The sequence below is a fragment of the Bacillus sp. T-10(2022) genome (assembly GCF_056502895.1).
Genome location: NZ_CP113518.1, coordinates 2892019 through 2949689 on the forward strand (window position 1 = coordinate 2892019; position 57671 = coordinate 2949689).

The 57671-nt window shown below is 36.3% G+C and carries 49 protein-coding genes and 4 pseudogenes (1 of these 53 running past the window's edge); 14 read left to right on the top strand and 39 right to left on the bottom strand.

The features are described from left to right. The first annotated feature begins 104 nt into the window (after positions 1-104). Entirely contained in the window at positions 105-638 is a 534-nt protein-coding gene (locus OSJ91_RS14150) for an IseA DL-endopeptidase inhibitor family protein (protein WP_485889868.1), read from the top strand. Between the two features lie 154 nt (positions 639-792). On the opposite strand, the gene OSJ91_RS14155 is transcribed toward OSJ91_RS14150, so the two are convergent. The 3 genes from OSJ91_RS14155 to OSJ91_RS14165 form a co-directional block, all read right to left on the bottom strand. Further along, positions 793-1782 carry an HAAS signaling domain-containing protein gene (locus OSJ91_RS14155; RefSeq protein ID WP_485889869.1) on the bottom strand — a complete coding sequence of 330 codons (990 nt, stop codon included), beginning with the start codon at positions 1780-1782 and terminating at the stop codon, positions 793-795. Beyond that, positions 1769-2116 carry a PadR family transcriptional regulator gene (locus OSJ91_RS14160; protein ID WP_125160783.1) on the bottom strand — a complete coding sequence of 116 codons (348 nt, stop codon included), beginning with the start codon at positions 2114-2116 and terminating at the stop codon, positions 1769-1771. Before OSJ91_RS14160 ends, OSJ91_RS14155 begins: the two co-directional genes overlap by 14 nt. Before the next feature lie 371 nt (positions 2117-2487). Further along, on the bottom strand, positions 2488-3633 hold the full coding sequence (locus OSJ91_RS14165; RefSeq protein ID WP_485889870.1) for a glycerate kinase: 1146 nt from the start codon (positions 3631-3633) through the stop codon (positions 2488-2490). Positions 3634-4368: 735 nt separating this feature from the next. Here OSJ91_RS14165 and OSJ91_RS14170 point away from each other — a divergent pair. Beyond that, positions 4369-5976, top strand: coding sequence for an FMN-binding glutamate synthase family protein (locus tag OSJ91_RS14170; protein WP_485889871.1), 1608 nt, complete (start codon positions 4369-4371; stop codon positions 5974-5976). Here OSJ91_RS14170 and OSJ91_RS14175 read toward each other — a convergent pair. The 3 genes from OSJ91_RS14175 to OSJ91_RS14185 form a co-directional block, all read right to left on the bottom strand. Then, positions 5966-6151, bottom strand: a complete 186-nt coding sequence (locus OSJ91_RS14175; protein ID WP_485889872.1) for a hypothetical protein — start codon at positions 6149-6151, stop codon at positions 5966-5968. The genes OSJ91_RS14170 and OSJ91_RS14175 overlap by 11 nt on opposite strands. A 36-nt stretch (positions 6152-6187) precedes the next feature. Continuing rightward, positions 6188-7126, bottom strand: a complete 939-nt coding sequence (locus OSJ91_RS14180) for an MBL fold metallo-hydrolase (RefSeq protein ID WP_485889873.1) — start codon at positions 7124-7126, stop codon at positions 6188-6190. A 239-nt stretch (positions 7127-7365) separates the two neighbouring features. Then, positions 7366-7959, bottom strand: a complete 594-nt coding sequence (locus OSJ91_RS14185; protein WP_413017879.1) for a branched-chain amino acid aminotransferase — start codon at positions 7957-7959, stop codon at positions 7366-7368. Positions 7960-8132: 173 nt separating this feature from the next. Here OSJ91_RS14185 and OSJ91_RS14190 point away from each other — a divergent pair, with 173 nt between their 5' ends. Continuing rightward, positions 8133-9245, top strand: a complete 1113-nt coding sequence (locus OSJ91_RS14190; protein ID WP_485889874.1) for an NAD(P)/FAD-dependent oxidoreductase — start codon at positions 8133-8135, stop codon at positions 9243-9245. A 1306-nt stretch (positions 9246-10551) separates the two neighbouring features. On the opposite strand, the gene OSJ91_RS14195 is transcribed toward OSJ91_RS14190, so the two are convergent. From OSJ91_RS14195 to OSJ91_RS14215, 5 genes are all read right to left on the bottom strand, one after another. Continuing rightward, positions 10552-10740 carry a hypothetical protein gene (locus OSJ91_RS14195; RefSeq protein ID WP_413017883.1) on the bottom strand — a complete coding sequence of 63 codons (189 nt, stop codon included), beginning with the start codon at positions 10738-10740 and terminating at the stop codon, positions 10552-10554. Between the two features lie 220 nt (positions 10741-10960). Next, complete coding sequence (gene glaH / locus OSJ91_RS14200) at positions 10961-11899, bottom strand: glutarate dioxygenase GlaH (protein ID WP_485889875.1); 939 nt, start codon at positions 11897-11899, stop codon at positions 10961-10963. Between the two features lie 328 nt (positions 11900-12227). After that, positions 12228-12569, bottom strand: a complete 342-nt coding sequence (locus tag OSJ91_RS14205) for a DUF3870 domain-containing protein (protein WP_485889876.1) — start codon at positions 12567-12569, stop codon at positions 12228-12230. A 29-nt stretch (positions 12570-12598) separates the two neighbouring features. Then, positions 12599-13816: an L-2-hydroxyglutarate oxidase gene (lhgO, locus tag OSJ91_RS14210; protein ID WP_485889877.1), complete on the bottom strand. Its 1218-nt coding sequence runs from the start codon at positions 13814-13816 to the stop codon at positions 12599-12601. 14 nt (positions 13817-13830) lie between these two features. Beyond that, entirely contained in the window at positions 13831-14505 is a 675-nt protein-coding gene (locus tag OSJ91_RS14215) for a GntR family transcriptional regulator (RefSeq protein WP_485889878.1), read from the bottom strand. Between the two features lie 311 nt (positions 14506-14816). Here OSJ91_RS14215 and OSJ91_RS14220 point away from each other — a divergent pair, with 311 nt between their 5' ends. Beyond that, complete coding sequence (locus OSJ91_RS14220; RefSeq protein ID WP_485889879.1) at positions 14817-15212, top strand: GyrI-like domain-containing protein; 396 nt, start codon at positions 14817-14819, stop codon at positions 15210-15212. A gap of 322 nt (positions 15213-15534) precedes the next feature. Then, positions 15535-16245 (top strand): Dph6-related ATP pyrophosphatase, encoded by a 711-nt coding sequence (locus OSJ91_RS14225; RefSeq protein WP_485889880.1) that lies wholly within the window; start codon positions 15535-15537, stop codon positions 16243-16245. Positions 16246-16836: 591 nt separating this feature from the next. Here OSJ91_RS14225 and OSJ91_RS14230 read toward each other — a convergent pair. The 3 genes from OSJ91_RS14230 to OSJ91_RS14240 all read right to left on the bottom strand — a co-directional run bounded on the left by OSJ91_RS14230 (position 16837) and on the right by OSJ91_RS14240 (position 18768). After that, a complete protein-coding gene (locus OSJ91_RS14230; protein ID WP_194719377.1) occupies positions 16837-17409 on the bottom strand; it encodes a site-specific integrase in 573 nt (190 codons plus the stop codon). Positions 17410-18037: 628 nt separating this feature from the next. Beyond that, positions 18038-18310: a solute carrier family 23 protein gene (locus OSJ91_RS14235; protein ID WP_485889881.1), complete on the bottom strand. Its 273-nt coding sequence runs from the start codon at positions 18308-18310 to the stop codon at positions 18038-18040. A 242-nt stretch (positions 18311-18552) separates the two neighbouring features. Beyond that, entirely contained in the window at positions 18553-18768 is a 216-nt protein-coding gene (locus OSJ91_RS14240) for a hypothetical protein (protein ID WP_485889882.1), read from the bottom strand. Between the two features lie 239 nt (positions 18769-19007). Between OSJ91_RS14240 and OSJ91_RS14245 the strand changes: the two genes are divergently transcribed. The 5 genes and pseudogenes from OSJ91_RS14245 (at position 19008) to OSJ91_RS14265 (ending at position 21265) form a co-directional block, all read left to right on the top strand. Next, complete coding sequence (locus OSJ91_RS14245; protein WP_485889883.1) at positions 19008-19742, top strand: SDR family NAD(P)-dependent oxidoreductase; 735 nt, start codon at positions 19008-19010, stop codon at positions 19740-19742. A gap of 154 nt (positions 19743-19896) precedes the next feature. Continuing rightward, positions 19897-20076: a hypothetical protein gene (locus OSJ91_RS14250; protein WP_350298840.1), complete on the top strand. Its 180-nt coding sequence runs from the start codon at positions 19897-19899 to the stop codon at positions 20074-20076. Then, positions 20058-20192, top strand: a pseudogene (locus OSJ91_RS14255) (3-hydroxyacyl-CoA dehydrogenase family protein); the annotation flags it as partial. The gene OSJ91_RS14250 and the pseudogene OSJ91_RS14255, both read left to right, overlap by 19 nt. Before the next feature lie 94 nt (positions 20193-20286). Next, a pseudogene (locus OSJ91_RS14260) lies at positions 20287-21099 on the top strand (acyl-CoA dehydrogenase family protein); the annotation flags it as partial. After that, positions 21098-21265 (top strand): hypothetical protein, encoded by a 168-nt coding sequence (locus OSJ91_RS14265; RefSeq protein ID WP_485889884.1) that lies wholly within the window; start codon positions 21098-21100, stop codon positions 21263-21265. The pseudogene OSJ91_RS14260 and the gene OSJ91_RS14265, both read left to right, overlap by 2 nt. A gap of 190 nt (positions 21266-21455) precedes the next feature. Here the strand turns inward: OSJ91_RS14265 and uvsE are convergent, their stop codons facing one another. Beyond that, a complete protein-coding gene (gene uvsE, locus OSJ91_RS14270; RefSeq protein WP_485889885.1) occupies positions 21456-22427 on the bottom strand; it encodes a UV DNA damage repair endonuclease UvsE in 972 nt (323 codons plus the stop codon). 174 nt (positions 22428-22601) lie between these two features. Beyond that, positions 22602-23105 carry a PCYCGC motif-containing (lipo)protein gene (locus OSJ91_RS14275; RefSeq protein WP_413017899.1) on the bottom strand — a complete coding sequence of 168 codons (504 nt, stop codon included), beginning with the start codon at positions 23103-23105 and terminating at the stop codon, positions 22602-22604. A 195-nt stretch (positions 23106-23300) separates the two neighbouring features. Between OSJ91_RS14275 and OSJ91_RS14280 the strand changes: the two genes are divergently transcribed. Beyond that, positions 23301-23528 carry a YczF family membrane protein gene (locus OSJ91_RS14280; protein ID WP_485889886.1) on the top strand — a complete coding sequence of 76 codons (228 nt, stop codon included), beginning with the start codon at positions 23301-23303 and terminating at the stop codon, positions 23526-23528. Here OSJ91_RS14280 and OSJ91_RS14285 read toward each other — a convergent pair. The 13 genes and pseudogenes from OSJ91_RS14285 to OSJ91_RS14345 form a co-directional block, all read right to left on the bottom strand. Continuing rightward, positions 23523-24626, bottom strand: coding sequence for a GerAB/ArcD/ProY family transporter (locus tag OSJ91_RS14285; RefSeq protein WP_485889887.1), 1104 nt, complete (start codon positions 24624-24626; stop codon positions 23523-23525). The genes OSJ91_RS14280 and OSJ91_RS14285 overlap by 6 nt on opposite strands. 23 nt (positions 24627-24649) lie before the next feature. Further along, on the bottom strand, positions 24650-25840 hold the full coding sequence (locus OSJ91_RS14290) for a Ger(x)C family spore germination protein (protein WP_485889888.1): 1191 nt from the start codon (positions 25838-25840) through the stop codon (positions 24650-24652). A gap of 30 nt (positions 25841-25870) precedes the next feature. Further along, positions 25871-27358, bottom strand: a complete 1488-nt coding sequence (locus tag OSJ91_RS14295) for a spore germination protein (RefSeq protein WP_485889889.1) — start codon at positions 27356-27358, stop codon at positions 25871-25873. Positions 27359-27788: 430 nt separating this feature from the next. Then, positions 27789-28310 (bottom strand): annotated as a pseudogene (locus OSJ91_RS14300) (helical membrane plugin domain-containing protein); the annotation flags it as partial. Then, positions 28303-31266 carry a formate dehydrogenase subunit alpha gene (fdhF, locus tag OSJ91_RS14305; RefSeq protein ID WP_485889890.1) on the bottom strand — a complete coding sequence of 988 codons (2964 nt, stop codon included), beginning with the start codon at positions 31264-31266 and terminating at the stop codon, positions 28303-28305. The pseudogene OSJ91_RS14300 and the gene fdhF, both read right to left, overlap by 8 nt. Before the next feature lie 176 nt (positions 31267-31442). Beyond that, a pseudogene (gene pulA / locus OSJ91_RS14310) lies at positions 31443-33329 on the bottom strand (type I pullulanase); the annotation flags it as partial. A 383-nt stretch (positions 33330-33712) separates the two neighbouring features. Further along, positions 33713-35842 (bottom strand): ATP-dependent Clp protease ATP-binding subunit, encoded by a 2130-nt coding sequence (locus tag OSJ91_RS14315; protein ID WP_485889891.1) that lies wholly within the window; start codon positions 35840-35842, stop codon positions 33713-33715. 764 nt (positions 35843-36606) lie between these two features. Further along, a complete protein-coding gene (locus tag OSJ91_RS14320) occupies positions 36607-37050 on the bottom strand; it encodes a C40 family peptidase (protein WP_413017909.1) in 444 nt (147 codons plus the stop codon). Positions 37051-37500: 450 nt separating this feature from the next. Next, positions 37501-38127 (bottom strand): metal-dependent hydrolase, encoded by a 627-nt coding sequence (locus OSJ91_RS14325; protein ID WP_133346439.1) that lies wholly within the window; start codon positions 38125-38127, stop codon positions 37501-37503. Positions 38128-38369: 242 nt separating this feature from the next. Continuing rightward, entirely contained in the window at positions 38370-39335 is a 966-nt protein-coding gene (locus OSJ91_RS14330) for a nucleotidyltransferase family protein (RefSeq protein WP_350298855.1), read from the bottom strand. After that, on the bottom strand, positions 39332-39799 hold the full coding sequence (locus OSJ91_RS14335) for a signal peptidase I (protein ID WP_214768319.1): 468 nt from the start codon (positions 39797-39799) through the stop codon (positions 39332-39334). The genes OSJ91_RS14330 and OSJ91_RS14335 overlap by 4 nt, the downstream gene beginning before the upstream one ends. Beyond that, positions 39789-40055, bottom strand: a complete 267-nt coding sequence (locus OSJ91_RS14340; protein ID WP_214768320.1) for a PqqD family protein — start codon at positions 40053-40055, stop codon at positions 39789-39791. The genes OSJ91_RS14335 and OSJ91_RS14340 overlap by 11 nt, the downstream gene beginning before the upstream one ends. Beyond that, on the bottom strand, positions 40055-40825 hold the full coding sequence (locus OSJ91_RS14345) for a hypothetical protein (RefSeq protein ID WP_350298856.1): 771 nt from the start codon (positions 40823-40825) through the stop codon (positions 40055-40057). The genes OSJ91_RS14340 and OSJ91_RS14345 overlap by 1 nt, the downstream gene beginning before the upstream one ends. Before the next feature lie 454 nt (positions 40826-41279). On the opposite strand from OSJ91_RS14345, the gene OSJ91_RS14350 reads away from it, so the two are divergent. From OSJ91_RS14350 to OSJ91_RS14360, 3 genes are all read left to right on the top strand, one after another. Further along, positions 41280-43454 (top strand): Ig-like domain-containing protein, encoded by a 2175-nt coding sequence (locus OSJ91_RS14350; protein WP_485889892.1) that lies wholly within the window; start codon positions 41280-41282, stop codon positions 43452-43454. A gap of 15 nt (positions 43455-43469) precedes the next feature. After that, positions 43470-43622 (top strand): hypothetical protein, encoded by a 153-nt coding sequence (locus OSJ91_RS14355; protein WP_214768322.1) that lies wholly within the window; start codon positions 43470-43472, stop codon positions 43620-43622. A gap of 460 nt (positions 43623-44082) precedes the next feature. Then, complete coding sequence (locus OSJ91_RS14360; RefSeq protein ID WP_485889893.1) at positions 44083-47271, top strand: BppU family phage baseplate upper protein; 3189 nt, start codon at positions 44083-44085, stop codon at positions 47269-47271. A gap of 165 nt (positions 47272-47436) precedes the next feature. On the opposite strand, the gene OSJ91_RS14365 is transcribed toward OSJ91_RS14360, so the two are convergent. The 10 genes from OSJ91_RS14365 to OSJ91_RS14410 form a co-directional block, all read right to left on the bottom strand. Beyond that, entirely contained in the window at positions 47437-48984 is a 1548-nt protein-coding gene (locus OSJ91_RS14365; RefSeq protein WP_485889894.1) for a lipopolysaccharide biosynthesis protein, read from the bottom strand. A gap of 104 nt (positions 48985-49088) precedes the next feature. Continuing rightward, positions 49089-49646, bottom strand: coding sequence for an acyltransferase (locus OSJ91_RS14370; RefSeq protein WP_485889895.1), 558 nt, complete (start codon positions 49644-49646; stop codon positions 49089-49091). 8 nt (positions 49647-49654) lie between these two features. Continuing rightward, a complete protein-coding gene (locus OSJ91_RS14375; RefSeq protein ID WP_485889896.1) occupies positions 49655-50827 on the bottom strand; it encodes a glycoside hydrolase family 88 protein in 1173 nt (390 codons plus the stop codon). 14 nt (positions 50828-50841) lie between these two features. Then, the gene (locus tag OSJ91_RS14380; RefSeq protein WP_485889897.1) at positions 50842-52023 is read right to left on the bottom strand and encodes a glycosyltransferase; all 1182 of its coding nucleotides are present in this window, start codon (positions 52021-52023) and stop codon (positions 50842-50844) included. Between the two features lie 19 nt (positions 52024-52042). Beyond that, a complete protein-coding gene (locus OSJ91_RS14385) occupies positions 52043-53233 on the bottom strand; it encodes a glycosyltransferase (protein WP_485889898.1) in 1191 nt (396 codons plus the stop codon). A gap of 12 nt (positions 53234-53245) precedes the next feature. Next, entirely contained in the window at positions 53246-54406 is a 1161-nt protein-coding gene (locus OSJ91_RS14390) for a polysaccharide pyruvyl transferase family protein (RefSeq protein WP_485889899.1), read from the bottom strand. A gap of 21 nt (positions 54407-54427) precedes the next feature. Next, complete coding sequence (locus OSJ91_RS14395) at positions 54428-55462, bottom strand: glycosyltransferase family 2 protein (RefSeq protein WP_485889900.1); 1035 nt, start codon at positions 55460-55462, stop codon at positions 54428-54430. Between the two features lie 18 nt (positions 55463-55480). Next, positions 55481-56671 (bottom strand): glycosyltransferase, encoded by a 1191-nt coding sequence (locus OSJ91_RS14400; protein ID WP_485889901.1) that lies wholly within the window; start codon positions 56669-56671, stop codon positions 55481-55483. Positions 56672-56680: 9 nt separating this feature from the next. Continuing rightward, positions 56681-57415: a glycosyltransferase family 32 protein gene (locus tag OSJ91_RS14405; protein ID WP_485889902.1), complete on the bottom strand. Its 735-nt coding sequence runs from the start codon at positions 57413-57415 to the stop codon at positions 56681-56683. Further along, positions 57412-57671, bottom strand: the 3' portion of a protein-coding gene (locus OSJ91_RS14410) for a helix-turn-helix domain-containing protein (protein ID WP_485889903.1). 85 nt of this gene lie beyond the right edge of the window; 260 of the gene's 345 nt are visible here — the last part of the coding sequence; the start codon falls outside the window, past its right edge; the stop codon is at positions 57412-57414. The genes OSJ91_RS14405 and OSJ91_RS14410 overlap by 4 nt, the downstream gene beginning before the upstream one ends.

A 57671-nucleotide genomic window follows, 5' to 3' on the forward strand; every position in this document is an offset into this window, starting at 1 on the left:
CTCTTTTACTTACGCCAATCATGTTGTAATATAAATGTAACAATTGTAATATTTATTAAACTTTCGTTACATAAGTATCCTATTAGGGATTGGGGAGATTAATTATGAAAAAATCTTTAGGTATGCTATTATCCATTATCATTTTATTTTTCACTCTAAGTGGTCAGGTTACCGCAAAAACGACATCACAGAATTTGTCTGATGCAAATGCATTAAAGATAGCCGATAATGCCAGCAAACATTTTTGGAATGCTTTACATGGATATAAAACCCGTTCATGTTCACAAAAAACTTTCAATTATAAAGGGACAGAGTATTCGTACCTTTGCCAAGAGTTTAATACAAAAGATAAATTGACTACCTACTTAGCAGAGACATTTACTAATAATGCAGTTGAAAAAGGGCTGACCAAATATAATTACATTACTCATAAAGGGAAATTAGCCCGTCCAATCGGAGACGGCTTCAGCATGTTAGAGTGGAGAAAAGCAAAAATTAAATTGGTTTATCAAAAACTAAACGTTAGGTCCTACAACTTAACTGTACCTACCGTCGACGGTGAGTCAGTAAAAAGAACGGTTACCTTTTATAAATCCGGATCCACTTGGAAAGTCAATCAGTTCGATGCAGTTCAATAAAAAGTTGGTTTAAATGTAACACCTCATATGCCGTATAGTTCGTTAAAAACTATATTCCATATGAGGTGTTTTTCTGTTTTCCCTTTTATCTTGAGAAATCTTTTCACATCATGGAACTTTAAAAACAAAAAAAACACAGCTAGGTTGCTGTGCCTTAACGGATTTTTGCCTTTCGAAAGCCTTGATAGGAATCATAGGCGGCAAAAAAGATTGTGATGAGTATGAGACCCCAGTAAATCGAGGTTTTCCAATCATCGATTGAAAATAGTGTTTTTTGGTATGCAATGAATTCGGGGTTCAATAAATTAGGATTACTGATGATGATGATGAAAGTCAAAGTCGACAACAGCTGGTATATAGCATGGAATATAGCTAATTTCAGGGTCCATTGTCTTAAAAATAATTTATAAATCGCCAAGAGAACCCCAATGATAACGACGCAAGATACCGGCAGCCAATAGGTATTCAATACCTCTTGATTAAAAGAGGGTGTCACGAAAATGAGACTGTCATTTCTTTTTTCATAGACGCCCAACAGGTTTGCTGCATTGAAATAAAGGGCCGTGAATACAGAAAGACCTAACAAACTTGCAAATATCTCGATCATGGATATCGCTTTTTGCTTTGAAATGTTCGGAATATCTTTTAGGTTTTCTGGTGTCCATGGTTTCAAGTCTTTGGTTAAAGGCGACTGATCTTTTGAAGTATCCATGCGTTCTAAAATGGCAAATGAGAGCGTCAGCCAGAAAAACACTTGGATACCTGTACTGATGATACCGGAAATTCCTTTCCCGATTATTTTTAAAATTGCTTCCATAACCGTATTCCCCGTATCCCGAAGCGGATTATCCCCTAATAATGCGATCAGAGAAATGACTGCAGCGATTGGTAAAATCATTTTAAGCAGACTGATATAAACATCATAATAACGCGGTCCAATCAGATGCATTGGCCGATCGCGATAACCACTTGCCAGTGTAACCGGATCTCCTAATTTTAAAAGTACCGCTTTCACGTCTTGCTCCGTATGATCCTCCGGAAGCATATCTTCGATTGTAGATTGAAGCTCAAGCGCAATATCCGCGCGGTTTTTTTCTGGCAGCCTGCGGGTAACTTCCTGAATATAAAGTTCAATCAGCTCCATCTTCTCCCTCTCCTTTTAATAATATATAAAGCTCTTGAGAAGTTTTTTCCCATTCTTCCTTTAACTGAGTGTAGATTTCTCCCCCATAATCACTTAAAGAATAGTACTTGCGCGGCCTACTTTCAGAAGTATCCCAGCTGCTGGTCACCAATTCTTGTTTTTCCAGGCGGCGAAGTAAAGGATATAAAGTACTTTGATCAATGGTAATTCCCGACTTCTCTAAACGCTGGACAAGCGAGTACCCATACTGAGGGGTTTTGAGCTGACTCAGAACAGCTAAGGTCAAAGTGCCTCTGCGCAGCTCAGTGGTTAATGAATTCAGTAAAGTGCTCATCCAATCACCTCTTCCCTATACTATGTGACGTACACCATACCTTATACTATGCATCATACACTATTTTAGTTCTTACAACACCATAAAAATGAAAATATATTCTATTTAAAGCATAAAAAAGAGAAGCGTTTCACGCCTCACCCAGACTGCAGACAAACTCGATGATAATTGAGTTTGTCTGTCTTTTTTAGTTTTTTTAATAATTGGCCGTTGATTGGAACGTAAGGCACTCGCTTTTCGCGGGCGGTCCGGGAGCCTCCTCGGCGCCTTTACGCCTGCGGGGTCTCCCTTGGACACGCTTTTCCCGCAAGAGTCTCGCACACCCGCTCCAAAAATGATTATTTTGGTTAACTGGTGCCAATAACATTTGATTACCCTCTATATTTAATCGCTGCCAAAAAAGTCCGCATTACCTGTTCGGCTGAAACTTCCAACAATTCTGCTCCTCTTTCCATGGCTTCCATTAAAGGCATAGGAGCGTTCACCAAACTATGAACACTAGTTATTCCATGGTCATATAAAACTTCAATACCTGTTCCGATCGACCCAGCTAAAAGAAATACGGGAATACCATGCTTTTTAGCTTCTTGTGCAACTCCCATTGGTGTTTTGCCCGAAACAGTCTGGTAATCGATTTGGCCCTCACCCGTAAAGACACAATCGGCATCGGACAATTTTTCACCCAGTTTTGTGTACTCCATAACAATATCGATGCCCCTTTCTGTTTCTGCACGGAAAAAGGCTTGAAATGCACCACCAATTCCACCTGCAGCACCGGCGCCTGCTTTATCATGCAAGTGTATGCCTGTCTTGATTTCCACCAAATCAGCCCATGATGATAAAGCTTTATCTAGCATTTCAACCATGTCAGGAGTCGCCCCTTTTTGAGGTCCGAATACACTTGATGCCCCATCGGGACCGACTAATGGATTTTGGACATCCGAGGCAATCAAAAACTCGGAATCTGCTATTCTGGAATCAAAATACTCCGTATTAATTTCTGATATCCGCGATAATTCGGCACCCCCGAATCCCAACGATTTACCATCTTCATCAAACACCTTCATTCCCAAAGCCTGGAGCATACCAACACCGCCATCATTTGTAGCGCTTCCGCCAACCGCTAAAATGAACTTTCGACAGCCATCATTCAATGCCATTTGAATAAGCTCCCCTGTTCCGTATGTTGTAGTGATCAATGGGTTCAACTCATCTGGATCGACTAGGCACAGACCGGATGCACTAGCCATTTCAATCACGCATGTTTCCTGATCGCCCAATATTCCATATGCTGCTTGAACTTCTTCAAGTAAAGGTCCCTTAACTGTCACTTCGACTTTTCGACCATTCGTAGCTGCAACAAGACTATCCATCGTACCTTCCCCGCCATCCGCTGCAGGAATTAATTCTGTCTTCGCATCCGGTAGTGCCTTCCTGACCCCTCGCTCGATTGCTTTGGAAGCTTCTAATGCTGACAAACTTCCTTTATAGGAATCTGGTGCAATAACAATTTTCATGCTTAATCCCCCTATGAATATATTTTTATATTAATTTAATTATAATCTTCGGAAATATTTTAATCATATACAAAAAATGATTTTACCTTCAAAAGTATAAGAATGCTAAAGGCGTAAACTAACGCCCCCCTTTAAAACGGGAAAGCCACTAATCATTCACGAAAATGATCGTCATCAATTGGGGGATCCTTCCCGGAATTAATTTGCCCATTTTTTAAAATGTAATTATTGGCGTTATCGGCATAACAGGGGGAATCGGTGATAATGATTAGTGAAATGATGCTTCATCAAGTTTTTATTGCGAAACATCTCGATGAAAAAAACACTAAAAATTATTGGTTGATGACTTACTAAAAGAGCATTCGATTGATGGGAGACTTGAACGGATTGGAATGAAATTAGGACATCCCTCTCAAGTGGGAGTGACGGATATGAAATTAAATCGGTTAAATAAGAGTGAAGTTGATCGAGTCACTGCAACAATTTATCCTTAGTAACTTAAATATCGGGGTGTGTACATCCAATAAAAATCAACTAATCACCGTGACTGCATGATCCATAACGTTGCAGTTAACCAAGTTGGATATGCCAATCGAAAAGGAGAAGTTGAAAAATGTTGTGAGAACAAGACTGCTTACGTTCTATTCCTATTAAGACCATGCATTGGATTCTGTATAATTGATCGAGTTACCGAGTAGATTAACAATACATGATTTTTTAACCAGGAGGGATTGAATGAGTGCTATCGCAAATCTTTTAATTATCCTTGGATTTACCGTTATCTTCATCATTATAATTGTCTTGGTTTTCCTATTACTTTATATGGTTTTCTTTGACCGAATGCAGAAGCATCATGCAATTTTAAGGAATTACCCCGTGCTTGGGAGAATTCGTTACTTTCTGGAAAAAATCGGGCCTGAAATGCGGCAATATTGGTTTAACAGTGATAACGAAGGAAAACCCTTTTCCCGGGATGACTATGAACATATGGTGAAAAGTTCAAAATATTTACGGGATGTCATAGGTTTTGGCTCAAAACGGGATTTTGATGAAGAAGGCTTCTTTGTTAAAAACAGCATGTTTCCAAAGTTAGCCGAAGAAGAAAAATACGATCGAGAAACAAAAGTGACGACTAAAAGATACATTCTATTAAAAGACCCACTTTTCTCACAGCGAGAGGAAAAATGGGGAGATGAAGTAACCTCTGCGTTCTTATTGGATGATGAAGATGCCGTGATCATCGGCCCAAACACCAAGAATCCCTTTCGATTAAAAGGGCTTATCGGTATGTCCGCCATGAGTTATGGTTCTTTAGGGAAGAACGCAATCACTGCCCTTTCTGAGGGATTGGCTGCAGCAAAAGGCACATGGATGAATACAGGGGAAGGCGGACTTTCTCCTTATCATTTAATCGGCGGTGTGGATATAATCATGCAAATCGGTCCAGCTATGTTTGGGGTTCGTGATAGTATCGGCGAAATGGATTGGGATGAGTTAAAAAGAAAAAGTGAAATACCCGAAATCAAAGCATTTGAAATCAAATTGGCTCAAGGTGCCAAAACTCGCGGAGGGCATATCGATGCTGAAAAAGTGAATCCGGAAATCGCTGATATCCGCAAGGTCGTACCGTTCAAAGCGATTGATAGTCCGAATCGGTTTCATCAATTCAATGACGTAAAATCCATGTGCGATTTTATCGAAAAAATCAGGGAACATACAGGTATCCCGGTCGGCATCAAAATGGTCATCGGTGGCAATGACAGTGTTGAAGAGCTTGCTAGCTACATGAAAGAAACCGGGAAAGGTCCGGATTTCATTTCATTGGATGGCGGTGAAGGCGGCACTGGTGCATCTTATCAGGAATTGATCGATAGCGTAGGATTACCGATAAAATCCGCCTTGCCGATTTTAGTATCTACTTTGGAAAAATACGGTGTCCGCAATCGCGTTAAAATCATTGCCTCCGGTAAATTGTTCACGCCTGATAGAATAGCGATAGCTCTAGCCATGGGAGCCGACCTTGTTAACATAGCTCGAGGTTTCATGATTGCAATAGGATGTATACAGACGATGAAATGTCAATCCAATGCTTGTCCTGTCGGGGTAGCAACCACTGATCCTGAATTGCAAAAGGCACTTGTCATTGATGAAAAGAAATACCGTGTGGTCAACTTTCTTGTTACGCTTAGAAAAGGATTATTTAGAATCTCAGCCGCTGCTGGTTTAGATTCGCCGATCCATTTTCAACCTAAGCACATTAGCTATAAGGACGATAAAGGAATTGTCACATCCCTTGAAGATATTATGAACGAAGTTAAGGGACAAATAGGTGTCAGGCAATGAACAATCCACCGCCCAGATTATTTGATGGGCGGTGGTTTTTTCTTAATATAGGATGCAAAAATATATCAGGCGTGTAATCGAAATATCCCCCTACCTCCCACTTTTCCCTTCCCATTAGCTCCCCATAGCGATAATAAACATAGGCTGCAGCAATAATAGCCGTTTTAGACGACAAGAGCTAAAATCTTTCGATACGTTAGCATTCAAAATATCAAATGGATTGATAATACCATTTGCCATCACGTTTAAACTTTCTGCATTGGTCATTTAAAAGAAGGTATTCTAGGTGTGCCAATGTTTCACCAACAGCAAACCTGGTCTCGTGAATGGACAGATTTCCAAATAAGATCTGGCAAGCACTATTTACTGTAATCGGCTCTTTCATGTTTTCATGAATAACATGCAACCGGTCCTGATGGTGATCCAACAATTCAACAATTCTTTTATTTGCATTTTGAAACGGTTTCCCATGTGAAGGGATGACATTTTCAACGTCCAGCTTTTGTATTTTTTTCAAAGAATTAAAAAACTCTTCCAATGGGTTGCTGAAACCTTTAAACCAATAAGAAATATTTGGAGATATCCTGGGCAATATATGATCTGTCGAAAAAAGGACACTTTCTTCCTTATTGTATAAAGTAATCAGGCCATCAGAATGTCCCGGCGTGAAGATCACTTCATACTCATATTTGCCAAAATGCAGTTTCATTCCTTCTTCAAGATGATGATTTACGGCAGGATAGGGTTTTACTTGTGGCATGAATCCGCTTTCGTCACTGGATAAGGCCACGGATAAATCGTCTTCCATACCACATGCTTTATAATTTTCTTTAAGCAGATTCAGCGAATCCGCTTCCCAATACGTAGTTCCCGCATGTTCATCCACTTGTGTCATCCAAACATCCGCATCGGTTAATTGTTGTAATGTCCCTGCATACCCGAAATGATCTGGGTGATAATGGGTGATGATAATATCGGTAATATCGTGTTTTTCGATAATTGGGTTCCATAAATCCCTTGTCGTTTTGTTATTTAATCCCGCATCAATGATTGTCCACCCTTTTTCACCTTCCGCTAGGAAACAATGGACATGGTCCAGCCTAAAAGGCAATGGAATGGTAACTTGAGTAACTTTCAGTTCATTCAGCAAGTATAACTTCCCCTTCCGATGTAACTTCATTTACATAAAACAAAAAATTGAAATTGCTAAAAACAAAACATTTAAGTTTATTAAATAAATGTATATCATTAATCAATTCGACGAATTCTTTCAAGTTCCTTTTATCAATATCCAGAAGCATCGATTAAAATCCAGAAGCAAAGCCTAGGGGCATTGGTTAAATCAAGAAATAAAAAAACCGCCATTAATATTTATGGCGGCACCTCGTTTTACATATTTTCCTCGATTGTTTGAACAAGGATAAAAAGAAAATGATAGATTAAATTAAAAGCTTCCTCTAATGTCATGTCTTCTCGGAATCCTTTTACGTTATCCAAGGCTAAATTCACATCCCATAGCCCGTCGCCCTGGTTAAACATTAAACTGAACGAACCAATTTCTGCTTGAAGTTCCTTAGTTAAATACGTTTTTAAAACTTCTCCCATTTTTTTCTGGAATTTCAATCCGAACATCGCATTATACGTACCAAAAACATCATCGACTTCTAAAGAAAGTGCCTCAACACCGATTAATTCGAACCATTTTGACTCAAAGTAAAGGAACTCATCTTTGTTATTTTTCAAATACTCGATCGGTTGTGATAAAAATGCAGAGTTCTCTTCAGAGATTAATTCTTCGCTCTCTTTGTTACTGCGTTCCATATAAGCATCTGTAAAACGGGATGCATTTTCTTTTTCCACTATAATGATATCATCGGCGATTAATTTATGCATTTCGACATAATCCTTTTCTTCTTTAAACAACTCAACCTTGTTTTCGATTACGGATTTTGATATGTATGATTCCATTTGTTTTTTTAGCATGATATGTCCTCCTAGTATCTTTTCAAGCTTTCGCAATATCAATCATAGCATATTCACTATAGATAAAATAACTTTGTGAAAGAAATTACAATATCAGTTGTGGCAATCATTTCGTGTCTTCGATATAGTAGTGGTAAGCGTTTATACATATGAGAGAAATGAGATGTTGAATCATGCAAAAAATCATTGTAGTTGGTGCAGGAATTTTGGGAGCTTCCACTGCCTATAAGTTGGCTAAAACTGGTGTTGAAGTGATCATTATTGACCGACAAGATATCGGTCAGGCAACATCTGCAGCTGCAGGAATCGTTTGCCCGTGGATTTCGCAAAGACGCAACCAAGCTTGGTATCTCCTTGCCAAAAATGGTGCGGCTTTTTATCCGGGTTTAATTGAAGAACTTGAACGGGACGGGGAAACCGAGACTGGGTATGCCCAGGTCGGGGCCATAAGCTTACATACCGATGAAGATAAACTGAATGCCATGAAGAACCGGGCGGCAAAACGGAAAGAAGAAGCACCGGAGATAGGGACGATCACAATACTTTCCGCAGAGGAAACACGTGCCTTATTCCCGCCTCTTTCCAGTGAATATGCAGCCGTTCACGTGAGTGGTGCAGCGCGGGTCGATGGACGCGCACTACGTGATTCCTTATTGCGGGCATCACAAAAAAACGGTGCAAAACTTATGTATGGTGAGGCCATACTTACATATAACGGTGCACAAGTGACAGGTGTAACACTTGGAGATGAATTCATATCTGCCGATAAAGTGATTGTTTGTGCTGGCGCTTGGGCACCGCAATTACTGAAGCCACTCGGCGTGAATTTTCAAGTCACCTTCCAAAAGGCTCAAATCATTCATCTGGAAACGCCAAATGACAATACAACTGACTGGCCTGTAGTCATGCCTCCCAGTGATCAATATCTTTTGGCTTTCGATAATAATAAAATCGTTGCTGGGGCGACTCACGAAAATACGGAAGTTTTCGATACCCGAATGACCGCAGGAGGACTCCAGGAGGTTTTCGATAAGGCCTTGCAAACCGCTCCCGGTTTGACAGATAGTACGTTTGTTGAAGCAAGGGTCGGATTTCGTCCATTCACGCCGGGATTCCTTCCGGTCATGGGTCCTTTGCCTGACTGGGAAGGAATAATCGTAGCCAATGGTCTTGGAGCTTCAGGTTTAACAATGGGCCCCTATATAGGCTCACTATTGGCAAATCTCGCACTTGATAGAAAAATCGAAATCGATATAGAAAATTATGATGTCAGAGGTGCGCTATAAATTTAGCTTCCCTTTAATTAACTTGCTGTATGAACTCGACTGATCAAGAATGATCAGTTCAGTTTTTTTTTCCAATGGTCCTTTTCATAAAAAAAATCAAGGACCTTTAATGGGTCCTTGATTCAGACTGTAGACAAACTCGAGGAAAATCGAGTTTATCTATTTTTTATGACTTGTACAATTTGGACGTTGATTTACACTCCAGGCACTCGCTTTCCGCGGGCGGTCGGGGAGCCTCCTCGGCGCACTTGCGCCTGTGGGGTCTCCCTTGGACTCGCTATTCCCGCAGGAGTCTCGCACCTTCCGTTCCAATCAACTATGTTTAAAATTTCAGATAGAACTCCTTTTGCCCACAGTCTTTTTTGTTTTAAAATAGAAGTATTAAAACTTGAGGTGATGAGGATGCTTTCGAAACATAATTCTATTCAGCGAAATCAACTTGAAATGAGTAATGTATTAAGATTCTTCTATGTTCAAATTTTTTTCATTTATTTATTAATATCAGGTTCACTTACTTCTTCATAAATAACCTTTAACTCTTCAATAGTGAGTGATTTTAAAAATTCCTCTAGTTCATCCATGTTAATGCCTCCTATAATAAAGAACATTTGTTCTTATTATAATCTCCAAAATAGCACTAGTAAATAGTTAATTTTACTTTTAACACTAAAAGATGAATATGAATTCTTAATCAAATGTTTCCTGTCCTTTAATACCTATATAAGTTTTATTGAGCACTGTCCTTTAACCAACGGTCATTTCCTTTGAAAAATAGTGCTGAAACATCATTTTCATTTGCTCTTTATTTGCTGCAAACCGCTTATGACGATGACCATTTCCCCAGATGGATGAGGAAATCCTAGAAGCATGTTGTTAGCATCTAAATAATTGTGACCAGCTAAATAGTTTAAGACCTTGGAAACATTAACGCCTAAAGGAATAATAAGCGTGATTTCAATCATCCCTATTTCGGCAGCAAAGCTTTCCATTATATTTTTTTAAGCAACTCGGTCTTTAATATGTTCGGAGTTGTTCCATTGTAGTTTTTCCCGTTATAAAAAACTGGATAGGTTAAAACAGAGGTAGTATGAACGAGGTGACTTGCTTCGTTAAAAAGATCCAGTGCGGACGATATGTTTAAGTATGTATGTAATCCAAGCTCATCCAACATTGAATTAAATTGTTTCTCATCGTTACTGGAATTCTTTTTTACTTCGTGCAGGATCTCTTCATCACTATGTATGTGCCTTTTTGCATTAATTACGGTAGAATAAGATTTTTTCATTTTATGTAATCCAGGAGTGATTCAGACAATCACCACTTTTGCCCGTTCATTTACATATTCAAAAGGTGCGTAATAGATTTCGAGCTTTTTCTTTTCATCTCTTTCAAGCAAAAATTGTTCGCTCTGTATCATTTCATCTGTATAGGCAGCAGGTAAAGCATTAATTAGATTCTTAAATCGCGTAAAATTAGAAAAATTAGCAATCCCCATAAAATACTATCCCCTCTTTCTTCTATTTATTTTGGTCATATCAGTATATCAGAAATTTAGATTTGCCCCGAACATTGGGACATTAATAATCTTGTTGAATCCATTAGTAAAACTGAACCCTCCAAAAAAAAGATAAATTGCTTTCCAACCCTTGGGTTGAAAAGAATTTATCTTAAAAATGGTAATTGGGGATGAAAAAATTTGGGTTTACAAAATGCAACTATTGATTGAATCTCCCGCGCTGGCGAAGTAATTCACGATTCAGGTTCGGATCTTTTTCAAATGCAGCGCGGCCGTGAAGCCAAAATATATTATTGACGACAACTAAATCTCCAACTGGCAGTTCCAGTTCTAGTACACTTTCATCGTTCTCTAATGAATTGGATAAATCGCGTAAGTATTTGGCTTGTTCAATTGATTCAGGATAAACAAATTGGTCGATAAAACATATACCAGGTTTGTTATTATGATTGAAGAATGTCAATCTTTCAATTTCCTGATCAATGTTCTTGCTTTTCGGTGCCTTATACGTGAATTTTTGGCTTGATAATGAATGATTTACATACTTATCAAGCTCTTTCCAATCGTCTAAGTGCAATAAACGTGATTCGCCACCGCGGGCGTTTTGTTCGATCATCTTCATCATCAGTAACCAGTCCGTTGGTTCATCTACAAAGGTGCCGTCCGTATGAAGTGTAAATAAACGATAAGCTTGACGCAAATATGAATCACTGCTATCCGTGTCTTGAACACTAAAGCGGGCATAATATTTTCCTGACATGGCATCATGGTTCGGAGTTCCGAGCAAGTATGAAATGGCCGTTGCAAAAATGACATATTCATCTGTATTCTCTGTGACACCCTCCAAGCCAAGGGTGAAGCCTCCGGATTCCCGATCATGAACAATGTTCCGAAGCACTTCTCCAAAGTCTTCCCCCACTTGATCCAATAGATATGATGCAATGATGAGTCGGGCATATGGTGTATATTCCAAATGCTGAACAGACTGATTATCCTTCGATACCGTTTCTAAAAAAGCGGCAATTGCCTCTTTTGAAATTTCAATATGATATAAACGGCTGGATTGAGGGTGAACTTTCACCTCGTATTTTTCTGTTTTCCTTTCAAACTTCGCTCTCTTTTTTTCTGCAATGCTCATGAATAATTCCTCCTGTTATTTGTAATATAGGTGACAAAGTTAACGGGAAATATAAAAAGCCAGTCGCACATGATCCCTAAATAAAATAGGAATCCAACTGTACAACTGGCTTATATTCACTTCACTGCTCTATGCAAATAGAGTCACAGCGAATATGCAGTTTATGTATGATTTATTTTTCCTGTTTCCAATCATTAAGATCTTTACACGATTCTGAAAAGGTATTTTCCAAAAGGTGTTAATGTCATAATATTGGCTTAATTACATTAAAACGTTTTTTCGTAAAATTGTCAACACTTTTTACAAATTATTCTGATAAATCATATTCCTAACTTGGTAGTTTCGTTTTTTCTCCTGCTTTAATTTGCTGAAAATGAAGATCCAGGTCCTTCAAGGCAGCAATCAACGCATTGGCCGCTTTCCCCCGATAATAAGATTGAATGGATTCTATCGCATCATCAACACCATCATTTAAACTGATTCCTTTTAATAAACGCCCAATGAATTCCCGGCCATGCTCTGTTGCCAGTGTACAGGAGGCTTCCAGTACAACCCCATATTTAGCATCGACTTCCGCGGTGATGGTCAATGTTTCAAAGACAATTTTCGCTGCCATCCCTTGAGGCAAACGTGCATGACCTGCAATGAAAATAGTTTTACTATTGAACATTATGCTTCTACCTCTCTCTATAACGAATTTTATTTTGTCAAAACAGCTTCCAATAAGTGCGATTGTTCCGGTATGCGGTTAACAATCTCTTTTCCAATTTCAATGGAGGCTGTTGCTGCAGGTGACGGTGCATTACAAACATGAATGGTCCGTTTCCCCATTATAATATGAAAATCATCCACCATATTACCATCATCCTGTAACGCCTGTGCCCGGACTCCGGCAGGTGCAGGGATTAAATCATCTTCTTGAATTTCCGGAATCAATTCCTGCAGGCTTTTCGTAAATTGCTTTTTACTAAAAGAACGAACATATTCATCCATCCCTTCCTTCATGAATTTACTGGCCAGTTTCCAAAAACCTTTATAGCTTAAAACTTCAGTTAAATCCTTCGCATTGAAGTCAGTTTTTTTATAACCTTCCCGTTTAAAACTTAGTACAGCATTTGGGCCGGCATCTACTTCGCCGCTAATCATCCGTGTGAAATGAACTCCTAAAAATGGAAATTTCGGGTTAGGTACCGGATAAATTAAATGATTGACAAGAAAGCGCTTATCGGGCTTCAATTTAAAATATTCACCGCGAAACGGGACAATTTTCATATCAGTTTTATACCCCGCAGCTGCTGCGATACGGTCACTGTGCAATCCAGCGCAATTAATGACCACTCTTGCCTTTATTGTCCCGTTGTTCGTGTCGATGATGACTTCATCAAAATCCTCGTCAATCTTCTCCACCTTTGTATTCAGTTTGATTTCACCGCCGTTGCCTCGGATGATATCCGCCATCTTTTCACTTACCTGACGATAATTGACGATGCCGGCTTGCGGGACGCGAATCGCACCAAGTCCATTAACATGTGGTTCGATTTCCTTTAACTCATCCACACCGATTCTTTGGATAGCTAGCTCATTTTGCAAACCGCGTGAATATAAATCATCTAGAAGGGGCAACTCTTCTGGTTTTGTTGCAACAATGACCTTTCCGCAAATATCATGTTCAATTCCATGCATCCGGCAGAATTCCGTCATTGATTTGCTTCCTTGACGGGCAAACCGTGCTTTGAAGCTGCCTGGTTTATAATAAATTCCTGAGTGGATGACGCCGCTGTTATGCCCCGTTTGATGATCTGCAACAACAGCCTCTTTTTCAATGACTACCACTTTAGCATTAGGAAAACGCTGATAAAGAGCCATTCCCGTCGATAAACCTACAATTCCCCCACCAACAATTGCGAAATCATACACAATTAACACTCCTTTTATTGATGATTTTTAGTATTCAGCAACTCCATATACGTAATTAAATTGTTTTTAGTCCGCAAGATGTGAAATTCTACTGCTGCCCTTAGTTCTGCAGGATCCCCTCTTAGTGCCGCTTCATAAATCATCCGGTGTTCCCGTTGCGTTTCTGGGTAATAATCAATCAGCAAATTCGGCGCAATGGGTGAGATACCCAACGTTTCAACCATTTTTTGAACCCTTGGCCATGGGCACCCTTTTCGGAGGGTTTCATGAAAAGCCGCATTCAAAAGGATATAATGCTCATTGGTTTCGTCAGATAACTGAATCCTTTCCATTTCAATCAAAATACCCTTTAATTTTTCTTTATCCTCCTTTGTTAAATAAGGAAGCGATTTTTCTACTGCAAGACCTTCAAGCAGAGACCTGGTATGATAAATTTCTTCAATATCATCCCGGGTAATCGGTGTGACGATTGCTCCTTTATGAGGAACCATTTCCACCAACCCTTCCAATTGAAGCTGTGTAAGGGCTTCACGAATCGGCATCCTGCTTACTTCCAGGCGATCGGCCCACTCCTCTTGGATGAGTCGCTCCCCCTTTTTCAACGTCCCATTCAAAATCGCCTTCCTAAGACTTTTCGTTACGTTCTTAACGATAGTTGATTTATCTCTTTTAGAATTAGCATTATCCAATTCAGCGTCCACCTTTCGATATTGGATACAATTTAAACTATATCAACTTAATAAAGCGATTACAATACAGAAAATTAAATATATTGTATCCAATTTAAAAAACACTGGATACAATATATAGAGTAAACAACTAATTCACATCTGAGGATAAATTGGTTCTCCCATTTATATTTAACTGTTTAAACACCTTTGTATTGTTCAATTCACAAATTCATAACCAGGAACTAACGCCAAAACTTTCCAAAAAATTTCATCATTATGATATCATTATTGTGGTATCCAAATTTATTTAAATAAGGGGTTGCTAGTTAATGAGTAAAGAAGTCTACATGATTGGCGAAATAAGGACTAATAATTCCACCGATAAAAATCTTTTCGAGAAAATCGGATCCCTTTGGAGCAAAACAAATGATTATAATATTGAAAATGATATGAAATATGGGATATACCATCAGTACGAAAGTAACTATCGTGGAGATTATACATTAGCTATAGCCACCGAAACCCCCGTATCGAATGAAAATTTTGTCATTCCAGATCAAGAATACGCGGTGTTTGAGTGTTTACAAGATGAACATTCCATAGGTGAAACCTGGAAAAAGATATGGCAGCTGGAGGAAGAGAAAAAAATGAACAGGAAATATAGCCTGGATTTTGAAAAATATTATCCTGATGGAAAAGTGGAAATACATATTGCGGTTTTATAAAAAGAAGCTACTATGTGAAATAAATCCATAATAGCTATACAATTTAGCTAGCCTTAAGTGCATGAATCGGTCCCCCACCGAGACTCATGCCTTTTTATTTCAGCTTTGTAACCTAGGGATTAATCACCTTATATTGTTCAGTTCATTATAGAGTAGTTTTTTCAGGAATAACTTCCCTTTAAATCAAGTTTTTGTATCAGGATGCATTAATATCTTATCTGAAGGCTTCAACCGTGATAAAATCAAACAAATATAGTTATCATAATTCATCTATAAAATAGGAAATTGGCAAAAAGTCATTAGAATAAAGGGGAAAATATGAATGGCAGAATTAATCGATTGGAAAAATAGTGCTCGCGGTCATAAGTTCATAGCTTCTTTTAGCGGAGGAAAGGATAGTGTCTTAGCCCTTTATAAAGCAATGAACATTGGAGAAGCTGTAGGACTGATCGTCATGCTGGAGGAAGAAGGAAAACGTTCCAGATCCCATGGAATGCCTCCGGAACTCATACATGCCCAAGCTGAATCAATAGGATTGCCTGTATATACTGCAGCTGCCAGTTGGACTGATTATGAAGAAGTATTTATGCGTCTTCTGGAAAAAGCTAAAAATCAAGGAGCAGAAGTTTTATTAACAGGAGACTTGGATATGCCTGCCCATGGCTGTTGGCATGATAAGGTTACGAAGAATGCCGGGTTGAAGCTTGGAATGCCTTTATGGGAAATGAATCATCGTGAAGCTGTCGAAGAGTTCATGAATCTTGGATTTGTAACGATCATCGTAACCGTTAATTTATTACTGGGAATGACAGAGGATGATTTAGGGCGAAAGTTAACCCATGAATACGTGAAGGAACTTGAAGCTCGCGGCATTGACCCCTGCGGAGAAGGCGGAGAGTTTCATACGACAGTAATTGATGGGCCTATTTTTAAACAGCCAATCCACGTTCGTAAATGTGAGATTATTAAGGACGGAGAATATGCTTTTTTACCTTTGGAGCTGGATAAAATGAAGAATATAAGTACCTTATAACCGAACTAATAACCAATATTCCTGGCAACCACCCTGTGCTGCACCCCAATTATGAGATTTTCTCTAACGATTGAGGTGCAGTTCATCTGCTGAGTCCTTTGACAGGAGCATAATATCGAGTAATAGTTGACATAACATTATTATAGTAACGTCATTTTGCAGCAACAATTCGTTACTGATACCTTTCTGTTTCATTATTTGTTAAACAGGAAAACAACAGAATTTTAGAAAAATAAATGTTTCTAATATACTAAATCGAGTGTTTCTTTTAAAAATCAGTACGGTGTTATCAAGAAAAAAAGACTATATATTCTAGTCTTTTTTGAGAAGTCATACGGTTGATTTAAAACACTGTCCATTACCCGGCCAAAACTCTTATAATTTTCAAAAATCCTCAGTGAAGTCGATATTCCTAGCAAAAGGCGCGTATCCCATTCCGAAAGCCCTTTCACCTCTCCACACCAATGATACTAGTTTTATCTACCCATTCAGATATATCGAAATAATGTTTACTCTGAAATAACTCCCAATTGAAGGATTGTTATAGCCCTATAAAATACTGAGTAACAGGAGTTGTCTTCGTCCGTTCAGTTAATAATAGAAATCCATTAATGTTTCGTCCATTAAATCTTGTGTGAGTCCTATGTAAATCATCGTATCTTTTGGATTGGAATGATTAAGGATTTGCTGTAGTAAAGCGATATCCTTGAATTTTTGGTAATGCAAATAGCCGAAGGTTTTTCGAAGGGTATGTGTACCGACATCTGGAATGTCTGCCATTTCAGCCGCTTTGTTCAGAACCCGATAGGCCTGTACCCTAGTGATTGGACCATTACCTTTTCGACTTGGAAATAAATACTGTTCATTTTTCAGGTTCGATTTGCGGACATACTTCCTAACTTCCTTCCGAAGTTGAGGATTGACAAGGAACCGCTTAATTTTATCTGTTTTTTGCTCCACAATGACAATATGCGTACCCTCAAGAATGTCTTTCACTCGCAATTGTAAAAGATCCCCTATACGTAACCCGATGTTTATTCCGATCGAAAACATCATATAATCCCTGTAGCTGCAATATTTTAATAGTGATTTTTTCATCTTTTCTATGTGATCCAACCTGCGTATCGGTTGGACATTTTTAATTCTTTGAGAGGTTGCTTGCATGAATGGCTCATTCCCCTTTCCCCTTCTTTCATTGTACGTGAACAGCTTAAAAAAAGGCAAGTTTTTAAAAATTTGATACGCTTATAAACCTTGATTTAATGCGTTTTCGAATGTATCAATAGAGGTCCTTTGTTACATTCAGAATATTCCGTTAGCATTAGTCATGCTAATACAAAAATATACCAACATCAAATGACCTTCCTAAAGGTTCAATTGAGACGTTTTAACGCAATCCAGACCAATTACTCTAGTAATTTAAAATAACCTCTTTAAAAGCCAAATATGAAGCTCGTATTTTTGTCTTTTCTACTTTTTTACGAAAACATGGCATATGAATATTCTCTATATTTATCTCATTATTTATAATGTTTGCATGTCCCATTTATTGAGGGGTCATATGAAATACGGAAAACATACACGAAGAGTTATTTCAATTTAAAAAAGCCGATATTCCCTGTGTTAAGGAATCATCGGCTTTTATTATTATTGAATGCAGCTAGTACCTTGATTCCAACAATTCATATTTTGAAAAATCCACAAAATATTAAAGAGCCAGAGCTATAAGTAAACTTATTAACAGACCATTACTTATAAGGGGACCAATAATACATAGGAAACGTATTGAACACTACAGATACCCCAAAAAATTTGGAGGGCAATTCTTTAAGTTATATTGAATACTTTGAATATTACGCAGAGCGTTTCCGGATAATTGTAAATTGGCCATAAATACGACATCACTTCCTATACTAACAGGAATTGTCGAAAATAAGCCTCCTAACACAGGCACAAGTCCGAGTAAAGTAAGTAGCGCTTCACTGATATTAAAAACTACTCGATCTATAATTTTTGTACTTTCCAAAAAGCCAATAGACGAAACCATTTTCCCCTTGTTTCTCATTTATGTTCGTTTATTTAAGCTTTTTCGTGAGAAGTGGTTTGCTTGCTGCACAAACCTTGAGCATCTTAATATTAAATATCCTTTGTTTTGTAGTCACCATTTATGGCTATATATTAATCCCTAATATGCAGGGCTTCTCTCTTTATTTATCAGTAACCACATATATAGTTTTCCAATGGCAAGTCCCGGCCAGGCAGTTGGATTTTTCTTTTATTTAAAATTATTATCTAGCAAAACCTATATTAACTGTATACCTTATCAATCCCAGGGATAGTTGTTGTATAAAACACGGATAATTCTTTACTTTTTGATTTCCTTTCTTTACGCATTCTAGCTCGCTCTGGTGCAGTTTCATTTAATTTTTTCTCTTCATCCGTTTCAGGAATGACTTCTGGAACACGAGTTGGACATTGTTCTTTATCTAATGCAACAAAAGTTAAAAGCGCAGTCGCTGCCATTTCTCCTGAAAGGACCTGGTATGAAATCCAGTAAAATCAAAGGATTTCGTAACGGTTCTTTTCATTTTTTTGTGATCGGTTTGAGTCTTATGGGACAGTCTTTTGTGGTTGTAGTTATGACCATAAATAGTTTGCTTTTACAATCTGCAAATGTCTGAATGTTCTAAATTACTAAGGGTGGAGGGATATGAAAACTTAATAATGATAGAAGTGTCACGTTACCTTCTTTTTTGTGCTTGTTGGTATCTTTTACCGGTGCAGGTAGAGGGATTGGAAAAGAGATCGCGTTAACATTAGCGTCAAAGTCCAATAAAATAATCGTTACAGACATCAACATTGAAAATGCTCGAGAAACGGTTTCTATTTTAGAAAGCGAAGGGGCGGAAGCACTTGCTGTCTATTGCGACGTCACGAAGTTAGAAAGCGTACATGAAGCAGTCAAAGCATCTATTGATTGTTTTGGACGAATTGATATTTTGGTGAATAACGCAGGATGGGATAAGATTGAACCTTTCTTAAAAAGCGAACCAAGCACATGGAAAACAATTATTGACATTAATTTGATGGGTCAAATTCATACATGTAAAGAAATATTGCCGATCATGATTGAGAATGGTTATGGGAAAGTTGTGAATATCGCTTCAGATTCAGGAAGAGTCGGTTCTAGTGGTGAAGGAGTATATTCAGCCGCAAAAGGCGGGGTGATTGCTTTAACAAAAACATTAGCTAGAGAAATGGCGAGACATAAATTAAATGTCAATTGTATTTCACCAGGCCCAAGTAATACACCATTGATTCAGGAAATTGGCTCGTATAATGAGGGCATTGTTTCAGCGTTAGAAAAAGCCATACCATTCAGGCGATTGGCTGAACCAAGTGATCTTGCAAATGCGGTAGCGTTTTTCACTTCAGACGAAGCAGATTATATTACAGGACAAACGCTCTCCGTTAATGGTGGATTAGCGATGTGTTAATCGCTTTCTAAAGGTATAGATCTTTTTTACAATTAACATTTCAAAAATGCCTTGTATCAATATCAATAGAAAACCTCTACAGGCAAATAACACGAATGAATTTTCAATACTATTTTTGCTTATTGGGGCTAAACCAGGATAAAAGTTTTATCATATGGAGGAAGATCATGAATCCGGTATATTCAGTCAGAGCGCCGATTGGAAAATGGGTGGTACTTTAACTGATGTGTCAGTAGACTACCTAGCAGCAAAGGTTATTCAAGCGGTAGTTGATCGATCATATATCAAGAAGTACGAGAATAATGAAGTGATTTTGCTGAAGATATCGATATAGCGATTAAACTTGGATTAAATCATCCTATAGGTCCCCAAATGGCTGGTCTTGTTGGTTTAGACAGCCGTCTCCAAAATATGGAGTATCTTTTTCACAGTTTAGGGGATAGGTATCGACTATAAGTATTAGCTTGTTAAATACGTGAAAGCAGCGTTTGGTTAGGAAGTCTGGGCAGTGATTTTGGCCTTATAATCGAGAGGACGTGAAGGTATGAATTTCGAACTAACTGAGGATGTAAAATTATTAAAACAAGGAATTCGGAACTTTATTGATAATGAAGTAGATCCGCAGGCGATGTTAATTGAAGAAAGTAATGAAATTCCAGGAAGTATAATGGAAAAATCAAAGCAAATGGGATTATTTGGACTTCATATTCCAGAAGAATATGGCGGACTGGGACTCGATATGGTAGGGAAGTGTGCTGCACTTGAAGAATTGGGAAGAACACATAATGGATATACAACAGTCATTGGTGGACATACCGGCATTGGGGGTGTCGGCATTGTTGAAATGGGAAATGATGAACAAAGACGCAAATATTTACCCGACATGGCAACCGGAGATAGAATTGGTGCATTTGCCTTAACAGAACCAAGTGCAGGCTCACATGCTACTAATCTGAAAACAACGGCCGTAAAAAAAGGGGATAAATATATTCTGAATGGAAGTAAGCATTATATTACTAACGCACCGATTGCCGATATTTTTACCGTAATGGCGGTGACCGACCCTTCTAAAGGCTCAAAAGGCATCACTTCTTTTATAATTGAAAAGGATTTCCCAGGGTTTCAAATTGGAAGCATTGAAAAAAAAATGGGCCTTCACGGGTCACATTCATCGGAAATATTCTTAGAAGATTGTGAAGTTCCGGCTGAAAATGTTTTAGGCGAAGAGGGACAAGGCTATGTAAACGCATTAAAGATTCTGGCAAATGGACGTGCAGGAATGGCTGCGCGAAACTTAGGATCAAGTGATAAATTACTCGAAATGTCGTTAGATTTTTCTCATATGAGAATCCAGTATGAAAGAACATAAGATTTATCGGGTGATTGTCCGTCAAGAAGATGTTGATCATTATGAAATGGCTTCGTTTATGAATTCTCTGGATATCTTAAAAAGGAAGAAAAAGTCAACAGGTCAGAATCGATATAGTTTTGAAGAGATTATCGGTAAAGGTTCGGCGATGTAAACATCTTGTGAATAGGAATACAATAGTATTTAGTTTTTACGAGAAATTATTAATGCAAGATCGTCTAACCCTTACTCCCACTTCCTTTGAGAAGTTACCTTTTTAACTCAACAATAATAACGTTATGTAAACAATAGATATTTGATAAAGAGAATCTTATTTTCCCTTTGTCAAATATTCCCCCAATCAATTAATGAATATAAAAACTGGCATCATCAATGATCTCTATGTCTTTGTGACTTTTCAGTTCATCCATCAACTGGAAAAGTGCTCCATCCTTTTGTTTAGCTTCAATCATGCAATCCAGCTGTGGTAAGCTTCCCTTTATTTGTTGCAAAAATTCCATGAACATTTCAGTATCCACAAAATCAGCATGTGCTCGAAATTCTTTATCGGACCTTGGACTTGAAATATGCATTTTAGGAGGTAGCTTGGAATTACTCCATGTATTCAATATTCGGTCCCAATGATCTTTCCAATCTTCATTTGGTAACTGATGTGCGAGGTAATGGTGATAATCAAACACCATTGGAATGCCTAATTTTTCACATAAATAAAGTGTTTCCGACAACGTATAGGTAGTATCATCATTCTCAAGAATGACCATTCTTTGAATCGATTCCGGAATCAAACCCCAATTATGGATAAACTGCTCTAATGCCTGTACATGCTCGCCATAACCGCCGCCAACATGCAAAACACAGCGATGCTCGGGATCCACTCCCATTTTTTTCAATAGAGTAAAGTGCATCCTTAATGTTTTTAAGGATGTCTTCAGTATATCGATATTTGAACTATTCAAGATGACAAAATGATCTGGGTGAAAATCTATCCTTACTTTTGGGTGATTCTTTATGAATGTTTTTAATTTAGCCAGTTCTTCTGAAATAGGATCTATGTAATCCCATTCTGGAATTTCTGGATGGTTGGCTAAAGGGATAAGTTTTGAAGAAAGCCTAAAGAACTGAATATCATTAGCTTCGTTATGAATCAGTAAACGCCAGCAATTATGAAGATTGGATATTGAAATGCGTTCGAGCTTCCTTATCGCTGCATCTCTGTCCTTAATTTTGGAAAACTGCGCAAAAGTCATCGTTTGGGATGGTGAACAGTTTGGCACATGATTACTCATGGCTACATAACCGAGGCGGATTAATGTCAAAGTGATAGCTCCTTTCACGTTGAATGTTTAATGGAAGTATTCCCCTATGTGACCAATATTATATATGTGAAAGAATCCATCAATACAAAAAAATGGCCTTTTCCGAATGAATACCGGGCAAAAACCATTTTTCTAAATTATTATTTTTAAGCTAGAATTTCATAATTTTTTTACTTACACTTCGGGGGTAGGAGTTGGTTTGGCATATCCGCTTTTATATTTTTCATCGACTTTATTCCGGATCTCTTTGACGCTCATACCGTCATTCAAGTCCAATATGGATTGCGCAGCAATTTCCAAGCAAACTCCGCATCTTGTCCCGTGGTCATCCCAAACCACTTCACCATTTTTTTTATTCTCATGGATAAAACAATCATAATTATTTTTATGGTTAGCTGACTCTCCGCAACCGCAGTAACAAGGTATTTTTTCTAGTAAATCTTTATTTTGCGCAACAGCTAAATAGATTGTCTTCATATCCTCTGGTTTTTCAGCTAAGAAATCCGGTGCTATTTCCTTACTGCTGGTCTCCTCCTGAAGATCTCCGGATGCCGTATGCTCTGAATGGCCTTCATGACCGCTTTCTTTTTGTACAACACTTTCCTCTTCACTTGAACAGCCTGAGAGTATTAAAGAAGAACAGATCCCCAAAGTGACGGTCAATAATTTTAACTTCATTTATACACTCCTTGAACTTTTTTTATACTCCCATTTTATGGTACGAAAAGTATTTCTACAAGCATTAGGTTCCAAAATTTTAAGGATTAATGACAAGTATCCATGCTACATAGACTAAATTGCCATTCTGGTACGACTCCGTACATAATTTTAAAGTATTTACCACACTTTAAGATAAAAGAATGAGGTGATACTGTGATAAGAGCGCTACCATCATTGTTAATTTTGTTAGGCACGTATTTACTTATTATACTCCTCGACAACCTACAGGGCTTGAATATATGGCACTCTTTCTATAGCATTAAACAATATTTGATAGTAGGACGTGGAGAAGATTACTTTCTGCTCTTGTTATATACCATAATTTTTTTATATTTGTTTATATCCTCAGCGATCAAAAACCGGCAGCCTCCCTCTTCATGAAGCAGCTGGTTTAATTTTTTGTTTTATATATGCGGTTATCAATAACAAAATGGGGATTCCAATGAGTAAAGGAAGATGTAAAAGGTAAGGGACGACTTTTAACCCTTCATTTATATGAGCCTGATAGCTAGGAGCAATCATTATCGAAGAGAAGAAAATAACACCGCCAACCAGATAAATGAATATAGGTGATGGTTTCATTTGAAATAAGTCCCCTGCGCCAATAATGGCACAAAAGAAAAAGATCGAAATTTTAATGAAGCCTAAAATGATCATTAAAACAAGTATAAAGGTATCCAGTCTTTCAATAAAATCAGCGATATTAATATAACTCACGGCTGTAAGAGCTGGGAAATTAGACCTTAATACCGCCTCGGGACCTAATACAGACAAGAGAATGATCGAATTAAGAGTTAATGAAAACCCACCTATAATTATCGCAAAAAAGCCCACTTTAACGGCAGAACTCTTTTTATTCAAGTACGGAAGAATCATCGTAAACGTAATTAATTCTCCAAAAGGCACGGTGATACCTGTAGGAATCAACTCTTTCCATACCATTCCCCATCCGTTGCCTAATACAGGCTGAAGGTTTTCCAATTTTGTATATCCTCCTAATACAAACATAAAATTTAAAATCAAAAGGGTCACGATAATAATGGCAAAGCATAAGCATGCAACACGTGCAAATGCTTCCAATCCTAGATGAACTCCATAAATTAAAACAAGTATCATGCATATCCCCAGAGTTATAATGGAAGTGCGTCTATAAGTGGAGCTAATTAATAATTCTTCAAAATCGCGTAATACTCTTGAAGCAAGATAAACAAAATAGATGATATAGAAAAAACTCAATACGCTGCCGATATATTTACCCCAAATTTTCCGGACATAGCCGGTCATCGGTATGTCAGGATATTTTTTGAATAATGAAATATACACGAAATACAGTAAACATCCGAAAAGGGTTGATAAAAGGTTAACAATCCAGACATCCTGCTTGGCCCCCTTTCCTATTATAAGCAGTAGATTACTGCCAAACATAAAAATGATCATCATACAAAATAACTGAAATCCATCAATTTTTATTTTAGGCAATGCATCCTCACCTCCCCCTTCATTTATTTCGGCTCATAAGGTTCCATTAGCAATCCGGAATTGATAATCTCTACATGAACCTTCAATGATATCTGCGCATCTGAATATAGGTTATCCCAATTCTTTTTGTTTTGGCGCCAATAAACGGGATTTGTTCGAGACAGGGCATCACCAAAACCAAAAATATCTGACTTTTCTTTTTGAGTGATGCCAATCGTCTTTTTAATTTGCTTTTTTAATTCATTTTCCATCTTTTTTTCGAATTTTTTTAACACTCTCGGATCACTTAAATTAAGCTCACATGATGTTTCCAACAGTTCTCCCATCACGTTGATATCAGTATGAATGACAGGTTTTTCATGATGGATTTCGGTTAACATTTTACTTTTCACACCGATTGTGTTGATTGTTACATTTCCTCTTTCACAAGGTAACACAACGGGGGTATTTTTCACTTTCGATGTAACGAATTGAGCGGCTCGGGCCGTTTCTCCATCCAACCATCTCACCAATTTGCCTTTTCTGAAAATGGCTAATCCTTTAACCTTAATAGTAGTCGGGTTCGTCGTCTCTAAATTTCCTGTTTGCTTCCCCTTCTGGGAAGCATTGCTTATACTGATTCCCGGAAGTGATACATCTTTGCCTTCACTCAACAGTGAAGCAATGATTTCATAAGCTAACACCTCACTAGATGATCCATACAACTTTTGATTATTTTGTGTTGTACTGATGATATTTTTACCTGGAGTAATCTCAAGAGGTTCAATTACTCCAAGTACATCCATCGCAGTCTTCCCGCGCGCAATAAAGATCGGGATACTTACCCGCGAATATTTACCTCTATCTAGACCATCGAATATTAAATCCAAATCATTTCGAGCTAACTTCTCGCCAATAATAATGAGCGAGAGATGTGTTGTATTATTTTCCCTCGGAATAACGGAAGCTGACTTACCTAAAGCCTCCAAAAGCGTTTTTCCTGTTATTGTATAGTTGATGACAGCGAGACCTTGTCCTCCTGTTGTGTTGGTTTGGGATAGGCCGCTAGGATTTATGACTTGATATGTTACTCGGTACGGTTGTTTTGGATCGTCATTTTGGTCAACTCCCATAGCAATTATGACACCTAGCTCGTTTAATTCCCGGTAATTCGAACAACCTGAAATCAATAAACAAAACGCTGCAATCCATAAAAGTAAAATATTAATTTTCATTTTTCATCCTCATTCTTTTTTAAACGAGTTTTATTTGTTTGTAGGTTTTTTCATTAGTGACTGTATGGGAAAACGAAAAAAACCATCTTTTTGCTCTTTGAAACGAAATGGAGCAAATGGGGCAAAATAGGGAACACCAAAAGACCTCAGGCTGCTCATATGAAGCCAGATACATAGAGTGAAAAGCAATATGCCATATAAGCCTATAAAAGCCGAAATAAAAATCAACATAAATCGAATTCCACGAGTAACATTGACTAGACTGGTATTTGGCAGTGTAAAACTGCTGATTGCAGAGATGGCTACAATGATGACAACTGCCGCTCCCACAAATCCCGCTTCAACAGCTGCCTGCCCTAAAATAAGTGCACCTACAATTGATACGGCTGGTCCGATCGCCCTTGGCATTCGAATTCCCGCCTCGCGTAAAATCTCGAAGGCCATTTCCATGACCAGTATTTCGACAATCGCTGGAAAAGGAACATTTTCTCTTTGAGCCATTAAACTGACAAGTAAAGTAGTAGGAATAAGCCCCTGGTGATGAGTAATTAGTGCCAAATATATAGCGGATGCATACATCGATAGAAAAAAGGCTCCAAATCTTAACATCCTTAAAAAAGAGCTGATATATTGATTTTGATAATAGTCCTCCGGAGATTGAAAAAATTGAGAAAAAATCGCCGGGACGATTAAAACAAATGGAGTTCCTTGGATAATGATGGCGACTCGACCTTCCAATAAATTTCCAACTACCGCATCAGGACGTTCTGTATTCAAAAGAAGCGGAAAAATCGTAGTTGAATCATCCCGGATTAATTCCTCAATGTAATTCGATTCAAGAACCCCATCAATATCAATGCCCTTTACTCGTTCTTTGACTTCCTTCACAATACTCTCATCCGCGATTCCCTGAATGTACATGATTCCAATATCCGTTTGAGTGACTTTTCCGACTTTCAAGCTCTCTAAGCGTACATTAGGATTTTGAATCCTAGCACGAATTAAAGACGTATTGGTTCTTAAATTTTCATTAAAACTATCTTTTGGTCCTCTTATGACCGTTTGACTTGTCGGCTCAGTTATCGCACGGGATGGCTGACTTTTCGTACTGGCGATGAATGCTTTTGTACTGCCATTCAACAATACAACCGTATCTCCTGTCAAAACCGCTGATACGAATTCCTGCCAACTTTCTTTAACGGTTAATTGGGATACCGTTAGAATATGGCTGGCTCGTTCTTCTATCTCTGTCGATATTTGTTTATTTTCTTTGAACCAATCTATTAATGGTTCAACTATGTTTTCATTAATGATGTTAGCATCAGCCAAACCGTCAAGGTGGATTACAGCTGCCTGTACCGATTTTTCGTGTGGAGACTCAATCATTCGAACAGACAAATCTGAACTGTTCCCGAGCTCGTTCTTCAATCTTTTTACATTTTGATTTACCTCGCAGGATAAGGTGCCATTGGTTGTAGATTTTTCTTTAGCTCTTTTAAGAGAACGTCCTATTCGCACTTTTCCGCCCCTTACTGATTAAGTGTGTGTATATGTTCGTTTCACTGATGATTGATTTTATTATTTGTATCTAATATAAATATATGTAATAAAAGGATGGTGAGAAAAATTTTGATATCACTTCCCATCGAAAAAAGCCGATGTTTCCTTATAAGGGAATCATCGGCTTTAATATTTTGGTGGGAATTATTTTATCATTACTCAAGTCAAAGTCAATTTCGCAGACGATTTTACGTCATTTCAATAATATTAACGAGCTACTTTATTTCTTACCTTTAGATAAGGTTAGCGGAATGGTTACGAGCGAAACTCCTGCAGCGATCCAAAACCAGCTGGTGTTTCGTTTTTTTTCGCTTCCGCTTTTACTGGGTATACTCGATCCGTATGATTTTCTGGAGGTCGGCCGTTCTATGTCCGCTGTTTCATTCGCCCTATGCAAATGCTGATTCTCTGGTAATTGGGTGGTTCTTTCTAAATCGCTTGTATCTTCTCCCATTCCTTTAAGAAAGGTCATCAGAAAAGTCATAGCTTGTTTGACTTCTTGGTCATTCAAGGAACGCAGCAATGCTAGGTAGCTTGGCTTTTCCGGCATTTTATCAGACTCTGCCACACGGGCAATCCCTGAATTAACCTTGAGGATAAGCGGTTCAAGCTGCTGAACATTAAGTGTACCTAACGTGCCAAGTATGAGAAGCAGATTTTTTAGCATATTTGCCGTTTCTGGGGTGTCTGCTGTCTTGACAAGAATGTTCAGCACTTTGTCCCCTTCCTGCAACAAGCTGTTAACCATTGATAAAATCCCACGATCCTGCATGCCCTTCATGACTTCAAACGTTTCTTTAATCACTTCTTTATTTTCCAAAAGGGTACGCTCGATATCCTCGAGTTCAATTCTTCTTCTTTCTTCATCGCTAATGGAGATTCGATTGATCACTTTTGTCGCTTTAGCCACGGTTCCTCTCCTCCTTTTTGATCTTCAAGAGGTCACCAGGGAAAATATAATCTTCGCGGGCCCATTTTTTTTGTACTTGTACACCTATCTGCGGTTGTGGATTACCATTACGATGGTTGATACTCGGCAACGGATTGTCTCCTTTAACCCTGAGCACTTCCATTTTTGCTTGAACTTCCTTATAAGCAGGAGTATCAGTATCTTTATCTGAATGGCTGCTTGTCAATTGGTTGATTGCCCCATCACCTGAATCGTTCATCGGCAGATAAACTTCTTTACCTTTTACACGATCCGTAATCAGGCATTGCACTTTTGCATTTCCATATGGTGAAGTAAGCCGAACAAGAGTGCCATCCTCAAGCCCTCTATCTTTTGCCAATTCCCGGGATACCTCAAGGAAGACTTTTGGCGTTTTGGAAGTAATGCCTTTTGATTTATAAGTCATGTTTCCTTCATGGAAGTGTTCCAATAAACGGCCATTATTCACATGGATATCAAACTCATCCCCAAAGTCAATCGGTTTGGTCCATTCGACTGGAAATAACCTTGCTTTTCCATCAGGGAAAGGAAAAGCTTCCGTGAATAACAGTGGCGTATCTTTACCATCTGGAGTCACTGGCCATTGAAGACTGTTATAACCCTCCAAGCGTTCATACGTTACTCCTGCATATAATGGTGATAGTTTGGCTGCTTCTTCCATAATTTCACTTGGATGCTCATAATTCCAGCCGGCTCCTAACGAATTAGCGACATTCTTTATGATTTGCCAATCAGGCTTTGAGTCGCCAAGCGGTTCAAAGACTTGATAAAGACGTTGAATACGGCGTTCCGTATTCGTGAAAGTACCTTCTTTTTCAAAGCTTGGGCTTGCGGGAAGGACGACATCCGCGAATTCAGCCGTTCTTGATAAGAAGATATCTTGTACCACAAAGAAGGCCAGTTTTTCAAATGCTTTATGGACATGATTGATATTCGAATCGACCAGACCCATATCTTCACCTTTTAAGTACATTGCTTTGATGGTACCTGCATGTATCCCTTCGACCATTTCATGATTATTCAGGCCAGGGTTTTCTGGTATTTTTGCTCCCCAGATGTTTTCATATTTCACGCGGACATTTTTATCCGTTACTTTTTCATAACCTGGCAGGCGATCCGGCATACTGCCAAAATCGCTGGCTCCTTGAACATTATTATGGCCGCGTAAAGGGTAAGTACCTGTTCCGGGTTTACCATAGTTGCCTGTTATGAGCAATAAATTGGAAATTGCAGTACTTGTATCGCTTCCTCCTCCATGCTGGGTAACGCCCATGGCCCAAAGCGATGCAACGCTTTCCGCTTCATGAATGGCCTTTGCCAACGTAATTAAATCTTCCTTAGCTACGCCTGTTACTTTTTCAGCATATTCCAATGTGTAAGGTTCCAAAGTCTTGATGTATTCTTCCATTCCATTTACACGATTTTTGATGAAGTCTGTATCTGTCCAACCTTTGTCGACGATATATTTAGTCACGGCCGACAGCCATATGATATCCGATCCCGGTGCAGGCTGGATGAAGAGGTCGGAACGTTCAGCCATTTCATGCTTTCTGATGTCCGCCACTATCAGCTTCTGTTTACCCAGTTTATGGGAACGTTTGATTCTTGTAGCCAACACGGGGTGTGATTCGGATGTATTGGAGCCTATGATCAATACAAGTTCGGACTTTTCGATATCCTTTATGCCCCCTGTATCTCCGCCATATCCAACCGTTCTGAATAGTCCTAAAGTAGCCGGTGTCTGACAATACCGGGAACAGTTATCCACATTATTGGTGCCGATGATTCCCCTAGCCAGCTTTTGCATTAAATAGGACTCTTCATTAGTGCACTTGGAAGAAGTTATGAAAGCCATCGAATCCGGACCGTGAGAATCTTTGATTTCAGTGAATTTACGGGAAATCAATTCAAGGGCTTCTTCCCATTCAGCTTCCCTGAACGTATCCCCTTCCCTAATTAAAGGTTTTGTGAGTCTTTCTTTACTATTCACGAAATCCCATCCGAATTTCCCTTTTACACAAGTCGAAATTCCATTTGCAGGTGCCTCCACTTGCGGTTCGATCTTAAGGATTTTACGATCTTTGGTCCAAACGTCAAAGCTGCATCCTACCCCACAGTATGTACAAACCGTTTTTGTCTTCTTGATCCTTGCATCCCTCATGGCGGATTCCATATCTGAAATCGCTAAAATCGAACCATAACCCGTTTCAACATTTTTTGTAATTTCTATCATAGGTCTAAGTGTTTGTTTGGCAATGCCGGTTAAAAATCCGGCTTCCCCTTCCATTCCTTTTTCCATCATTGCATTACACGGACATACAGTAGAACAATGTCCACATGACACGCATGAAGATTCATTGATCGGAACATTATCATCCCAAATGACACGCGGGCGTTTTGCTTCCCAATCAATGGTCAATGTTTCAGTGACCTGTACATCTTGACATGCTTCAACACAACGGCCGCAAAGAATGCATTGATCCGGATCATATCGATAGAATGGATTTGACCGATCCACTTCATATGGTTTTTGATCAAAAGGAACACTTTGATGATTTACCTTCATTTCCTTAACCGTATTGTGTATTTCACAACCGCCATTGTTATAATCACAAACTGTACAATAAAGCTCATGGTTATACAATATCTTGTCCATCGCCATGACCTGTGCCTCTTTTACATCAGCTGCAACTGTATCAATTACATCACCATCCCTGATTATGGTGGAGCAAGATCTTACAAGTTCACCATTAACACTCACTAAACATGTATCACATGTTTCGATAGGACCTAGGCTAGGATGGTAACAAACATTCGGGACATCAATGGAGCTATCCGTCAGCATTTGTAATATTGTTTGATTACCTTCCATACTGGTCTCAGCACCATTGATTTTTATATGCACTTTCTCTGGCAAAATAATCGCTCCCCTCTTACACAACGATAAAATTCATCATTTGGTATTTTCTACCCCCGCACATTTTTTCTCAAACTTGCGAAAGTAAATAATGGAAGACTCCTTTTAACCAATTTCATATCAGCAAATGAACAAAGCCGAAGTGAGACATAGTATTCCCTCACTTCGACCTTATGTCATTGGTTAGAATTTGCTTTTAACACAAACGAACTTAAAGGGGCAACGGTTATCTGACTCCCTTTAATCCTTTCTATTTCTTCCAGGCCAGCCCGCTGACCATCCACTAGAACGGACCAATTATCTTCGTGGGGAAGATTAATCGTTATCGCATCCCAATTTGCATTATGAATCACTGCAATTGTTGAATCTTCTGTTTTTAAAGAGAATGCAACCACATTTGGCGGAGCATCAATGAATTGTAAATGCTCTTCAATTTCTTCGGGTGTGCTTAACCTAAAAACAGAATGATTTTTCCTGAGCGAAATCAGTCCTTTCATATACTCCACTTCCCGATCGAAATCAGCTCTTCTTTTCCAATCCAATCGGTTAATCCAATCAGAAGATTGATAGCTATTTTCATCTCCATCCTTTGTGCGCATAAACTCTTGTCCAGCATGTATCATTGGAATTCCCTGTGACAGTAAGACAATTGCCGAAGCTAATTTATGCATTTGTTTCCGTTTTTCTTCTGTCGCATCTGGATTAGTGATGAGAAGCTTATCCCATAAAGTATAATTATCATGTGCTTCAACATAATTGATCACTTGATCTGGTCTTTGATATGTCGCGATATCATCATCATATTCCAAACCACCAGCAATGCCTTTTTTTATAATATCTTCCATTCCTGGTTTGCCATTCACGAATCCTTTATCATGTTCATTCATTACAAACCCTTTTAAACCATCACGGATCGCATCATTAAAGTGAGCGATTCCAGGCATTTTAAAAGCATTCTTTTGATTTGCTTTCAGCTCTTTGGCCAAGGGGGTATCCATATCCCAGCCTTCACCCAAAACAATGAGGGTCGGATCAATTTCTGCCAGTGCCTTTTTCACTTCATTCATCGTTTCCACATCATGAATCCCCATTAAATCGAAACGGAAACCATCAAGGTTAAATTCCTTCGCCCAATAGGTTACGGATTCAACAATGAATTTGCGCATCATTTTACGTTCAGACGCGGTGTCATTTCCTACACCAGTTCCATTAGATAGGGTGCCGTCAGCGTAATAGCGAAAAAAGTAAGTGGGAACGAGTTTATGGAAGTTCGAGTCCTCCACAGAATAAACGTGATTATAGACAACATCCATGATGACTCGTAAACCGTGATCATGCATTCCTTGAATCATTTCCTTTAACTCCCGAATCCTGACTTTTGGTTGATACGGATCAGTCGAATAAGATCCCTCGGGAGCGTTATAATTCTGTGGATCATATCCCCAGTTATATTGTGGTTCATTCAATTTCATTTCATTGACTGTAGCAAAATCGAATATCGGGATAAACTGAACATGAGTAACGCCTAGATCTTTAATATGATCAAGACCCGTTTTCGCTCCTTCTGGACCTTTGGTTCCGGCTTCAATTACTCCTATGAATTTACCTTTATTATTTATTCCGCTTTCAGGATGAATCGACAAATCCCGAGTATGCAATTCATAAATGACTATGTCCTCAGCTTTTTCGAGAGGTGGTTTATCCCGTGTCCACCTTTTTGGGTTCGTATCTGTTAAATCTATCACGACTCCTTTAATACCATTAACAGTAACTGCACGAACATATGGATCGACGGCTTCACTCCAGATTTCTCCCACTCTCACTTTATATGTATAAATCAATCCATCCTGATCACCGTCCAACTCAATCGTCCAGGTACCTTTTTCCGAACGAACCATCGGAATCTCCATTCCATCTGAATCATCCCAATGTTTATAAGTAACTAGCTTAGCTTCAGATGCAAGTGGCGCCCATAACCGGAATGCCGTTTTATCTTTAAGATAGGAATTTCCTAAATCTTTGCCTTCATAGAAATATAGGTCATCCAATTCCGACGGATTTACTGGATTAATATTAGCAATCGGCAGGGATTCCAACTGATTTTCCGTTTCATTATCCGTAGGTTTTCGATTATTTTTATTTTCCTCTTCAAAATAAGAAAGTGAATCTTTAATAGGTCATTCCTCCATTGAAATTCCCATTTCAGAACAGGAATTATTAATTTTTATAATCATTAGCGAATCTTCACTTATGTTATGATTCCACAGGCATTACCCATCAAAACATTTGATCGGCAAATTATGTCGAAAATTCAGAAATCTATATTTTTATCGAAAGCTGTAGGTCATTTAGCCGGACCTTACCCTTTTATGAAAACGAAGCCTAAAAAAGATAAAAAAATGCCTCCATAACAGTTTTACGGTCTTGGAGGCATTTCTAGTACTCTTTATGGTGTTTTAATAATTTTCACAGAGTTATCTTCAACAATTGCAGTGAAGTTCTTAACTTCGGGCTGCTCAAAGATAAAGTCAGTGATGCCGTCTTCGAGCTGTTCTTGTAGAACCCGGCGTAGCGGTCTCGCCCCGAAAGTTGGGTGATATCCGAGTTCAATTAGCCTTTGTTTCGCTTCATTAGTTACATCTAAAGATAAACCATTTGCAGCAAGTGTTTCGTCAAGCTCGTGAATCATGATATCAACGATTTGCAGAAGATCTTCTTTCTTCAATGCCGAGAATTCAATGATGCTATCGAATCGATTCAGGAATTCCGGTTTGAAGAAGCTGCCTAAAGATTGTAGGATTGAAGCTTCTTCTACAGCTGAACTTGTACCGAATCCCATTACTTTTTGTTTCTCACCGACTCCAGCATTACTCGTCATGATGATCACGGTATCTTTAAAAGTAACGGTCCGGCCTTGACTGTCGGTTAAGCGGCCATCTTCCATGATTTGCAGGAACATATGCATTACATCCGGATGTGCCTTTTCTATTTCATCCAATAAGATGATACTGTAAGGCTTGCGGCGAACTTTTTCCGTCAATTGTCCAGCTTCCTCATGTCCTACATATCCAGGAGGAGAACCGATTAATTTAGAAACACTGTGTTTCTCCATGAATTCACTCATGTCAAGACGAATCATCGCTTCCTTGTCCCCGAATAATTCCTCAGCAAGAGTTTTTGCCAATTCGGTTTTACCGACTCCTGTCGGACCAACGAAAAGGAAAGAACCGGTAGGACGTTTTTTTGATTTTAACCCGGCACGACTTCTTCGAACGGCCTTGGACACCTTTTTGACAGCTTCTTCCTGCCCGATTACTTTTTTCATCAGCTCCGCTTGGAGGTGAACCATTCTTTCTTGCTCATCTTCTTGGAGCTTACCTACAGGTATACCAGTCTTTTGTTCGATGATATTTTGAATGTCTTCAACGGTAACGGTTGGCTTAATTGCAGCTTCCCCAGCCTGCAATGACTTTTCCAGTTTTTCTTCTTCATCACGAAGAACGGCAGCTTTTTCATATGCTTCTTCTTTTAAGGCCATTTCTTTTTCTTTATAGATTTGAGCCAGACGCTCTTTCATGTTTTCTACTTGGCCGTCTTCGATGGTCAAGTTCAATTTGGAACCTGCTTCATCCATTAAGTCTATTGCCTTATCAGGCAGGAAACGGTCTTGAATGTAGCGGTTCGAAAGTTCAACAGCCGCTTTAAGGGCTTCCTCACTATATGTCACACCATGATAAGATTCGTAACTATCCTTTAATCCACGTAAGATGACAAGTGCCTCAGCCGTTGTCGGCTCATTAACGTGTACAGGCTGGAAGCGCCTTTCAAGGGCACCATCTTTTTCAATTTTCCTATATTCTGATAAAGTGGTTGCTCCGACAAGCTGGAGTTCGCCGCGTGCAAGTGCAGGCTTCAAGATATTTCCTGCATCCATTGATCCTTCGGCCGAACCCGCTCCCACTAGCTGATGAATTTCATCGATGAATAGTATGACATTTTTTCTTTCCTGTAATTCGCTGATCAATTGCTTCATTCGTTCTTCGAATTGCCCTCTAATTCCAGTATTCGACACAAGGGACGCTACATCAAGCATATATACAAGCTTATTACGTAATTTAACTGGCACTGAACCTTCAACAATCGCTAAAGCAAGACCTTCAGCAATGGCTGTTTTACCGACACCAGGTTCACCGATTAAAACTGGATTATTTTTATTGCGCCTATTTAGAACTTCAATGACGCGTTTAATTTCTTCATTTCGTCCGATAACCGGATCAATAAGTCCTGCTTTAGCAGCATCGGTCAAATTGCGGCCATACTCCTCAAGCAATCCTCCATCCTCGCCATGTTCAGCTGAATCCGGTTTTGGTACACCATTATAATTAAATGGATTGAATGAATTTGGAGATCCGTTAAATTGGAATTTCCCTATATCCATTCCGCCCATAGCTGCTCCAAGTTTGTTTCGCTCTTCTTTATAACAAGTGGAGCACAGTTTCACATCATGCTCCTGACCATTCATATTTAGGTGAACTTGAATATTAGCTTGGTTTACATGGCATTTTTCACAAAGCATGTAGTACTCCTCCTTTAAAAAATGAATTTAAAAATCTTTGACCTTCTTTGACTTTCTGACTTTATTATACATTGACCTTCTTTGACTTTCAATAATTTTGTCTGGGAATTTTTTTGATAAAAAAAGAAATTACCTTGAATTGGTTTGCTAAGCATATTAAACTATCCATTTCCAGTCAAATAAAAAGATTCTATGTATGCCTCTTAGTATATTCAGTTAGTATTGATTACCCACTTCAGGACTCACCATAACCTTAACTATTAACAAAACGCCAATTCTATTGTCCATATGCACCTCATCCACTCTAATTTTTTAAAACAAAAAAAGACTTTATTAAGTCTCTTTAAGGTTTGTACAATTTTTAAACGTTGGATTTCCACTCCAGGTACTCGCTTTCCGCGGGCGGTCGGGGAGCCTCCTCGGCGTCTTCGCGCCTGTGGGGTCTCCCCTTGACGCGCTTTTCCCGCAGGAGTCTCGCACACCCGTTCCAATCAACTTTGTTTTAACTTTAAGATAGAACACTTTTGCCTACAGTCTTTTTTGTTTTTAAGTAGTATTAATACTTGAGGTGATATCGAACTTTCTAAAAAGTCCCCTCGTTGTCCAACCCATGCCATGCTTTCCTTTCCGCTATAGCTGCTTCAATTCCAATAAAAAATCAAAAAGGTTTCGGAATGAAACCTTCCGAAACCTTTTTGGCTACAAATTGAAAGAGACTTCATTAAGTCTCTTAGCTTTTTTATATTAAGAATGATTTTCTTCTATTATATACGTTTCGCACCAATATACTTTGGCTTCCAATAGGTATTATTGGTTTTAGCGTATGACACTCCTTTAGATGATGAAGAGTGTATGAATTCATTGTTTCCTATGTATATAGCCACATGTGTAGGTTTATTCGCTTTATTTGGTGCAAAAAACATTAAGTCACCTTTTTGCAGGCTTTTAACTTTCTTACCTTTTTTATATATGTCAGCAGCAGTTCTTGGTAAATTCTTACCAGCTTTTTGATATGAATACTTCACTAAACCGGAACAATCAAAACCTGAAGAAGAAATGCCACCCATTTTATATTTTGTACCTAATTCACTTTTAGCCACTTTAATAGCTTTTGTATGATATGAAGCAGCTTCCACTTGGTCCCCAGCAAAGGATGCGGTTACAAGCGTAATAGCCAATGACAATCCGACGACAATTTTCTTAAACAAATTATTTTACCCCCTGATGTGATTTGCTAAACCTAATATACTAGAAAAGGTATATCACTCGCATCACAGGATCTTTACAAATATGTTACATTTAGTAGATTTAGGAAGAATGACCATATAAAACATAAAAATAAGTCGAATGATGTGTCCATTTAGCTTAAAACTTACTTTTTCTCATAGAAAAAACAGTAGTTAGATAACCACTGTCCAGTTTATCGATAAAAGAAGATTCGAGAATTTTAATATCCTTCATGTTTTTTATTTGATTATACGAATGGATCCCGATCTAAAATGAAGAAATTTGCGACGAAATCCAGCTAGCCGAGACCCCACGTCCGCTTGCTTTGATGGTCGGCTGAAAGGGAGCGAATTTCTGGAATCAACTAACTGCAGGCAAACTGTCTCTACTCCAATTTGTCTGCAGTCTGAACAGCGGTAAGAAAACCACTTTCAAAATTCTTTTGAGAAAAATGGAAGAAATAATTTCACCCCACGTTTATTAAAAGGTAAACATTTCAAATCTGCAATTAAATGACTTATGTATCCTAATGAACAAGTTGCGAAAATTCCGTCAATCCCCATAAAGGCTTCGAATTGAAAGGCAATGATGCCAAAAAAAGCGATACCGGCAATCGAATGGGTATAACTTCTATGTGGTGTAAAGGATGCCAGGATAATATAGACGCCTAACAGCCACAACCAGCTTTCCTGCAAAGATAAACCGCCGCCTAAAACCGCTAATCCAGTCAGGGTCAGCATATGCCTTTGCCTAATGAATGAAGAAATAATGATGATTCCGATTCCTGCACCTACACCGATCCACTTTTCCGTATCAGAGCCTTCCAAAAGACTATAAATGATCATTAATATCCCAATCGTTTGTGCTATCGTTCGGATAAACTTATGTGAAAAGGTAATCCTATTACTTAACTTCCCATCAATATCCATATCGGGCATCAGCCCTGAAACTCCCCCGATGCCCACCAAGAATAAAGTGGTGGTTGGATCTGTTTGAAGTGTGTTTGCCGTCAAGAATCCAACTGTTGCCCCTATAGCCATGTGTGCTGTACCGTTCACTGTCTCTCTCCTGTCCCTCTAAGATGTAATCTGCTTCCAAGAAACGAATGTTTGTTCGAATCCCTGCATACTAACTATACAACATTTTGGGGAAAATTTCTCTAGTTCTTATAAATAAAGCCATAGAAATCAGTAATTAGACCATATAAAGAACCTTATTATTTTAGTTTCTTAGCTCGTTCTATATAAAGTATACTTTCAACCTTTTTGGGTATTGGGAAATTAAATTCAGCCAGTAACATTTATTTTTGGAGATATAACCAATTACGAAGCTCAATTATGGAATGTTTAGGTGAATCAAAACTTAGAAATGAATAGTCAATGAAGTCCACATACTTATTGATTGCAGAATTCCTTTTGTTGAATAAAGTCGGAATATAGTAAGGAAACTCTTTAACTGAATGAAGAATAGGTAACTGCTCATATACAATCGATAACGTTCTGATGATTCTTTTTTTTGTTTTGTGACGCTTAGCATCCGCTAGTAATCTTTCAAAATCGATATCCAGGTTTATAAGAAGTTGAATGATATCTATAAAATACTTTAATGAATCCATGTTATGCCGCCACCCATGGAGACAAATCGTATAAAAAAGATGGTAATCGGAAAGTTGTTTAACATGAAGTGAGTCATTGATGAGATATCCTTCTTTCCAAAACTCGGTGATTTCCAAATTAGCGGTATCTTTCTTTAAAATATCCCAATGAAGTTCGATGGTTAGTGGGATTTTGGATTCAGGAAGGTATTTACTGAACGAAGTATGAAAATGATTAGGTATTTGTTTCTCCTTTTGTTTATACCCTAATTGTTTGACCGATTCAATTGCCTGATCCATGTCACTAGCTTTAATTAGTAAATCGATATCAGACGTGGGCCGAGCTCCAAGATGGCCGAACTGTTCCTCAGAAAAAAGCGTCCCTTTTAAAGGAATAACATCTAAGCCGTTATGTTCAAATTCACGCAAAACCAAATCTGTTTGACTTTTAATCAGGATATTTTGATAAAAGACACTTTGAAATTTTTCAATTATTACTTGCTGAAAGAACGCTGGAGTATCCATAAACCTCCCATTCCCTTTCATTAGGAACAATATTTGCGGATGAATTTTCGATTTTTCTATTTCATTTAGAAGCTGCCAATAATATTCTGAGTCAATTGGCAACTTTACTTGCGGTTCAAATAGTACCTGCAGTATCGTTGGATTCAATGGGAAAGTCTCCCCTTTACTCTTTGTTGTAAATTTAGGTGCTTTCGTAACATCCTCGATATAAACGGAAATGTAAGTATTAATCCACCCCATGCTTTTGCTAGAAAACCAGAAGCATGCAATTTGGAATTCCGTTTTTGGACATAAACAAGTTTACCAATCAATTGTTCCAATTGTACTGTATGATCAAAGCTTACATTAGTATCTCCTTTGAAAAGGTATCCGGGTTGCTGATCACTTTTCATTTCCTTATAATACCGGTGGGCAATCAATCGATTAGATGAAGTGTAAAACAAAATAATATCCCCTTTTTTTAAATGAAAAGGATTGCATTCATTAAAGTTACATATATCCCCTTCCTCTATAAAAGGATACATACTACATCCTTGCGCAGGTAAATTAAGTGAGCCCTCTTTTTTCAGTGTCATCTTAAATAATTCGACAATCTCCTTGTCAAATAACATGCTGAATTAATCCAAACTGTAATAAATCCAATAAATACGACTCTATGTCATCTTTTGCTATTTCCTCTGCCGTTAAATATTGATCAGTTAATGTCTGAATCAAGGAGTCCACTGTTTGTGCTTGGTTTAAAAGCCCCCAGCAAAACCCACCGATTTCATTTAGCTTTGTCACTGTGAATTTTTCAGTATGTAAAATAATCCATTCATCACCAAGTTGCGTGGCTTCCACATGATTACTTTGAATATATTGGACCATTACGAAATCAACTCCCAAAAAGTATCGTTTTTCTGAAAAAAGAGGTTATATATAGGTACTTGGTTAACCAGTTCCGTTAACATCCCTAGTATCACTTTTTTATTTGCTGGATGATCTGACCAATAAAACACTTTATTTATCATTGTTATGAGCGAATCCGATTTAGTAAGTATTTCTCTTTGGTTTTGAAGAGACTGATGTAAGACTTGAATACTCCCTAATGGGAAAATTTCTTCTTCCCCAGCAGCTAGGATTTCACTTCGGAATGGCGAATTATATACTTCCATTTTTTCGGATGAAATTTTTAAAATGGTTGCTTCATCCGAGAGAAGGTTTCGCGGATAAGATAATTTTGCTGCCGTTGATTTTCCAGCACCAGAATGACCTGCAAAAATATGAGCTTTACCATTTTCTATTACGCAAGAAGAGTGAAGCAGCAGCCCCCATTCATGGTATACAATGAACGAACTGTATAAATTAATTAATGCATGCTTTAAAGCCAATTCATTATAAGCGGAAATCTCTGCATATTGATATTCTGCATCTACTTCCACTAGGTAATCAGACCTTCGAAAATAAATTCTATCAGCCTGCCTATCTTCTTTCACATCATAGTTCACAAAAGATGATCCAAAGTCCATCTGGATTGTTACGGTAAGGTCAGGCCGATAATTTGCGCCCTCCAATTCTCGGAACATCCCATTTATATATTCGGGGGCATTTTCAAATTGAATGAAATGATCCCCTATTTTAGTGTGAAATATTTTCATAATTAGATTCCTTTCTCCCCTTTTTTTATCGACCGAAAATGTTTAAACAGAATATCCAACATTAGGATAATACTCCTACACACGCTATTATAATTCATTATATATTCTTTTTAAAGAACATTTTCAGCTACCTGAATTAAAAATATAAGTATATAAAGCACAAGTTATCTTATACTTTACCTTATTATTTAATTGTTTTTACTGAATTAAATAATTTTCATAAACGCATATTGTTCTTTATGAAGAACGATGGTATTCTAAAAAAAGTCAGGTATTTAGTTCTAGTAAATATTATAAACATGAGATGTAACGAATGAGTGAGGAAAACATACCACTACAAACATCCTGTTTTTTTCTAGACTTATTCTTTATAAATAAAGGCTTCATGTGTGAAAAGGAGGGGATTTACAAGAAAATTCAGCTTATATAAACATTTAACACAGGGGGAAATTTCATGTCATTTGCAAGGAATATTAAAACGCTCACAATTTTAACGATTGCAATCCTTTTTTTATGTCTTGTGGGCAACTCGCAGGCATATGCGACAAATGGAGGTGGAAAAGGAAGTAAACCTGTTCATGTGACAGGGATTTCTCTAGCTCCAGAGACTATAAAAATGAAAATTAATGATAAAGATGTGGAACTTGTTGAAACGATCAAACCTTTTAATGCTTCAAATAAGCAAGTGACTTGGTCTTCATCAAACACTCGAGTCGCAACGGTTTCTAACGACGGTATAGTCCATCCGAAAGGTCCGGGTACAACAACTGTTACAGTCACGACAAAAGATGGGAATTTTAAGGCGAGAACGAAAGTAATAGTATGTGAACCGGATATTGCCGTAAAAAGTGTTACGTTAAATCCGAAACTAGTAAATCTTACTGTTAATGATGAATCGCAATTAACAGCCAAAGTCATACCGGAGAATGCAACAAATCAAAAGCTTAGTTGGTTTTCTTTAAACCCACGAGTAGCTACCGTTTCAGACGGTAGGGTTCACGCCGTAAGGCCAGGAATCGCCATAATAAAGGTTTTCACTAACAATGGGCGGTTCGATTGGTCAATAGTGACCGTTTGTGCTAGTAAACTAGTACCTGTTGAGAGTCTATCACTTAATCCGAAGAATATAGACATGACTGTTGGTGGAAAAGATGAGATCTTAACTGCGACCATCACTCCATCCAATGCAACAAACAAAAAATTAATATGGACTACATCCGACTCGAATGTGGCAACTGTTATAAATGGAATAGTCCATCCAGTAGGTCCAGGGTTGGCTACCATCACTGTTTCTACAGAAGATGGAAAAATACAGGAAACAGCTAAAGTGACCGTAACAGTCCCAGTGACTGGAGTAAACATTAGCCCGGATTCTTTGAATCTAACGGTTGACGGTGAGGATAAAGCTTTAAACGCCCAGGTTTCACCATCCAATGCAACAAACAAGAATGTCACTTGGTCAAGCTCAGATTCAAGTGTTGCCACCGTTGATAATGGTATCGTCCACCCAGTTGGACCAGGCCAAGCCACAATCACTGTTACCACGGAAGATGGCAGCTTCACAGCTTCAGCATCTGTTACTGTCAAAATACCTGTTACGGGTATTTCACTGAATCCTGCATCTCTGGACTTGATTGTTGGTGGAAAAAACGGAACCTTAACAGGAACATTTTCACCATCCAATGCAACAAACAAGAGCGTCACTTGGTCAAGCTCAGATTCAAGTGTTGCCACCGTTGATAATGGTATCGTCCACCCTGTCGGACCAGGCCAAGCAACAATCACTGTTACCACGGAGGATGGCAGCTTCACAGCTTCAGCAAATATTACTGTTACCGTACCGGTTACTGGAGTAACGGTTGACCCTGACACACTTGAACTTATTGTTGGCGGAAAAGATAAAAGTGTAACAGAAACGGTTTCACCATCTAATGCAACAAACAAGAATGTCACTTGGTCCAGTTCAGATTCAAGTGTTGCCACCGTTGATAACGGTGTTGTCCATCCTGTTGGACCAGGTAAAGCCATCATCACAGTTTCAACAGAAGATGGCGGGTTCACGGATATTGCTACTGTCATTGTCACAGCCCCAATAGTAAGTGTATCTCTAGATCCTAAAAGCCTGAATTTCAATCTTGGAGACGCAGATCAAAGTTTAACAGCAAAGCTTAATCCCTCCAATGCAACAAACCAAAATGTAAACTGGACTACATCAGATTCTAGTGTAGCTACCGTTGTAAACGGGGTTGTCCATGCGGTCGGTATAGGTCAAGCAACAATTACAGTCACAACCGAGGAAGGTGGCTTTTCAGACTCAGCTATCATAACAGTTGTCGATCCGGATACCATACCACCGATTACGAAAAATAAAATGACTCCTATTTTTAACGACAAAAATACCTATGTAATAGCCTTGACGGTTACCTACAATGCCTCAGATGATAAATCTGGAGTAAAAGAAACATTATACCGAATAAACGGAGGAACTTGGCAGGTCTATACAAAACCTTTTGATGTCACTGCCGATAAAACCCACACATTGGAATACTACAGCATTGACAATGCTGGCAATAAAGAAACAATCAATCTATATGATTTTGACAAAGGAACATGCTCATGTTCTAAATAATTGGGAGGAATAATTATGGAAAAGCAAATCAAAGCAAAAAAGAAATACGAAGCGCCTAAAGTATTGCATCATCAAATTGTTACCTTTGAAACAGCCATCTCTTCTGCAACGGGACATTGGGAATTCCAATATATAGATGGATGCTGGGTAAGGGTTTTTGTTCCTTGATACCTGTAAGCCCGTTGAGATTAATCATTAAGTAAGTTGTTTAAGTAGCATTAAAATTCATTTTAACACCAGTTTATAACAGGTTCACAAAGAATTATCGTATGGACATAGTGTGTATGGAAGCATTTTTCAATATAAAAAATGGCTCCCATACACATTTCTTTGATATAAGCAGCCTTCTATTTCTATTAAGTTAATGTTTCAATAACTAATGACTTCTATTTGTATAAATACAAATCTAGAGTAATCCTAAAAATATAATCCTCTGGACTAGGTTTAAAAGGGTTTAATACCTTTAATAGATTTAATCGTTTAATAGATTAATTTATATAAAATTCATCAAGCCTAATAGACATATTTCTGTATGTAGGAATTAATTGGATAATACTTAACATTTTCTCAACCTTTGTCCATAACCAATTTAGATGGTATGAATATATTGGTTATAGGAGGTGGAGAAATGTATAAACCTTTGTATATTACATTAGATACTTTGAAATATCTCAATAACCGTGTATATACAGTAAATACTAACGATTTAAATTCAGTTAAATTTTTTATCGCTATTACCCAAGACAGCAATCCATTGAATTTAACCAGAGCTGTTGTTCGTATTGTATATAAAAAGCCAGATAATAATATTTTTTCTCAAGACTGTATTATCACGGACGCGATAAATGGATTATGTGAAGTAGTGGTTGACTCGCAGGCATATAATGTTGAAGGAACCCACTGGGCAGAAGTGATGGTCTATTTTGATTCTAACCTGGTTCTTATTACAAATGAATTCAAGTATATTTCAAAAAAAGGTATTCTCAATAATGAAGTTTTATATAGCCCAAATCAAAATCAATGTTCAATCCCCCCCGTACTCTCTATAATACCCAATAGTAGTACATTCACAGGTAAACAAACGAATACACTCCCCGGTATTGAAAAATCTGAAATATTTACTAAAGATGGTACGGCCCCTATGACTTCTAGTTCAAAAAACTCAAAGCAAGAAGAGTATTCAGATGGAAATATAGATATTACAGCAGGAATCAGTACTAATTCACTGGTATTGAATTATGATTTCACTAAGAAAAAAGGCTCTAAATCTAATTCTATACTGGATACTGTGAACAATGTAAGTGCTACGTTAGTTAATGTAGGACATGATGGTATTAATGATGGATACACCCAAGATAAAGGTTTGCTGCTTAAACCAACAGGATATATAAGCATACCTACTAACAACAGTCCGTTAAAGGAGTATTTAGACCTTAGCAATGGACTAACCCTTCAAATAGCCAGCTATAATACAAATGGAGTACTTTTTAGAACAGATCCAATCGAATGGCGTCTATTTGTTTCTAGTTTAATACAATTAGACTATAAATACTTAGCGACTGACCTAACTACTAAGAGTCACTATGTACAGGGCACTCAGTTTACTAGTATGGAAGATTACACTAAGTATAATTTCTCTAATGTAATAAATAAGAGGGATTCAAATGCCATAGATGTAATTACTGTAAAAATAAATCCACTAGGGTCCATCACTTTTTATATAAATGGGGCCAAATCAACTACAATTATAGCTCCTCCTGTTTTTACTAAGTTCATTAATTCACTAATAAATAAACCATTGTATATTCGCAGAAACATTGTAGCTCTTAATACCAATTCGATGATTTTAGCTGGTTTTTCCATATATAACAGAATGCTTACAGATAACGAGATATTAAGTAATTATCAAGCCTATAAAAAGAATACAGCCATAGAGGGAGTTTCCGTATTACCTGAAGTGGTTAACTTGGAAATAGGAGATAGCCAAACCCTATTAGTAACAGCCTCACCTAATCAATATACAAGTCAGTTAATTACAACCTATGAAAGTGGAAACACTGGAATTGTAACTGTAAATGCCGAGGGTCTAATTAGAGGAGTTAATATGGGGCAGACAAATATAAAACTTTCCACTTATTATAATGAAATACTTTTTGTCAATTATGTTAATGTAATTGTGGGTGAACAAGTTTTAACGCCCCCCCCTACATCAACAAGAGTCATTGATGGTATTTCAATTAATAGGTCCCTTGAAACTTTGATGGTAGGAGAAAGTTACGTAGCTATGGCAACAGCAATTTCATCTGAACTTCCATTTGATGTATTGAACGATAATATTGTATTGTGGGAATCCTCCAACCCGAACGTATGCACTGTAAAATATGGCGTACTAGAAGGCATTTCTATTGGAACCGCGATGATTACAGCGTATGACAGTACAAAAAAATATTCAAAATCCTTTACTGTTACAGTAATAGAATCAGAGAAAAAAATAATCCTACCTACTGAAACTTATATTGTTAATTCTGTAGAATACTCTCTTAGCCTTAATAATACAAACTCTTCAAATACTACTATCGGCATCCAAAAAGCCTTGAATTACGCTTCAAGTAATGGATATAAAAAAATAGTATTCCCATTTGGTACCTATTTAGTGAATCCCACAGTAAGAACGATAGAAATTCCAACAGAAATGTTTGTAGACTTCAGCGGATCAAGAATAAATATTGAACCTAGTGTGTTAACTTCAACAGGTTATGTAATGTTTTTGTTTAATGGTGTTTCCAATTCCAAACTTTATGACGCTCACATATTTGGTGAAGCTGATTCCACTACCATCTCTGCATCAGTAGAGAATTGCATATCAGTTAAATTTAAGGGTGGTTACAAATCTGGGTTAGAATCTTGTACTGTGAGTAAATCTCCAGGATTCAACATTATCACTCAGAATAATCTTATTAAATCTGGAACCACCAGTCGTAACATAACCAAAGAGAACTTCGAACCTGGTAACATAACATCTAATGGCGCCATAGACAATACCATTAAATTAAATCATTGGAGAAGTATAAATTACCTCGATCTATCTGGTCTGGGTGAATACTTTATGATTGGTTATAATCAAGGTTATTATGGGTATAACTACTTACGCTCTCGTTTGTACAGTATACATTTTTATAATTCGAGTAAAGATTATATAACCTCTCAAATGTATAATTTACAATTCTATAATTATGTTAAGCCTTCTAGTGCTAAATATGCGAAAATAGTTATTTATCAGAAAGACTCACCAACGTCCCAAGACAATGACTTTTCTGCGATAGCTTTCATTCGAACAGTTGATATGCCTAAGAAATGCTTTATTATAGACTGTACTATTGAAAACAACTTTAGTACTGGTCTCTCGATGTGTGGTGGTGAAGATTGGCTTATAAAAGGTAACACCTTTTCAAATAACAAAGGTCGTATGCCGGGTTGTGATATAGACTGGGAAGATGCTTGGGAAAATATGATAGGTGATATTACTAAAGAAAACACTTTCAATTCTCCATTAGGGGTGATCTATAGTGCTGGTTCTAGTCAAGCTCTATTGAACAATAAGTTCAATAAATCAACCTTGACTGTTTGGGCCCGAACACAGAACTACCGTATAGTTAATAATATATTTGATGGTAAAGGAGCCTTAAATATTTCCCTAGGCACACAAGCCGATTCAGTTTTTACCAGAAATATCTTAAATGGAACTGCGTATTCAACTAGCAAATTACATGCAAATGCGAATTATAAAGTTCATGACCCTAATAACATCATATCTTAATAAAGATACAAAATATTTTTACTAATAGGGAGTTGTATGTTTCTCCCTATATTATCTTTATCTAACCCTCAATAATTTATTTTCTCTTTTGTTTACCCCAATGATCCCTTTCTAGAAGTATATATAATTAAATAAAGAATCGGATACCTTACCCCAATTGAAAATTCACAATTCTACTTTTTTATACAATTTGTTTCTAGAAAAAATCATTAAAATAAGTCTAGAAGTAATCTCCATTAAATATTTAAATTCATTGGTTCTATAAAATATTAAAACATAAAGGATATTAGGTACAGTTATACTAATGACCACTTTTAATAAAAAGCTCAATATACCATTATGTACGATAAAACTACATAAATAGTTTGTAATTAAACAAGCACAAACTCCAACAGCTATATAATATAAATAGTTAATGTAGTAGGTATTTATTTTTCTATTAAAAACTTTCCTATAAACTAAAAAAGGAGTTGTCCAAAATGGAAATAAGAGTGAACTTAATAAAGTTCCAATGAAAATTCCAATCATACCAAAGCTTTTAACTAATATTATTGAAATAACTAAGTTTATAGTTGCCTGTAAAAGGGGAACATATCTGTCTTCATGAAAAATTCCAGCTGTGGTTTTAACAGTAGAAATAGAATTTCTCATTCCCCGTTCATAAAAAATCATCAATAAAATAATAATTATACTTGATTCCATTAAAAATTCAGACCCAATCCAAAGTGTAATGAATGGATTAATTAGAATATATAGACAAATTGAAAAAAAAGAATATAACCAGAAATTTAAAAAATTATAAACTTTAAATATTTCATATACCTTATTACTTTCTTCTATAGCTACTAAGTTTCCCACGCTGTGATATATATTATTAAAAATTTGATAGGTGAAATTCCTACAGATTTCTATTAACATATTATAATTAGAGTATATTCCAACTGCTGCAACACTTATATAGGTAGAAATTAGAATATTATCGGTACCAACAACCAGGTAATTACCTATGTTTTGTAATAAAATTGCTTTTACATTTTTAGTTATTCCTTTTTTTGTTTCAGGATCTAATTTATCTTTAACCTTTTCTTTTAAAAATGGAAACTTTTTATTAACGATTTTCACTAAAATTATTGACGTGATTATTGTAGTTGCACTATCAATCAATAAATATAAAATATAATTCTGTGTGTAATGTAATATTACAATTTTAACACCTATAGTTATGACTGATGAAAAGGTATAAATTGTCGTTACAATATATCCTTTTTGAGACACATTTAAAAAAGAATTTTTGTGAATATAAAAGTATGGTAGTATTGTATTAATTAAAAATATTAAATATATTATATTGATATTGTCAATATTTGTACCTTTAGCAAAATAGTGAAGAAAAGGCATTAATAGAAGACCTAGTAGTAAAACGATAATAGCAATAATAAAATAGGCGTCTTTATAAAATTTCATAAACATATTTATTTTTCTATGATCATTTTCAGCAACTGGTTTATATAGACTATAAATAACACTAGAGCCTATACCTGCTTCTGCTAATGATAACATGGCAAGAATGTTGGTAAGTAGTCCGTTTATTCCTAAATATTCAATTCCCAGACTATTAATAAAAACTGTTCTAGAAAAAAAACTTAATGCTGTAATAATTATCTGACTTCCTAACCCAAATGAGATATTAATTATTGAATTTCTTGTTCTCATGGTTCTCTCCTAACAAAACGCAGTTTAAATTTTAAAAAAACCCATCACATAAACGAGTGGGTCTGAAAATACATCCATTATTTTTGAGAACTTTATTGAAAGATTTATTCAACGAATCCTTCAGATTCACTCAATTCATTATACATATTAGCTTTTTGAGTACTTGTAATATTCCCATTTATCGTATATCTTTTATCATAAACCTTTGCTGATAAAATTTGATTTTTAATTTTTTCATGGTATTTATCCATAGTGGATATTATTTTAGCTGGGTTACCTGCAACAACACTTCCTTCTGGAACCGATTTGGTTACAACACTTCCTGCAGCAACTAATGAGTTCTTTCCTATAGTAACGCCTGGCATAATTATTGATCTTGCTCCAACAAAAACATTGTCTTCAATTGAAACATTAGCTATTTTAGTATGCTTTATTAACCTTTTTGTACTAGTGTCATGTGCTAAGATATATGCTTCAGGAGCTATGGTAACATTATTTCCAATTCTAATTAACCAACAATGTGAATAATCAAATATCACACCTGGCTGAATAGAGCAGCCTGATCCAATTATCATACCTTGTTTTATATAATCTTCTAACCAAATCTCTTCAAAAAGTATTTTTCTTGTTCTCGCTCTAATAAAATTAAATAATTTCTTCAATATACTCCTCACCCTATTTGTATTTTTAAACTTAATAATCTAATAGAAAACCCTTGAGTAAAAGGGAGAATATTAAACAACATTGAATAAACACCAATATCTTTTGTATCTCCTTGTGAAAAATCAATTTCCCCGTTTCTTCGTGTTACACTCATTAAATATTTTATTGACTTTTCTGCCCCTTCCTGACAAGGAGTGGAAATATCCTTTATTTTGGAAGCTTTTATTAAAAACCAACCAAGAGTAGCAGTTGTAGATGAATCTGCCCGACTTTCTTTTCTATTTACTGACCAGTTCCAGTTACCATCAGGTTGTTGATATTTTAAGATTTCGATAGAAAACTTTTTAATGATTATTTCTAAATCTTTTTTATAAGGATGATCTTTAGGAAAGCCATCCCATGTATCTATAACTCCTATTGCAAACCAGCCTAACCCTCTTCCCCATCCATATATACCTACAGGTAACTTATTGTCTATAGTAACAGCATGACAAGGAAGATAATGTTTTTCCAACATTCCATATTTCTCATATTCCTTTATTTGTTTTATTGCTAAATGAATACACTCTTCAATTCCAAACCTTATACCATATGAGACTAAAAAAGGACAAATAAAACCGATTGTATCAACATATCGGTAGTTTTTCATAGAGTTTCTATATTCGACTGTTCCATCATTTCCAAGATGCTCTCTAATTACATTCCAAATAGTGTCTAAAGCTGGTTTATAATCGACTATATTAATAAAATCAAGTTTCATAATTGAATAACCGAGTATAGCTCCATCGACATGTTTAGGTTTTTCTCTCCAGTGACCATTCTTGTCAAACTTACGATTCAGAAAATTATAAATTTGTTTTTGCGCATTTTTATCTTCAGTAACTTTCAAATATTCTGATAAACCTAATATTAAACCAGCTTCTTGCCAATGTTGGATTGAACTACTTTTGTAGTTCCCTTTTATCATATCAATTGCAATTAGCCGATTATTATCAGTTACTTTTACAGAGGGTGTTTTTATTAACCATTTAACAGCTTTTCCAGTTATTCTTTCTTTCCATATTTTTTCATTTGTAAACCTGCCGATATGTATTCTTTTAAACCAATCTTTAAATATTGGGGTTACATCTATGAGTAAAATCAAAATTATTATGCAGAGTATTGCTATACTAACTATCATTACTAACCTCCTTATTAGGTAATCATTTGGTATAATTTGTTTATTTCGAATTCCGTTCCTAACTTTTCTTTAGAAAGATTATTAGTGAATTTCGTTCTTAATTCTTCATTATCAATTAATTTTTGAATACCTTTTGCAATTGAAAGATAATTCATATCTACGATAAGCCCATTTTCGTTGTGGTTAATCTGATCCTTTGCTGTGGTAAAATTAGTTACTACAATAGGTTTATTTAAAATCTTGGCTTCATCGATAGCTATAGATTTACCTTCAAATCTGGAAGGTTGAACGTAAATATCGGCTTGTTTTATATAAGGATAAGGGTTTTCTTTAATTCCCAGTAAAACGAAGGAATTATGTAAATCATTCTCTATGATCAATTTTTGTAATTTTGAATGTTCATGCCCTTCTCCAATAACGTACCAAACAATTTCATAACCACTGTTTATTAAATATTTACAGGCTTTAATCGCCATCTCATATCCTTTTTGATAGTTTAATCTTCCTACAGTAACAATTGTGTTTTTAACAAGTGGTTGATTTATCTTTGCTAAAGACATTTTGTTCACTATTTTAGGAGAAATGATATTATGCATAACCGTCACCTTTTGACCAAACAAAGGGAACCTTTTTCTTAACACACTTGCACACTCTTCGGATACTGTCACTAAAAAATCTAGTTTTTTAAAGTAATTGAAGTCTATTACAGAATCCATCCCCAATTTGTCATAATCATTATGGATAAAACCAATCTTTTTTTTTGCATTCACCTTATCTATACAAAAATATATTGGATTTTTTTCTAAATATCCAATCGCTGCATCATAGGTTTTATCTAAATTTTTTATAGAGCTGGAAAGGAATTTCCAAACTTTTTGTTCACATTTAGCTCTATTCTTTTCTTTTTTAAATATGTACCCAGCGCGAATTCTATAGCAAATAGTTTTTAACTTACCTGCTTTAAAGCATTCTGTTATAGCTTTTTTATAAGACATATCAAAGTATTGAAAACCTTCGGGTTCTTTTAATAAGTTAACGTTTTTTGGTATTTTATTAAGGAACAGTCCTTCTTGTTTAAACAAAAGCAGATCAACACTATATTGTGAGTAATCTATCGTTTCCAAAAGAGATATTAGAGCTTTTTCTGCTCCACCACAATTTAAATTGTTTATAACAAATAATAGTTCTTTCTTCATTATGAACACCTACCTAACTTTACATAAGTTCATATAATTTATGAATTTCTCCTTCAGTTCCTATTTCTTCTTTAGATAAATTGGTAATTAACTTATCTTTTAAGCTTTCATTATTTATCAATAATTCGATCTGTTCCGAAAGACCTTCTGGGTTCATATCTGAAATCAATCCATTTATTCCATTTTTAATTTGATCTTTTGCAGTATCGAATCTGGTTACAACTATTGGTTTGTGAAGGATTTTTGCTTCGTCTATTGCAATTGATTTCCCTTCATATCTTGAGGGCTGTACATATATGTCTGCTTTTTTTATATAAGGATAAGGATTTTCCGTAATTCCCAATAGTTTGAAATTATCAATCAAATTATGAATTTTTATTAATGATTCTAATTCTTGTCGCTCTTTACCTTCACCTAAAACCAACCATCTAATTTTTAATCCCTTTTCAATCAACAATTTACAAGTATTAATGGCAATATCTATCCCTTTTTCATTACTTAACCTTGCAACGCTAACAATATTTATATATTCTTTATTGAAAATCACTGTGTCTTCTATATCTTTAGCAGCTAATTTATTTATAACTTCCGGTGATACAATATTATGGATTACTTTAATTTTTTCCTTTATGCTGAAAAAATTTTCTTCGAGAGCACTTGCACATTCTTCAGATACTGTCACTATTTTATCTAATAGATTAAAATAAGGATAATCAAACTTAGGATTCATACCCGAATTTGAATAGTTAGTATGTATCCAACCTATTCTTTTTTCTGCTTGAACTTTATCAACTACAAAGTATATGGACGATTTTTCAAGATAACCAATAGCTATATCATAATTTTTTTCTAAAAATTCAAAGGATATTTTTTGATTTTTCCAAGTGTACTGTTCTGAAAGTGCTGGAGTTTTTATGATTCTATTTTTCATAGTAAACATAATTCTATTAAGTACTAATTGGACCTGTCCCTTTTTTAAAAAGTGAACAATGGATTTTGAAAGATGGGTAGTAAATATTTTTCTGTTTTTTGATTCACTCAATAAATTCACTTTTGAAGGTATAGAATTTATAAATAATCCCGTGCTATTGAATAAATATAAATCTACGTTAAACTTATTGTAATCAATCATTGAAAGTAAATTAATTAAACTTTTCTCCCCGCCTCCTGCTGAAAGGCTTGGCATAACAAATAAGAGATTTTTTTTCATGAATTCTCCCAACTATTTAAGTAGCTCATCCAAATATTCTACTGATTTATAAGACATCTTCTTAACTTTTGGAACAGAATTATATAAGATTTTCTTTATTTCATTTTCTTCTTTTACCATTTCTTTAAATTTATTTATTAGTATCTTAGTATCTGATAATTCTTCTAGTCCTAAAACCAATTTTTCTTCACCAAATATATCATTTGATATTCCTTTTGACTTTACGCTATATCCTAGTACCAAAGTTGGTACATAATTAGAATATGCTGCAATCGTTGCATGGGTTCTTGCTCCTATAAAAAATCTCATTCTAGCAATATAACCTTTATATTGAATTGCATTCAGATCATTTGGTAATAAGATAATTTTCTTAGAATCCTTAAATTCATGATAGAATTCATTCAATATTTCAAAATCGTTATTCTGTTGTTCTGTAACGTGAGGTGTAAGCGCAATTGTAAAGTCTGTTGAGTTTAAAATATGATTAATAAGTTTCAAGACTGCATTTTTTGAATCTTTATTTTTTTTCATAATTAGTGGGCTAAAATTAAGTCCTATTGTGTTACCTTCTTGCCAACCATTTGGTAATGGTAACTCTTCTTTTTCCATCGTAAATGCAGGATCTGCACATAACTTCACATTAGATAACCCTTTCGCCTTTAACATACTATAAGTGATGGTTTCGCGAGCAAGTATTAAATCAAATAATTTTAAATCTTGAAGTTTTCTTTCACTCATATCCTCTTCCCCAATTGAACATCCCCACAAAACTAACTTTTTCCCTTTAGCTTTGACTCTTTTATTAATTTCATACCAACCTGGTTGCTCACCGTAACAATAATTATCTCCACCAATAGATAGACAAACATCCGCTTCTTTGATGTGTCGAATAGTCTTTTTATGAATTTCTCCTAATGCATAGGACTCATTATTAAAAAGCTTTATGTTAATAGAAGATAATAACCATTGAGGAGAGTACTTTTTAATTGAGGATATCGATCCATCAAAGATTTTATCTAATTTTAAAATACCTTTATCTGTTTCTGGCTTTCCAGATGCTAAATATACTTTTGAATTTTCTAACGATTCCTTTATTAAAGAAGTCGAGGATCTTACGATAGCCTCACATCCTCTATTTAAACTACCATCGTGTGCAAACATTAGTATTTTCATTCAAATTTATCTCCCTGAATATTATTTATTTCTCAACCTGCTGTAAGAAGTTACCAGATAAACACCTAACAAATTTTGATTTTTCATCATTCTTATAAGCAACCTTTCATAATTTCCAATTGAACTATCTTTTTCTTGAGTGTAGAATGATAATGCTTCTCGAACACAATTGTTACTCAACATCTTTTTTACATATTTAATTCTATTACTAAAACTCATTTCTTTTGTTGGTGATAAATAAATATGGATGTACGATAAAACGCTGCTAATAAGCTTAACCGCCTGATGCTTTTTAACATTTTTTTGATTGATATTATTTAACAATTCTTTCGGAATTATAGTATTGTAAACCTCTAAAGCTTGATTAAAATAATCTTTTTCTGCAATATTCCTTGTTGCACTCCCTAATACATCTCTATAATAGTACCCTGAATAGTTTATATAAATAGAAGTATCCGATCTAGAAAAATAATTCATATTGAAGAAACCATCTTCCCCTAGTTCCATATTTTCAGGGAATGAAAGATTAAACTCCTTAATTAATTTATTTTTATAAAGTTTATTACAAACGCTATTTAAATTATCTGACTTTAAAAAGTAAGCCATTATATGAGTTTGTATAAATTCCTTATCTAGTAAAGTGGATTCAGGAAAAGGAAAATGAGTTTTTATCTTATGTCCTTGAATTTGCATCTCATAATTTGATATTACAGAATCATAATTTTCTTTTATTGCAGTTTGATACAAATTTTCAAACATAGTTTCTGCTACAAAATCATCAGCATCAACAAAACCTACATATTCCCCGCTAGCTAGCTTCAAACCTTTGTTACGTGCTTTGCTTACTCCTTGATTTTCTTGATTTATTAAAATTATTCGAGAATCTTTTTGATTATAATATTCAATTGTTTCTTTGCTCTTATCTATTGATCCATCATTTATAAATATAAACTCACATTCATAAAGTGTTTGGTTTAACAGTGATTTGATACAATATTCAATGTATTCTCCTGCATTAAATACGGGGATAACTACACTAACTTTTATGTTCAACATTAATCATCCCAATCTTAATTAACTGATACTATATAACTTTTCTAACTCGATACTATTACTATAATTTGTTTCTTTGGTATTTTTTATTAATAATTCACGTAAATTATTATTATTTTTCAATTTTTCAATACCTTTAGCAATCCCATTACCGGATAACTCACATATGACCCCGTCACTATTGTTTTCTATCTGACTATGTGCTGTTGGATAGTTAGTTATCAATATAGGTTTACCTAGTATTTTTGCTTCCGTAACTGTAACAGCTTTCCCCTCATACCTTGATGGTTGCACATATAAATCAGCTGCTTTTATATAAGGATAAGGGTTTATTTTTTTTCCTAATAAAATAAATCGGTCTTCAAGTTCATATTTTCTAATTAATTCTCTTAATTTTATCTCGTCCCCACCATACCCAACTACATACCACGATATATTATTTATGCCTCTGTTTTTGAGCGTTTTCATGGCTTCGATTGCTAGGTCAATACCTTTGGCATGAGATAACCTAGCTACTGTAATGATTTTGAACCTTTTATCATTAATTAATGGATTAGTAACATTTTCATTGGCCATTTTTTTTATAAAGTCTGGAGAAGTAATATTCTCTATAACATTGACTTTTCCGTGCAAGGTTGGATATTTAACCAAAAATGATTGTTTACAAGCTTCAGATACTGCAATTATTTGGTCAAACATATCCCACATTTTTAAGTCTAACTTTATATTTGTTTCTACAGTAGAATAATCCGTGTGAATCCAAGCTATTTTATTTTTCGCTTTTACTTTTTTAGCAACAAAGTAATGTGGCCATAAGAAGCTGATAGCCGTATCATATTCTTTGTCTAATTTAGGTAAAAATGGAAGGGCATATTTCCACATCAATTGCATTTGGTAATAACCAGGCTCTGAATATTTTTTTATTTTACCTCTTATAACAGCATTTAATCTCGAAACAATTCTCGTTATTCCGATTGCTATTTTCTTATCTACCATTGTTTTGATTATTGATTTTCTGAAAGTGGAATAATGAGGATCTTCCTTTATTAAGTTAACTTCCTTAGAAATTAAATTCATAAATTCACCGTCATGCTTATAAAGCATTAAATCAACCTTATAATTTTCATAATCAAAATTATTCAGCATACTTACAAGACTTCTTTCTACCCCGCCAACTTCCATATCAAATGAGGAAATTAATATATTTTTCATTTTCCCCTCCTAGTTAACCCATTTTCTAATTCTTGCAATTCTTTCGCCACCTATAACTTTAGCTATTGTGTGTTTGATTTTACTTTTAATTCGGTCTTTCGCTGGCAGCCAACTCTTATAATAGTGGTGTACGGCATAAGTTTTCTGTGAGTAATATGTTCGACAATTAATATAATCATATGGAGAAAAATATGTTTGAGGATAAAATACTCCAAGTTGTTTCAATTCTTGATATACTCCATTTCTTATCAAACCTAAATTTTCCATTATATTGGTTACTATAGCAACATTTGTTAATTGGTCCAAACTCCCATCTTCTTTAATGAAATTCTTTTTCTCGTATGAATCAAGAAATATTTTTATTAGCTTATTTCCTTTTACTGCACCTATTGTGCTTGTTGCAATATAATTTTCCTGTTCAAAGCCCCAAAATGATTCATGATGAAGCAAATCATCGAATGGTTTAAAGACTTCTACATCAGTATCTAAGTAAATCCCACCGAAATGATATAATGCATGCACACGTGCATAATCACTGACAAAAGCAAATTTCCCCGCAGTATATGCCTCTTGTACATACGAATTTATATGAAGATTAAAGTTATCTTCGTTCCATTCAATAATTTCATAATCTGAAAGATGTTTTCTCCAACTGTCCATGCATTTTTCTACAATGTCTGGCTTATCTTTTCCACCAAACCAACAATAGTGGATGACTCTGGGGATATCGTTGTTTATATTCATGACTTATTCCCCTTGTTTTGCCATTTTATAAAATCAATTAATGGTTTGTACTGAGAAATCTGTTCTTTCTCAAGACCATTCCTTTTTAATTCTTGAACAAATTCAATCCATTCTTTTTCTAAATAATATGGAGCCATTGTTGTCGTTTCTTGTTTTAATAATGAAACAAAATCGACATTCAATACGTGTGCAATTTTTTCCATAATATGAAGTGAGGGATTACGATTTAAGTTGCGCTCTATGTTACTTAAATAAG

What these genes read in the sequence shown, in the direction of transcription:
- glaH (WP_485889875.1), bottom strand. Translation starts at nt 11,899, where the DNA reads ATGAGCATTGCAGAAAAAAAGAGAGCGAAGTTTGAAAGGAAAACAGAA.
- OSJ91_RS14315 (WP_485889891.1), bottom strand. Translation starts at nt 35,842, where the DNA reads ATGCTTTGTGAAAAATGCCATGTAAACCAAGCTAATATTCAAGTTCAC.
- OSJ91_RS14225 (WP_485889880.1), top strand. Translation starts at nt 15,535, where the DNA reads ATGGCAGAATTAATCGATTGGAAAAATAGTGCTCGCGGTCATAAGTTC.
- OSJ91_RS14395 (WP_485889900.1), bottom strand. Translation starts at nt 55,462, where the DNA reads ATGTTGAACATAAAAGTTAGTGTAGTTATCCCCGTATTTAATGCAGGA.
- OSJ91_RS14385 (WP_485889898.1), bottom strand. Translation starts at nt 53,233, where the DNA reads ATGAAAAAAAATCTCTTATTTGTTATGCCAAGCCTTTCAGCAGGAGGC.
- OSJ91_RS14150 (WP_485889868.1), top strand. Translation starts at nt 105, where the DNA reads ATGAAAAAATCTTTAGGTATGCTATTATCCATTATCATTTTATTTTTC.
- OSJ91_RS14250 (WP_350298840.1), top strand. Translation starts at nt 19,897, where the DNA reads ATGGAGGAAGATCATGAATCCGGTATATTCAGTCAGAGCGCCGATTGG.
- OSJ91_RS14160 (WP_125160783.1), bottom strand. Translation starts at nt 2,116, where the DNA reads ATGAGCACTTTACTGAATTCATTAACCACTGAGCTGCGCAGAGGCACT.
- OSJ91_RS14380 (WP_485889897.1), bottom strand. Translation starts at nt 52,023, where the DNA reads ATGAAGAAAGAACTATTATTTGTTATAAACAATTTAAATTGTGGTGGA.
- OSJ91_RS14390 (WP_485889899.1), bottom strand. Translation starts at nt 54,406, where the DNA reads ATGAAAATACTAATGTTTGCACACGATGGTAGTTTAAATAGAGGATGT.
- OSJ91_RS14230 (WP_194719377.1), bottom strand. Translation starts at nt 17,409, where the DNA reads ATGCAAGCAACCTCTCAAAGAATTAAAAATGTCCAACCGATACGCAGG.
- OSJ91_RS14355 (WP_214768322.1), top strand. Translation starts at nt 43,470, where the DNA reads ATGGAAAAGCAAATCAAAGCAAAAAAGAAATACGAAGCGCCTAAAGTA.
- OSJ91_RS14205 (WP_485889876.1), bottom strand. Translation starts at nt 12,569, where the DNA reads ATGTTCAATAGTAAAACTATTTTCATTGCAGGTCATGCACGTTTGCCT.
- OSJ91_RS14290 (WP_485889888.1), bottom strand. Translation starts at nt 25,840, where the DNA reads ATGAAAATTAATATTTTACTTTTATGGATTGCAGCGTTTTGTTTATTG.
- OSJ91_RS14240 (WP_485889882.1), bottom strand. Translation starts at nt 18,768, where the DNA reads ATGGCAGCGACTGCGCTTTTAACTTTTGTTGCATTAGATAAAGAACAA.
- OSJ91_RS14345 (WP_350298856.1), bottom strand. Translation starts at nt 40,825, where the DNA reads ATGAAAATATTTCACACTAAAATAGGGGATCATTTCATTCAATTTGAA.
- OSJ91_RS14190 (WP_485889874.1), top strand. Translation starts at nt 8,133, where the DNA reads ATGCAAAAAATCATTGTAGTTGGTGCAGGAATTTTGGGAGCTTCCACT.
- OSJ91_RS14220 (WP_485889879.1), top strand. Translation starts at nt 14,817, where the DNA reads ATGAGTAAAGAAGTCTACATGATTGGCGAAATAAGGACTAATAATTCC.
- OSJ91_RS14265 (WP_485889884.1), top strand. Translation starts at nt 21,098, where the DNA reads ATGAAAGAACATAAGATTTATCGGGTGATTGTCCGTCAAGAAGATGTT.
- OSJ91_RS14275 (WP_413017899.1), bottom strand. Translation starts at nt 23,105, where the DNA reads ATGAAGTTAAAATTATTGACCGTCACTTTGGGGATCTGTTCTTCTTTA.
- OSJ91_RS14360 (WP_485889893.1), top strand. Translation starts at nt 44,083, where the DNA reads ATGTATAAACCTTTGTATATTACATTAGATACTTTGAAATATCTCAAT.
- OSJ91_RS14400 (WP_485889901.1), bottom strand. Translation starts at nt 56,671, where the DNA reads ATGAAAAATATATTAATTTCCTCATTTGATATGGAAGTTGGCGGGGTA.
- OSJ91_RS14170 (WP_485889871.1), top strand. Translation starts at nt 4,369, where the DNA reads ATGAGTGCTATCGCAAATCTTTTAATTATCCTTGGATTTACCGTTATC.
- OSJ91_RS14155 (WP_485889869.1), bottom strand. Translation starts at nt 1,782, where the DNA reads ATGGAGCTGATTGAACTTTATATTCAGGAAGTTACCCGCAGGCTGCCA.
- OSJ91_RS14165 (WP_485889870.1), bottom strand. Translation starts at nt 3,633, where the DNA reads ATGAAAATTGTTATTGCACCAGATTCCTATAAAGGAAGTTTGTCAGCA.
- OSJ91_RS14235 (WP_485889881.1), bottom strand. Translation starts at nt 18,310, where the DNA reads ATGAGAAACAAGGGGAAAATGGTTTCGTCTATTGGCTTTTTGGAAAGT.
- OSJ91_RS14185 (WP_413017879.1), bottom strand. Translation starts at nt 7,959, where the DNA reads ATGCTAAAAAAACAAATGGAATCATACATATCAAAATCCGTAATCGAA.
- OSJ91_RS14375 (WP_485889896.1), bottom strand. Translation starts at nt 50,827, where the DNA reads ATGATAGTTAGTATAGCAATACTCTGCATAATAATTTTGATTTTACTC.
- OSJ91_RS14350 (WP_485889892.1), top strand. Translation starts at nt 41,280, where the DNA reads ATGTCATTTGCAAGGAATATTAAAACGCTCACAATTTTAACGATTGCA.
- OSJ91_RS14340 (WP_214768320.1), bottom strand. Translation starts at nt 40,055, where the DNA reads ATGGTCCAATATATTCAAAGTAATCATGTGGAAGCCACGCAACTTGGT.
- OSJ91_RS14405 (WP_485889902.1), bottom strand. Translation starts at nt 57,415, where the DNA reads ATGAATATAAACAACGATATCCCCAGAGTCATCCACTATTGTTGGTTT.
- OSJ91_RS14365 (WP_485889894.1), bottom strand. Translation starts at nt 48,984, where the DNA reads ATGAGAACAAGAAATTCAATAATTAATATCTCATTTGGGTTAGGAAGT.
- OSJ91_RS14195 (WP_413017883.1), bottom strand. Translation starts at nt 10,740, where the DNA reads ATGGGGATTGCTAATTTTTCTAATTTTACGCGATTTAAGAATCTAATT.
- OSJ91_RS14335 (WP_214768319.1), bottom strand. Translation starts at nt 39,799, where the DNA reads ATGTTATTTGACAAGGAGATTGTCGAATTATTTAAGATGACACTGAAA.